At 32.2% G+C, this 57,671-nt stretch carries 53 protein-coding genes and 1 riboswitch (1 of these 54 running past the window's edge); of the genes, 19 read left to right on the plus strand and 34 right to left on the minus strand.

Features of this window, described 5'->3' with window-relative positions; all coding sequences use genetic code 11:
* Positions 1 to 338: 338 nt before the first annotated feature.
* The 3 genes from SLH48_RS17890 to SLH48_RS17900 all read left to right on the plus strand — a co-directional run bounded on the left by SLH48_RS17890 (position 339) and on the right by SLH48_RS17900 (position 2,091).
* Positions 339 to 983 carry a peroxiredoxin-like family protein gene (locus SLH48_RS17890; RefSeq protein ID WP_320259260.1) on the plus strand — a complete coding sequence of 215 codons (645 nt, stop codon included), beginning with the start codon at positions 339 to 341 and terminating at the stop codon, positions 981 to 983.
* A gap of 310 nt (positions 984 to 1,293) precedes the next feature.
* Positions 1,294 to 1,443 (plus strand): hypothetical protein, encoded by a 150-nt coding sequence (locus SLH48_RS17895; protein ID WP_320259261.1) that lies wholly within the window; start codon positions 1,294 to 1,296, stop codon positions 1,441 to 1,443.
* Between the two features lie 99 nt (positions 1,444 to 1,542).
* Entirely contained in the window at positions 1,543 to 2,091 is a 549-nt protein-coding gene (locus tag SLH48_RS17900) for a DUF7010 family protein (protein ID WP_320259262.1), read from the plus strand.
* A gap of 187 nt (positions 2,092 to 2,278) precedes the next feature.
* Here SLH48_RS17900 and SLH48_RS17905 read toward each other — a convergent pair whose 3' ends face one another.
* Positions 2,279 to 3,571, minus strand: coding sequence for a hemolysin family protein (locus tag SLH48_RS17905; protein ID WP_214484373.1), 1,293 nt, complete (start codon positions 3,569 to 3,571; stop codon positions 2,279 to 2,281).
* A 470-nt stretch (positions 3,572 to 4,041) separates the two neighbouring features.
* Positions 4,042 to 4,674, minus strand: a complete 633-nt coding sequence (locus SLH48_RS17910; protein WP_320259263.1) for a methylthioribulose 1-phosphate dehydratase — start codon at positions 4,672 to 4,674, stop codon at positions 4,042 to 4,044.
* Positions 4,675 to 4,971: 297 nt separating this feature from the next.
* A riboswitch (SAM riboswitch) is annotated at positions 4,972 to 5,116 on the plus strand.
* A 92-nt stretch (positions 5,117 to 5,208) separates the two neighbouring features.
* Here SLH48_RS17910 and mtnK point away from each other — a divergent pair.
* Positions 5,209 to 6,411, plus strand: a complete 1,203-nt coding sequence (gene mtnK, locus SLH48_RS17915; protein WP_320259264.1) for an S-methyl-5-thioribose kinase — start codon at positions 5,209 to 5,211, stop codon at positions 6,409 to 6,411.
* Positions 6,408 to 7,415, plus strand: a complete 1,008-nt coding sequence (gene mtnA, locus SLH48_RS17920; protein WP_320259265.1) for an S-methyl-5-thioribose-1-phosphate isomerase — start codon at positions 6,408 to 6,410, stop codon at positions 7,413 to 7,415. Before mtnK ends, mtnA begins: the two co-directional genes overlap by 4 nt.
* Before the next feature lie 50 nt (positions 7,416 to 7,465).
* Here the strand turns inward: mtnA and SLH48_RS17925 are convergent, their stop codons facing one another.
* Positions 7,466 to 10,063 carry a beta-1,3-glucanase family protein gene (locus SLH48_RS17925; RefSeq protein ID WP_320259266.1) on the minus strand — a complete coding sequence of 866 codons (2,598 nt, stop codon included), beginning with the start codon at positions 10,061 to 10,063 and terminating at the stop codon, positions 7,466 to 7,468.
* A gap of 189 nt (positions 10,064 to 10,252) precedes the next feature.
* The gene (locus SLH48_RS17930; protein WP_320259267.1) at positions 10,253 to 10,960 is read right to left on the minus strand and encodes a nitroreductase family protein; all 708 of its coding nucleotides are present in this window, start codon (positions 10,958 to 10,960) and stop codon (positions 10,253 to 10,255) included.
* Positions 10,961 to 11,697: 737 nt separating this feature from the next.
* Between SLH48_RS17930 and SLH48_RS17935 the strand changes: the two genes are divergently transcribed.
* The gene (locus SLH48_RS17935) at positions 11,698 to 12,171 is read left to right on the plus strand and encodes a hypothetical protein (RefSeq protein WP_214484370.1); all 474 of its coding nucleotides are present in this window, start codon (positions 11,698 to 11,700) and stop codon (positions 12,169 to 12,171) included.
* Between the two features lie 320 nt (positions 12,172 to 12,491).
* Here the strand turns inward: SLH48_RS17935 and SLH48_RS17940 are convergent, their stop codons facing one another.
* The 4 genes from SLH48_RS17940 to SLH48_RS17955 form a co-directional block, all read right to left on the minus strand.
* Positions 12,492 to 12,731 (minus strand): hypothetical protein, encoded by a 240-nt coding sequence (locus SLH48_RS17940; RefSeq protein WP_320259268.1) that lies wholly within the window; start codon positions 12,729 to 12,731, stop codon positions 12,492 to 12,494.
* Between the two features lie 213 nt (positions 12,732 to 12,944).
* Complete coding sequence (locus tag SLH48_RS17945) at positions 12,945 to 13,160, minus strand: hypothetical protein (RefSeq protein WP_214483181.1); 216 nt, start codon at positions 13,158 to 13,160, stop codon at positions 12,945 to 12,947.
* An 869-nt stretch (positions 13,161 to 14,029) separates the two neighbouring features.
* Positions 14,030 to 14,272 carry an RNA chaperone Hfq gene (gene hfq / locus SLH48_RS17950; RefSeq protein ID WP_214483180.1) on the minus strand — a complete coding sequence of 81 codons (243 nt, stop codon included), beginning with the start codon at positions 14,270 to 14,272 and terminating at the stop codon, positions 14,030 to 14,032.
* Between the two features lie 116 nt (positions 14,273 to 14,388).
* Positions 14,389 to 15,747: an erythromycin esterase family protein gene (locus SLH48_RS17955; RefSeq protein WP_320259269.1), complete on the minus strand. Its 1,359-nt coding sequence runs from the start codon at positions 15,745 to 15,747 to the stop codon at positions 14,389 to 14,391.
* Positions 15,748 to 16,204: 457 nt separating this feature from the next.
* On the opposite strand from SLH48_RS17955, the gene SLH48_RS17960 reads away from it, so the two are divergent.
* Positions 16,205 to 16,726, plus strand: a complete 522-nt coding sequence (locus SLH48_RS17960; protein WP_214483178.1) for a DinB family protein — start codon at positions 16,205 to 16,207, stop codon at positions 16,724 to 16,726.
* A gap of 337 nt (positions 16,727 to 17,063) precedes the next feature.
* Here SLH48_RS17960 and SLH48_RS17965 read toward each other — a convergent pair whose 3' ends face one another.
* The 4 genes from SLH48_RS17965 to SLH48_RS17980 all read right to left on the minus strand — a co-directional run bounded on the left by SLH48_RS17965 (position 17,064) and on the right by SLH48_RS17980 (position 22,317).
* Positions 17,064 to 17,618 (minus strand): GNAT family N-acetyltransferase, encoded by a 555-nt coding sequence (locus SLH48_RS17965; RefSeq protein WP_320259270.1) that lies wholly within the window; start codon positions 17,616 to 17,618, stop codon positions 17,064 to 17,066.
* A 300-nt stretch (positions 17,619 to 17,918) separates the two neighbouring features.
* Complete coding sequence (locus SLH48_RS17970; RefSeq protein ID WP_320259271.1) at positions 17,919 to 18,530, minus strand: GNAT family N-acetyltransferase; 612 nt, start codon at positions 18,528 to 18,530, stop codon at positions 17,919 to 17,921.
* 457 nt (positions 18,531 to 18,987) lie between these two features.
* On the minus strand, positions 18,988 to 19,941 hold the full coding sequence (gene sph, locus SLH48_RS17975) for a sphingomyelin phosphodiesterase (protein ID WP_320259272.1): 954 nt from the start codon (positions 19,939 to 19,941) through the stop codon (positions 18,988 to 18,990).
* Between the two features lie 1,764 nt (positions 19,942 to 21,705).
* A complete protein-coding gene (locus SLH48_RS17980; RefSeq protein WP_214483170.1) occupies positions 21,706 to 22,317 on the minus strand; it encodes an NAD(P)H-dependent oxidoreductase in 612 nt (203 codons plus the stop codon).
* A 267-nt stretch (positions 22,318 to 22,584) separates the two neighbouring features.
* On the opposite strand from SLH48_RS17980, the gene SLH48_RS17985 reads away from it, so the two are divergent.
* The 4 genes from SLH48_RS17985 (at position 22,585) to SLH48_RS18000 (ending at position 26,101) form a co-directional block, all read left to right on the plus strand.
* Positions 22,585 to 22,896 (plus strand): winged helix-turn-helix transcriptional regulator, encoded by a 312-nt coding sequence (locus SLH48_RS17985; protein WP_214483169.1) that lies wholly within the window; start codon positions 22,585 to 22,587, stop codon positions 22,894 to 22,896.
* Between the two features lie 302 nt (positions 22,897 to 23,198).
* A complete protein-coding gene (locus SLH48_RS17990) occupies positions 23,199 to 23,711 on the plus strand; it encodes a hypothetical protein (RefSeq protein WP_320259273.1) in 513 nt (170 codons plus the stop codon).
* 508 nt (positions 23,712 to 24,219) lie between these two features.
* Positions 24,220 to 25,107, plus strand: a complete 888-nt coding sequence (locus SLH48_RS17995; RefSeq protein WP_320259274.1) for an alpha/beta hydrolase — start codon at positions 24,220 to 24,222, stop codon at positions 25,105 to 25,107.
* A 616-nt stretch (positions 25,108 to 25,723) separates the two neighbouring features.
* Entirely contained in the window at positions 25,724 to 26,101 is a 378-nt protein-coding gene (locus SLH48_RS18000) for a hypothetical protein (protein WP_320259275.1), read from the plus strand.
* 123 nt (positions 26,102 to 26,224) lie between these two features.
* Here the strand turns inward: SLH48_RS18000 and SLH48_RS18005 are convergent, their stop codons facing one another.
* The 8 genes from SLH48_RS18005 to SLH48_RS18040 all read right to left on the minus strand — a co-directional run bounded on the left by SLH48_RS18005 (position 26,225) and on the right by SLH48_RS18040 (position 34,266).
* On the minus strand, positions 26,225 to 27,157 hold the full coding sequence (locus SLH48_RS18005; RefSeq protein WP_320259276.1) for a DUF4179 domain-containing protein: 933 nt from the start codon (positions 27,155 to 27,157) through the stop codon (positions 26,225 to 26,227).
* Positions 27,158 to 27,162: 5 nt separating this feature from the next.
* On the minus strand, positions 27,163 to 27,675 hold the full coding sequence (locus SLH48_RS18010) for a sigma-70 family RNA polymerase sigma factor (RefSeq protein WP_250886685.1): 513 nt from the start codon (positions 27,673 to 27,675) through the stop codon (positions 27,163 to 27,165).
* A gap of 424 nt (positions 27,676 to 28,099) precedes the next feature.
* Positions 28,100 to 28,645 (minus strand): GNAT family protein, encoded by a 546-nt coding sequence (locus SLH48_RS18015; protein WP_320259277.1) that lies wholly within the window; start codon positions 28,643 to 28,645, stop codon positions 28,100 to 28,102.
* A gap of 306 nt (positions 28,646 to 28,951) precedes the next feature.
* Positions 28,952 to 29,644, minus strand: a complete 693-nt coding sequence (locus tag SLH48_RS18020; RefSeq protein ID WP_320259278.1) for an aspartate/glutamate racemase family protein — start codon at positions 29,642 to 29,644, stop codon at positions 28,952 to 28,954.
* 416 nt (positions 29,645 to 30,060) lie between these two features.
* Positions 30,061 to 32,010, minus strand: a complete 1,950-nt coding sequence (locus SLH48_RS18025; protein WP_320259279.1) for a phospholipase D-like domain-containing protein — start codon at positions 32,008 to 32,010, stop codon at positions 30,061 to 30,063.
* Positions 32,011 to 32,472: 462 nt separating this feature from the next.
* Positions 32,473 to 32,889 carry an HXXEE domain-containing protein gene (locus SLH48_RS18030; protein WP_320259280.1) on the minus strand — a complete coding sequence of 139 codons (417 nt, stop codon included), beginning with the start codon at positions 32,887 to 32,889 and terminating at the stop codon, positions 32,473 to 32,475.
* Between the two features lie 331 nt (positions 32,890 to 33,220).
* Positions 33,221 to 33,532, minus strand: a complete 312-nt coding sequence (locus SLH48_RS18035; protein ID WP_320259327.1) for a YciI family protein — start codon at positions 33,530 to 33,532, stop codon at positions 33,221 to 33,223.
* 164 nt (positions 33,533 to 33,696) lie between these two features.
* A complete protein-coding gene (locus SLH48_RS18040; protein WP_320259281.1) occupies positions 33,697 to 34,266 on the minus strand; it encodes a hypothetical protein in 570 nt (189 codons plus the stop codon).
* A gap of 392 nt (positions 34,267 to 34,658) precedes the next feature.
* On the opposite strand from SLH48_RS18040, the gene SLH48_RS18045 reads away from it, so the two are divergent.
* From SLH48_RS18045 to SLH48_RS18055, 3 genes are all read left to right on the plus strand, one after another.
* Positions 34,659 to 34,844, plus strand: coding sequence for an aspartyl-phosphate phosphatase Spo0E family protein (locus SLH48_RS18045; protein WP_214483160.1), 186 nt, complete (start codon positions 34,659 to 34,661; stop codon positions 34,842 to 34,844).
* A gap of 238 nt (positions 34,845 to 35,082) precedes the next feature.
* Complete coding sequence (locus SLH48_RS18050) at positions 35,083 to 35,757, plus strand: SOS response-associated peptidase (protein WP_320259282.1); 675 nt, start codon at positions 35,083 to 35,085, stop codon at positions 35,755 to 35,757.
* 651 nt (positions 35,758 to 36,408) lie between these two features.
* On the plus strand, positions 36,409 to 37,443 hold the full coding sequence (locus tag SLH48_RS18055; RefSeq protein ID WP_320259283.1) for an acyltransferase family protein: 1,035 nt from the start codon (positions 36,409 to 36,411) through the stop codon (positions 37,441 to 37,443).
* A gap of 424 nt (positions 37,444 to 37,867) precedes the next feature.
* On the opposite strand, the gene SLH48_RS18060 is transcribed toward SLH48_RS18055, so the two are convergent.
* A complete protein-coding gene (locus SLH48_RS18060) occupies positions 37,868 to 38,323 on the minus strand; it encodes a DinB family protein (RefSeq protein WP_320259284.1) in 456 nt (151 codons plus the stop codon).
* 490 nt (positions 38,324 to 38,813) lie between these two features.
* Between SLH48_RS18060 and SLH48_RS18065 the strand changes: the two genes are divergently transcribed.
* A complete protein-coding gene (locus SLH48_RS18065) occupies positions 38,814 to 39,152 on the plus strand; it encodes a hypothetical protein (protein ID WP_214483156.1) in 339 nt (112 codons plus the stop codon).
* Between the two features lie 500 nt (positions 39,153 to 39,652).
* On the opposite strand, the gene SLH48_RS18070 is transcribed toward SLH48_RS18065, so the two are convergent.
* The 3 genes from SLH48_RS18070 to SLH48_RS18080 all read right to left on the minus strand — a co-directional run bounded on the left by SLH48_RS18070 (position 39,653) and on the right by SLH48_RS18080 (position 41,417).
* Complete coding sequence (locus SLH48_RS18070) at positions 39,653 to 40,045, minus strand: hypothetical protein (protein ID WP_320259285.1); 393 nt, start codon at positions 40,043 to 40,045, stop codon at positions 39,653 to 39,655.
* 2 nt (positions 40,046 to 40,047) lie between these two features.
* Positions 40,048 to 40,245, minus strand: coding sequence for a helix-turn-helix transcriptional regulator (locus SLH48_RS18075; RefSeq protein WP_214483154.1), 198 nt, complete (start codon positions 40,243 to 40,245; stop codon positions 40,048 to 40,050).
* A 440-nt stretch (positions 40,246 to 40,685) separates the two neighbouring features.
* Complete coding sequence (locus tag SLH48_RS18080; protein WP_320259286.1) at positions 40,686 to 41,417, minus strand: MerR family transcriptional regulator; 732 nt, start codon at positions 41,415 to 41,417, stop codon at positions 40,686 to 40,688.
* Between the two features lie 94 nt (positions 41,418 to 41,511).
* On the opposite strand from SLH48_RS18080, the gene SLH48_RS18085 reads away from it, so the two are divergent.
* The gene (locus SLH48_RS18085) at positions 41,512 to 42,831 is read left to right on the plus strand and encodes an MATE family efflux transporter (RefSeq protein WP_320259287.1); all 1,320 of its coding nucleotides are present in this window, start codon (positions 41,512 to 41,514) and stop codon (positions 42,829 to 42,831) included.
* Between the two features lie 233 nt (positions 42,832 to 43,064).
* Positions 43,065 to 43,517: a GNAT family N-acetyltransferase gene (locus tag SLH48_RS18090; protein ID WP_320259288.1), complete on the plus strand. Its 453-nt coding sequence runs from the start codon at positions 43,065 to 43,067 to the stop codon at positions 43,515 to 43,517.
* A gap of 420 nt (positions 43,518 to 43,937) precedes the next feature.
* Here SLH48_RS18090 and SLH48_RS18095 read toward each other — a convergent pair whose 3' ends face one another.
* The 5 genes from SLH48_RS18095 to SLH48_RS18115 all read right to left on the minus strand — a co-directional run bounded on the left by SLH48_RS18095 (position 43,938) and on the right by SLH48_RS18115 (position 49,661).
* Complete coding sequence (locus tag SLH48_RS18095; RefSeq protein ID WP_320259289.1) at positions 43,938 to 44,474, minus strand: AAA family ATPase; 537 nt, start codon at positions 44,472 to 44,474, stop codon at positions 43,938 to 43,940.
* 149 nt (positions 44,475 to 44,623) lie between these two features.
* Positions 44,624 to 45,310 (minus strand): aminoglycoside phosphotransferase family protein, encoded by a 687-nt coding sequence (locus SLH48_RS18100; protein ID WP_320259290.1) that lies wholly within the window; start codon positions 45,308 to 45,310, stop codon positions 44,624 to 44,626.
* Positions 45,307 to 45,432, minus strand: a complete 126-nt coding sequence (locus SLH48_RS18105; RefSeq protein ID WP_320259291.1) for a hypothetical protein — start codon at positions 45,430 to 45,432, stop codon at positions 45,307 to 45,309. The genes SLH48_RS18100 and SLH48_RS18105 overlap by 4 nt, the downstream gene beginning before the upstream one ends.
* A gap of 886 nt (positions 45,433 to 46,318) precedes the next feature.
* Positions 46,319 to 48,451, minus strand: coding sequence for an S-layer homology domain-containing protein (locus SLH48_RS18110; RefSeq protein WP_320259292.1), 2,133 nt, complete (start codon positions 48,449 to 48,451; stop codon positions 46,319 to 46,321).
* Positions 48,452 to 49,136: 685 nt separating this feature from the next.
* Complete coding sequence (locus tag SLH48_RS18115; protein ID WP_320259293.1) at positions 49,137 to 49,661, minus strand: GNAT family N-acetyltransferase; 525 nt, start codon at positions 49,659 to 49,661, stop codon at positions 49,137 to 49,139.
* Between the two features lie 562 nt (positions 49,662 to 50,223).
* On the opposite strand from SLH48_RS18115, the gene SLH48_RS18120 reads away from it, so the two are divergent.
* Positions 50,224 to 50,697, plus strand: coding sequence for a hypothetical protein (locus SLH48_RS18120; RefSeq protein ID WP_320259294.1), 474 nt, complete (start codon positions 50,224 to 50,226; stop codon positions 50,695 to 50,697).
* A 675-nt stretch (positions 50,698 to 51,372) separates the two neighbouring features.
* On the opposite strand, the gene SLH48_RS18125 is transcribed toward SLH48_RS18120, so the two are convergent.
* From SLH48_RS18125 to SLH48_RS18135, 3 genes are all read right to left on the minus strand, one after another.
* Positions 51,373 to 52,590: a hypothetical protein gene (locus SLH48_RS18125; RefSeq protein ID WP_320259295.1), complete on the minus strand. Its 1,218-nt coding sequence runs from the start codon at positions 52,588 to 52,590 to the stop codon at positions 51,373 to 51,375.
* The gene (locus SLH48_RS18130) at positions 52,587 to 53,459 is read right to left on the minus strand and encodes an ABC transporter ATP-binding protein (protein ID WP_320259296.1); all 873 of its coding nucleotides are present in this window, start codon (positions 53,457 to 53,459) and stop codon (positions 52,587 to 52,589) included. The genes SLH48_RS18125 and SLH48_RS18130 overlap by 4 nt, the downstream gene beginning before the upstream one ends.
* 813 nt (positions 53,460 to 54,272) lie before the next feature.
* Positions 54,273 to 54,416 carry a hypothetical protein gene (locus SLH48_RS18135; RefSeq protein ID WP_320259297.1) on the minus strand — a complete coding sequence of 48 codons (144 nt, stop codon included), beginning with the start codon at positions 54,414 to 54,416 and terminating at the stop codon, positions 54,273 to 54,275.
* Positions 54,417 to 55,227: 811 nt separating this feature from the next.
* Between SLH48_RS18135 and SLH48_RS18140 the strand changes: the two genes are divergently transcribed.
* On the plus strand, positions 55,228 to 55,866 hold the full coding sequence (locus SLH48_RS18140) for a hypothetical protein (RefSeq protein WP_320259298.1): 639 nt from the start codon (positions 55,228 to 55,230) through the stop codon (positions 55,864 to 55,866).
* Between the two features lie 413 nt (positions 55,867 to 56,279).
* Here the strand turns inward: SLH48_RS18140 and SLH48_RS18145 are convergent, their stop codons facing one another.
* Positions 56,280 to 56,702, minus strand: coding sequence for a hypothetical protein (locus SLH48_RS18145; protein WP_320259299.1), 423 nt, complete (start codon positions 56,700 to 56,702; stop codon positions 56,280 to 56,282).
* A gap of 318 nt (positions 56,703 to 57,020) precedes the next feature.
* A protein-coding gene (locus SLH48_RS18150) for a hypothetical protein (RefSeq protein ID WP_320259300.1) crosses the window boundary here: on the minus strand, positions 57,021 to 57,671 show its 3' portion. Its footprint extends 624 nt past the window's final position; the window shows 651 of its 1,275 coding nt (coding positions 625–1,275); its start codon lies beyond the right edge, outside the window; its stop codon occupies positions 57,021 to 57,023.

Genomic DNA, 57,671 nt, shown 5'->3' on the forward strand with positions numbered 1-57,671 from the left:
AACCTTTCTAAGTACATTTTAAGTACTTAACGTTTTTGTGTCCATAAAACTATACTAACTCCATATGTTATATTTTGTATTTATATAAATTCTTAATTATCCCACCACTACTTTCTTATATTCTCATTTTCTAAATACTAAGATGATCGAATTTATGAGTTAGACGAAAAAACTCCACATTTTAAAAACCGAGTTTATCATATTGAACATTCAATAAACATCGTCGTTCTCACAGTAGATGATAAAGAAATCTCAAATTCAAGACTTATTACTTTAGTAATAGGTCTTTTGACGTTATTATAGTATTTAATAACATTATTATGGAATGGGGTATCAAAATGGGAACACTACAAGCAAGTTTAGACACAATTACACAACAAAGCAAAACAACTATGCCAATGAACGCTTTTACTGTATTAGAAAATTCAATAGCTTCACTTCAACAAACTGGTATTGCTAACGGACTAACTGTTGGTGATAAAGCACGTGATTTTACTTTAACTAATGCAAATGGTAACCAAGTCAATTTATATGAGGAATTAACAAAAGGACCTATCATTTTAACATTTTATCGAGGATCTTGGTGTCCATATTGTAATCGTCAGCTACGTGCATACGAAGAAATACTACCAGACATTAAAAAAATTGGAGGGAGTTTAATTGCCATCAGCCCACAAACTCCAGATAATTCATTAACAATAAAAGAAAAAAATGATTTATCTTATGAAGTAGTTAGTGATTTAAAAGGCTTAACAGCTGCAAAGTATAATGTGTTATTCGATGTTCCACCAGAAGTGAAGGAAGTATATGATCAGTTTGGATTAGATATATCAGAATACAACGGAGGTGGCAACTGGCTTATACCAGTACCTTCAACATTTATGATTGATGAAACTAGTAGAATACGATTTTCATATGTTAACCCAAACTATATGCAACGGTTAGAACCTGAAGACCTGCTTACAGCACTCAGAAACCTCTAAAGTGAAACATACATACATCTAAATCTGTTTATTGGCTTCGTTTGCATTGATTGTTATTTATCTTGGTTAAGGAGATTTAGCACGACATGAATTAAAATCCCTATATAACGTTTTTTTCAAAATGCAATTTTATCTTATATTTTTGCGCTAATTATATTATGTAGCACCCTCTTTTCATGCTTCATACATAGAAATCTACAAATCAGGCGTAGGTATTTCTGTTTTAGGCTTTTTAAACTTTGTTAGTAAGAATTAGCTTGAATAATTTTTTATTATTTACAAACGCTACATGTTAGGAGGGAAGCTACGTATGAAAAAACAACAAAAATCTAAAGAAATTGGTCAAAAAACAGAATCTATGAACCCTATGGACCAAGGATTAAATTTAGTTTCTCAAGTCGTCAATAATACGACAGGTCTTGATGAGGGTAATGATGGAAAATTGAGTAAAACAGATTAAACAAATACCATTCAGGTGTTTGTTTTTTTGTGTTCAAATTTCACCTTAATTTAAGGTGAGGATTTCATGCTATATTTATTTCATTTAAGGAGAATTATTATGAACAGTACGCTCAAAGATATGCAATCAGAACTGATCGTTGAAGCAAAAAAAGGACTCCCTTTCTTACTATCTGGGACAATCGTTTTTTTTATCATCTCACTTTTACCCGTAATTTTCGCAAAAGAGATCATCCATTTCATTTGGTTATTTGGGTTATCCTCCATTTTTCCATTAGGTTTTATAATAAGTAAAATACTCCGCATTAATTTACTTGTAACGCATAATCCTATAGGTATATTAGCATGTATTATTGCTGTTCCTCAGGCTTTTTATATACCTCTTTATATCATTGTATATATACTAATTCCTCAATACTTGCCATTTACTATTGGACTACTCATCGGTTCACACTTTCTTCCTTATGTGTGGATTTATAAAAGTAACGCTTATTTATTTATAACATTAAGTGCTTGTCTATCCTCTATTATATTTGGTTGGATTTTTGTAGATTACGCCTTTACGGTAGTACCATTAGCAAACTTCATCGTATACGGTGTTGGCGCATTACTTATCTTAAGAGAACTGCGAGTTGAATTTGTTTATTAAAAAAGGTAAATATATAAAGCTTTTTCTCATATATGAATGAACATAACGTAAATCGATCGATACTGCTCGCTCTTTATAAATAATTTATCTATCCCGCACAATAGCAACCGTGTGCCCATAAAAAAACATACGGTACATTTTACCGTATGTTTTATGAATAGGTATTTCGTAATTAGAGCTACCTATATTATCGTGGACTAATTTCGATCAGTTTAATTTGGTGGTCATCTATCTCTTTGAGAGTAAAGATATAGCCTTCGTATTCAATGACTTGATTTTCTTGTACGTCTATCTCCTTCGTCAAAATCCACCCACCAATCGTATCGATATCCTCATCATCAATACTCAAATTCAATAATTTATTCACTTCACTAATTAGTACTTTGCCATCAAGTATATAATGGTTATCTTTAATATTTTGAACGTCTGGGGTTTCATCCACATCAAACTCATCCCGGATTTCACCAACAATTTCTTCTAAAATGTCTTCAACGGTAACTAACCCTGACGTACCGCCATATTCATCGATTAATATAGCCATATGAATTTGATCTTTTTGCATTTTTTTCAATAAATCATGAATAGGAATCGTTTCAATTACGTAAATAATCGGTGTGACAAACTCTCTAATCGTTGTGGTGTCTATATCTTTGACATCAAAATATGCTTTAATCATCGATTTAAGATTTATTAAGCCTATAATATGATCTTTATCACCATCAATAACAGGGTATCTCGTATACCTCTCATCTTTCACTTCTCTGAGAAAATCTTGGATGGACAAACTCACATCAAAACTTACGATTTCTGTTCTTGGTATCATAATTTCTCTAGCAATACGGTTATCAAATTCAAAAATATTGTCAACATACTTGTATTCTGATTGATTTATTTCTCCACTCTGATAGCTTTCAGATAGTATGATGCGTAATTCTTCCTCCGAGTGGGCCATTTCATGTTCTGATGCTGGATGCAAACCAAATAATTTAATAACAACCCTAGCTGATCCATTTAATAACCAAATAAAAGGATACATGATTCGATAAAACCATATTAACGGTGTAGCTAATAATAATGTAAGCTTTTCTGCTTTTTGAATCGCTAACGTTTTAGGTGCTAATTCACCAATTACGACGTGTAAATAAGTAATTGTACCGAACGCTATAGCAAATGAGACGATACGTGAAACAGAAGTTGGCATATCAAAATGTTCGAATACTGGGTGTAATAATCTTTCTACTGTTGGCTCACCAACCCAACCAAGTGCTAAAGCTGTAATTGTAATACCCAATTGACAGCTCGATAAGTATTCATCTAAGTTACTCACAACTTTTTTTGCTGCAATCGCTTTTTTATTTCCTACTTGAACTAATTGATCTATGCGGCTCACTCTCACTTTCACGATTGCGAATTCCGCCGCTACAAAGAAACCTGTTAGTCCGATTAAGATTACAATTAAGAATAAATACAATAAGTCAATACTGTCCAATAAAATTACCTTACTTACAATGAAGTAAGGTGTCACCTCCTGAATAAAAATATAAATACCTAGAAATTAGTTCCTTTTTCTGTGCTTTTTTGTCCTGTTTTTTGAACAAGCATATATGCTAATGCAATTATTATATATGATAGTCTAAATTACGACAAGAAACACAACATATAAAACACATACTTTAAAGAAAAAAATAGCAATTTGCAAGAAAAAAACTTCCATCAAAGCTTTTACTACGGGTGTTTTCGCAAAGATTGTTCTTCAATAAATGCTAGCTTGGCACAGATTGTTGCTTTTCGTTCTAAGATATAAACAAAAAGAGCCTGTATAAAACGATGACTTTTAAGTAAAACCATCTTTATCTTCTAGTATAGAAACAATAGCAACAAAGTTTATGAAAATAGCCTTTACTATCTATACGAACATATACGTGAAAGGTTTCACCATTTTAAATATACTTATGATAATATTGTTACATCTCTTTTTAATTGCAGTATTTTGAGGTGGTAACTAAACAAAAATTCGTAGGCTTCTAGTATTTTTTTTGCTTCAAATACGCTTCTTCCCCACACTGTAATCCCATGATTTCTTATGAGTACAGCACCTTTGTCAGCAGTAACGTAAGTACTCAATGAATCTGCTAACAGTGGGATATATGCATCATTTCTTATAATCGGTATTGTAATTTCTGCATCTTCCTCCCATTCATCGAGTGCTTTGATCATTTCTTGTCCATGAAAACTCACTTGTCCTTGCTCTCCATATAGTTCTGATATAACATTATTATCTACCGTATGTATGTGTATACAACATACTGCATTTGATTGTTTATACACTGCGAGATGAAGTGGCGTTTCTGCTGAAGGATATAATTTGGTACTACTCGTAGGGTGTCCTTGTTCATCTACTAATAAAAAATCATCCTTTGTGCGTTGCCGTTTGTCCTTTCCACTTACCGAAATGAGAAATGTTAACGGAGAATCACTTGCTTTGATTGAGAGGTTGCCACTAGTTGCATAAAACCAATCTCTTGAACCTAATTCATCCTTTAAGCTAGCTAATTCATCCCATTTTTCTTGAAAAACGGTCATTTTATCACCTCGACATATTTTTCATTAACTTTATGACTTCTTTTTCTCCTTGATATCATTCGTGTTATATATTGTAGAATCCTGCTCATAGCATCGGTTAATACTTTAACAAACTGTGACAATTCAATTTTCGAATTTAAATATATTTAAGTAATTTGCTAAAACTACACTTAAGTTTCATATATATTTTAAACATTTGAAAAAGTTATTGACAAAGAAAATCACATATTGTTATGATACACTTCATACAAACAAATTTATGGATCGTAATCACACACGAAAATTTTATAAGTTAGTCTCTTATCAAGAGTTGGCTGAGGGATTTGGCCCTATGAAGCCCAGCAACCGACCAAAAAACACCTTAAGGTGGGTAGAACTTTAATGTTCTACAAAGGCACGGTGCTAATTCCAACAGGAAGTAAGACTTTCTGAAAGATAAGAGGTAGAAGTTCGTTCTTCAAGCCTCTTTCGTCCAATAAGAAAGAGGCTTTTTCTAGTTAACATATACAAAATAACGCTTTTTGGGAGGTATTTATGAGTTCAATTCAAAATACTAATTATCAACCGCTAACCGAAAAAAATGCAATTTCTTTAGCCCAAAAATTAAATCTTTTTCCTGAGAAATCATTTTTAACATGTAAGGAAATTGGGGATGGAAACTTAAACCTTGTCTTTCGGATAGTCGATGAGCGTAACAACAAAGGAATCATAATAAAGCAGGCATTACCCTATGCAAAAGTTATTGGTGAAAGCTGGCCGCTTACTTTAAAGCGTGCAACAATCGAAAGCCATGCGTTACTTACCTTTGCAAGTTATTGTCCTGAGCATATTCCAAAGGTTTACTATACCGATGACAAATTGGCAGTTACTGTGATGGAAGATTTATCTCATCTAGACATCGTCAGAAAAGGGTTCATAAATAAAAAATCATATCCATCCCTCTCAACGCATATTGGTACTTTTTTAGCAAAAACATTATTTTTTACTTCTGATTATGCTTTTGGAGCGGAAAAGAAAAAGCAACTACAAAAACAGTTTGTCAATCCTGAGCTGTGTAGAATAACAGAGGATCTCGTATTTACTAACCCTTTCTTTAATCATGACACAAACAACTATGAAAAAGAATTACAAGAAAATATTCAAGCTATGTGGAATGACTCTTTCCTAAAGCTTGAAGTCGCAAAATTAAAAAAAATATTTTTAACGCAAGCTGATGGTATTATTCATGGAGATTTGCACACGGGAAGTATAATTGCCAATGAGGAAGAGACGAGGATCATTGATACTGAATTTTCCTTCTGTGGTCCTATAGGGTTTGATATGGGTATATTTTTCGCAAACCTAATTTTACAAATTTTATCTCGAAAAGATAATGAAAGAAACTACTTATCCAATTGTATTGAAGATACTTGGGACACTTTTAACACAACCTTTGTTAAGCTATGGAAACACCATAGCCTTGAGGCCTTTGCTGAGGTTGAAGGTTTCGTGGAGCACATATTAACACAAGCATTTGCAGACGCTGTTGGTTTTGCTGGATGTGAAATGATTCGCCGTACGATTGGCTTAGCACATGTGGAGGATTTAGATCGCATTACTCCTCACGAGAGAAAGATTCAAGTTAAGTCGACTGCTCTAGAAGTTGGTAGAACACTTATTGTAAATCGCCAAAGTCTAACACATGCTTCAGCAATTCAAGATGTTATTCAACATTCCGAAAGGAGATTTGTAAGATGAAGCAAGTCTCAACTCTTCCTTTATCGGTAGAATGGAAAGACCATTTCATCACAATTTTAGACCAACAAAAGCTACCAGTTGATACAGTTTTTATAAATTTAACTACTCTAGAAGACGTTTATCATGCTATTGCTTCGCTAAAAGTGAGAGGTGCACCAGCAATTGGCATCGTGGCAGCTTTTGGATTAGTGCTAGCTGCACAAAGCTATCATGTACATAGTCTAGTAGATTTTAGAACTAGGCTTGGCAAAGGTCGTGACTATTTAGTAAGTTCACGGCCAACAGCTGTGAACCTAAGTTGGGCATTAGACCGACTCATTTATTCTATTCAACAAGCGACAACAGTTGATGAAGCGATCACAGTATTAACCGATGAGGCCATCAAAATACAACTCGAAGATGAAAGCGCCTGTCGTGAAATTGGTGAGCATGCACTTAATTTATTAGGTGCAAAGCGCCGTATTTTAACAATATGTAATGCAGGCTCTATCGCTACAGCTAGATACGGTACAGCACTTGCTCCGTTTCATCTCGGTAAGGAGCGTGGAATTGACTTTTCCGTGTTCGCGATGGAAACTCGCCCTGTTTTACAAGGGGCGAGGTTAACAACTTGGGAATTAACTCAAGTAGGAATTGATGTTACACTTATCACCGATAATATGGCTGCACATACTATATTGTCAAAAAACGTAGAAGCAATAATCGTTGGAGCAGACAGGATTGCTCGAAACGGTGATACAGCTAATAAAATAGGAACGCTAGGCTTGGCGATTCTTGCACAACACTTCAGCATCCCGTTTTACGTAGCTGCACCACAATCAACATTTGATGATTCAATAATGAACGGAATTGGCATAAAAATAGAAGAACGTCATCATGAAGAAGTTACACATATTGATGGAAAAAAAGTCGCACCGAACGGCATAAATATTTACAACCCTGCTTTTGATATTACGCCTAACGAACTGATCACTGCATTCATCACCGAAAAAGGCATCAAATAAGGGGTCAGATCTCCACTGCTTTACACAGTGGAAATCTGACCCCTTTCAATTTACCAGCCTACACCAATAATTAGTGCTTCTGGATTAGGATGTTCTAGTAGCGTACTGTAATTTCTTACATCATCATAAGCAAAGCCGTATGCTAAACCGTCAATGCTATAATCATGCCAGAATTTAGCATAGAAGTTCGCTGTATCGTTTTGATAGAAGAAATCTGAATTTCCCCAATTAACAGGGTCATACATAATACCTCTATTTAATGCGGCACAAACTTGAGCTTCCACTACTTTCTCATCTGCACTTCCTGTGTCCATCGGTCCTGAACACTCAAAAACTTCAAGTGTCGATGGTTTCCTTGCAATGTTTAAATTGTAAGGTCCACCGTTTTTCGAAAAGACGAAGTTATCTCCCTGAACACGACCACTAAATGTTCCTGCTTCTGCAGTAAAGGTTAATTCATTCGTTCTATAATAATCCCAAACTTCATTCACATAGTTATCAAAATAGTTTTCATATGTTCCTCCTGGCTTAAATTGACCTTTACCTGGAGCAACGATTCTATATGGTTCTTCCACTAATGATTGGAATTCCGATGGCATTTCATTTTTAAATGCACTAAATAACTGGTCACGCGTATATGTTTCACCTACGATTTTATCATACCCATCTGAACCTAGTAATCTATTCGTAATTGGGAAACTAAATTGGTCTACTCGAGTAGAGTTTCCGTGATAACCCCATTGGTCAATTGTAAACTCAATCCATTCGAAATAAATATCTTGGTTAGGATCTGTTGGATTATTTAAATCTGGACCTGCAAATCCTACTCTACCATCTGCTGCTTGATTTAACTTAATATACATTGGACTTCCTAAACTAATAAACATTCTTCCAGAGTCAATCTCTGGCATTGAAGTCCAGTCTACTTCACTCATTTTATAAAAGTAGTTTGGATAGTTTTGACCGTTTTTCGTCAAGTGACCTGGTGCATCATTGTCACTAATTTTACTTTCTATCAAATTTCCATCTTTATCTACATGACTAAGCTGTCCAGTAGCTTTATTGTAACCAAGAATAGCCCAGTAAATTTCATCATCAGAATACTCTCCACCAGTATTATTTTGTAATTGGAATGTCATCACACCATTTCCAGTAGGAATAGTTCCAGGTTCTGGTGTTGGTGTTGGCTCTGGTGTCGGAGTTGGTTCTGTTGGTTCTGTTGGTTCTGTTGGTTCTGTTGGTTCTGTTGGCGTAGCTGAGTTTTTAGTAAATTCAACCCAATTTAAGTTACCGATACCTTCAGCTGCACCTTTAAATACAAAATATACATCATGTGTACCTGTTACATTATTGATAGTGGCAGTGTTTGTAACCCAGTTTTGCCATCCGCCAGTATTTTGAATAGCTACTGTTCCAACTAAAGTTCCAGTAAGGCTATCTAACCTTACTTCAATTGATCCACCTGTTGATTGACTAGCTACTCTAGCTTCAATCCCTTTTGCACCATCGGAACCAAAATTAACATTGTTAAATGCTATATAGTCGCCGTTGTCTGTCCAACCTACATTTTTCCCACTACCTAAATCAGTAGTATCTTCTGTTTGAATACCTTGCATTGAATCGTAGTCTTCTGCTTGTATTTTCTCATAAGCATTGATGGAACTAGGATTCGTTGGTTCTGTTGGTTCTGTTGGTTCTGGCTCTGGAGTTGGTTCAGAAGGTTCTGTTACCACTCCAGTTGAAGTAAGTACCATGTCATCGATACGAACAATTTTCGCAGTCCCTACCCCTTCAAAGCGTAAAAATTTCGCATTTGTCAAATTTGCTTGAAAATCAGCTAAAGGTATAGAAATTGTTTTATAAATGCTTGTTACGCTACCGTAATCAGATAATTTTAGTGAGCGATTTGTTCCATCATTTAATACGATGTTAATATAATCCTCTTCGCCACCATTTGCGCCTTTTAAAGTAAGCTCCAGTGTATCATAAGCAGAAATGTCTTTATTTAAGTGCTGTTCAAATGATTCTGCACTTGTCCTACCATTAAAGAAGAAATACAAATTAGAATTACCTTCTAGATTGTAAGCTCCTCCGTTACGTACAATTGATTCTCCCAAATCATTTGTATTCGTGTTCCACTGTGTTGAAGAGTTAAAATCGTCAATTATTAGTGGCTCAACATCTGGATTTGGTTCAGGTGTTGGTTGTGGCTCCGGCTCTGGTGTCGGCTCCGGAGTTGGTTCAGGTGTCGGCTCTGGAGTTGGCTCTGGTGTCGGCTCCGGAGTTGGTTCTGGTTCTGGCGTTGATCCATGCGTACTATTATATTCTGGTGTGTTATACGCAGGAGTCCCATTATTATATGTGAATGAATAACTAATAACGTCTCCAGATTTCAAACCATCCACTTCATGTGTGAAAGTAGCTCCTGATTTATTCATTCTTACGTTTTGTTGAATACCAGAGTTAATTTTGTAATGAACATCTACCCAGCTTGTATTCACAAAAGACGTAAATGTAATTTGAGATTTTGTTGAGGTTATAGTGTTAACATCATGTTCATAATCAGCTGCTGCTGCAATATTATTATTAAAAAATGGTGATATTATTAATGATAGTGCCATTATCACCGTAAGCACTTTTTTAAACATATCGTTACCTCCGTACAATTATTAATAATAGTTAGTTTACTAGATTTGTTGATATGAAGTTTTGCACAGTAACCTCCTTCCACTCATATATTACGTACCCTTTGTCATTTTAGTGGGGGTCAAAAATAAAAAAACCTAGCGTTTTATTTTTTACGCTAGGTAGCATAGTTTTAATACTATGAAACTCGATTAGAATTTATTCCAAGTTGTAACTTCATCAAGTGGTAAACGAGATTTTGCAAAGCCTACTTGTTTGGCCTTACCAACAGAAATTAACATAACAGGAGAGAAATTTTCTGGAACATTGAATTCTTTGATAAATTGATCAGGGTTAAAACCTCCCATTGGTACTGTATCAAGGCCTTTTGCCTTTGCTGCAAGCATTAATTGCATAGATACGATACCACCATCAATCATCGCTACTCTTGTTGCATCTTCATACGATAGATTTCCATAATGACCATTAATTTGATCTACATAGAATTTTTTAATTTCTTCTGTCATCGCACCTTTGGTTACTAACTCACCATATATTCTTTCTGCGTTTTTATATGCTTCTAGGTCTCCAAGCACTGCTATAACAACTGATGCATCAACGATTTGTTGTTGATTATTTGCAATTGGTAGTAATTGCTCTTTTGATTCTTGATCTTGAATAACAAGAAATCTCCAAGGTTGTAAGTTACTTGAAGAAGGAGCCAAAATTGCAGTCTCTAAAATTTCATTAATATCACTTTCACTCATTTTATATTCTGGATCATAATGACGAATTGAACTTCTTTCTTGTGCAACTGTGAAGAAATTTTGGTCAGTTAGTTCCTTCGGTTTTTCACCACTCATTTTTATTTCTTTAATTTTATTTAAATATTCTTCACTTGCATTTCTACTTTGTGCCATTATTAAATCTCCTTTTATTTAAACTGTATTTATTTCTATTACAGTATAATGTTCTAACTGTAATTTTGTCAAGTACAGTTTGATGAAAGATCTAGAATACTATTTCAAATGTTTGACTCCCCTTTTATAGCAACGAATTCACCTATATTAGGTGTAAAGATAACATTTTATTTTTATTTCTCAAAAAAATCTATTTAAGAAACAATATAGTAACATAACTAGCCCACTATAAAAGATGTCAACCGAGCCCTCCAAATATATGGTACAAACAACGGTAATATGTAATACTGGAGTGACCAGAGGCATTAACAGAGCAGGTATACTTCCTAATGTACATCTTCGAAATCATGTATAAAGGAGAACTGCGTGTTTGGTAGGAATCAACACCCCCTCTCTATCACACTCTTTAAACCCTTCCATGTGAGTACATTTTTTATTTTCTTCCCCTACTTTAGTTATATGAGCTTGTATAATTTTTTCTGTAGTTAATGTTCCTTTGTAATATCAATATACATTATAATAGGATGAAAGTGAGCAAGTGTGGTTCGTTAACGCTCCAACAGAATGGGCAACTGGTGAATCAGGATGGTCTAAACGAGATCTTACTCTAGAAGCGAGGCCTAAATTTTATCAAAGTATTTTTGTATATAGACCAATACTCAAGAAGGAAATACCTTAGGGCTTATAATAAACTTCTATGTTAGTTACACATTAACTAAATAACAAGGGGTAATTTAATGAAACGATTATTTATTACATTCATACAAATCGCAGTACTAATTGGGTGTAGTACTAACCCCCATGACAATATTGATACATTCAGAATTGCAGAATCATATTATGCAGGTGGAGGCTCTGAGGATTTAAGTACTGCTCACTTTCAATATTTTATAACTGTTTATTACAAAGAAGGCATGAACGTTGATATTAATAGCATTGAACCGGTATTAGATGAATGGATAGAGAGTAAAGTGATAAATAAGAGTATTAATAATATTACTGACAATAAAGATGGAAATTTCATAAAAGTAGTTGGTAAAGTGACATTAGATACATGGGGATTTAACAAAGAAACCGCTCCTAAAATAGAAAGAGATGAGAAACCAATTCAAGGGATATCTTTCCAACTGGACAATGGGGAAAAATATAAAGTGACTGGATTTGGAGAATCTACAAGTGTAGATCAATTACCTGAAGAAATTCAGGAGTAGATTTAACTTTACTCTCTCTTATTTGCTTACACAGAAACCTATAATACATTCAAGTCTTAAAGTTCTCTGAGTATGTCTTAAAAAGCAATACGTTACAGTATCATTCTTTACATTCATTATTCTAATGAGTTTTTTCTACTCGTAGATTGATAGTAAAGTTATTAATTTTAAAAGCTTAAACACTAAACCCCGTCTTGGTTTAGACGGTGCAAGCGTTTTTGATTCTTGTTAGGAGAAACTCCTTATTGTTCAATAACGGGAGAACATTTCTTGTAAATTACTAACCTATACATCATACTATTCATTTTAAATAGTTTTAGTTATTCTTCAATAAGCTTTGGTTCCGAAGCATATACAGAATCTGTTGGTCCATTATAGACACTTGGCCAAATTACAACAGTTACACCATCATTAGTTGAAAACGGTTGATCAGTTGTTACTGAGAGATACTGCCAACCAGTTGTAACGTCAACCTTTACACCGGCTGATTCTGTATTATTACGATTTAGAAATTGTATTAGAAGTAATTTAGTTAGAATGGACCACCTACTACTCGCCATAATTAGACTTAGATATTCATAGGATTAAATATGACGACGTTGTGAATATCCGAAATAAATAAAAATAGGTAAAACCCTGTTTTCATCTTTTGTTCTCAGGGTTTCACCTATTTTAATGTTCCGGTAATCAAAACTACTAAAGTTAAAGCTATGATCCAAAAAAGCCAACCTTTTAACACTGGCTTTTTTATATTGTAACTCAACATTGTCACCTCATTTAGCAATTCTACCTCGGTTAGATTTCATCTTTCTATTATTAAGTGCTAATTGCATTTTTGATAAATCCTGTTGGATTCTATCTAAAAGATATTCTGCTTTTCTAATTTCGTCGATAGATTTGTGTGCTCTATTATTAAGTATTTCATCTGAATAAGCAAGCGCTTTCAAAAGTTCTCCGGATAATTTTTCATATTGTTTTACATCTTTCAATATAAATCCTCTCCTATCTCTTCCGTTACCCTTCTATGCCTTGAAAGAGTAGTAAAACGTTACCTTCTTGTAACGTTTTACTATTGAAAAGATATTTTATATAAGCACATGAGGGGAAATTTGGATATTTATTTAATTTTACCAAAATAATAAAAAGTACGCTTTTAGCATGAGAGGCGATTTAGGGAGATAATATACTAGTTTTCTTTAATATACTATGTATTTCTTTATTTTATATAAATATATTTATAATGAATTAAATTTTGTTTTATAATTTTAGAATTTGGTGGGGCAATAGTTTATATCTTGACTATCTTTTTTACCTTTGGCTGCGTTAATGTTTAATGTTGTTTTTCGGATGAATGATTGCGAAACCTTAACTATCAAGGTTTCCAATCATTTTCATCATAATGCAACCCACAAATCTCGCTAAAAACAGTTTGTGTCTCAACATTTACGTTTCACAGCACCTTATCTTTAATATCGGTGACAATATCCTTTTCTCAACATTGAGGTTCCAATATGTCTTCATTCATAACAATGTGTGTTTTATCTATAATATTTGGTTAGTTCTTTTTTTTCATCTCCATAATTGACAACTGTGCGTAGTGCTATTTACATTGAGGTTTGAACAGAAACATGGATATTATATAGTAGTCTTTCTTTCTTGATTGTTCCAGAGCTATTAAACCCTTTCATTAAACTAATAAAGTTAGCCTGATAAACTTCTAACCCGCATCGGTCCGAAACAAAACAGGTAGTAAATAACACTTTCCAATAATAAAACGCTCAGGTTAACCTGAACGTTTTATTGTTAATTAGCATGTTATTTTGGTTTAAAATATCAACCTATATTTAGCTGCAATAGGCTATTTCCTTGTCGCTTGTTTCTTTACTATAGAAGAGCCTTCCATGACTGTGGATATAGCATGTTTATAAACTAATTGTTGTTTTCCTTCTACTTCAGCAAGTACAGTGAAAATGTCAAAATCGATTACCTTACATCGAAACTGAAAACCACTAACCAAGATTATTGTGACAAGTGATTGATTTTCTTTTGCTGTTAAAAGCTGAGTATCTTGTTGATTAATTTGATTTTTATTACTTTTCATACTTCTACCATCTTCCTTTATATTCCATTTTTAGTTTGTATCCAAATAAAATGAACATTTTATTGTGTTTATATGAAAGTTCTTAGCTCTGCTATAACGAATAGACTCCTACAAATTTAATCTTGATGAAATTTAGCAGGATTAACGTTTTTAATTAAAATGAGTCCATCATATTGTTCACTAGGGATAAAGGTTTCTTCATATAACCCCCAAAGCTTACTCGTTCCTTCAGTATTCCACCAATACTTATTAGACATATCATCTTTAATATCAATATTTAAAAAAGTAACTGGATGTCCAGACTGATAAAGATGTTGCTCAATTGAATTTTTTTTATGATCGGTTATTACATCAACAACCTCGCCCTGACCAAGAGTATTTTTCCCATTATACATATAAAGTCCTACTACATATGATTCCTCTATAATCTTTTTAGGTAAATGTTCAACAAAGGTAACAAAAGGTGGGATACCATCACTACTTTCAACTTTAATCTTGGATCTATTTTTCATAATATGAGCATTATGAGCCCATACAACAAACTTTTCATCCGGATACACTTCTTCAAGAAGATACACTAAATTTTGTGACATTAGTTTATCTCTCGGTTCATTATCTCTCTCATTATTACTAAAATATTCATCATTATAGACATCAATAAGGGCGTTCATTCTTTGCTTAAGTATCATTAGAATTAAACTTTTCATGTCATCTTCTAGAAATGTTTGATACTCTCCTTGTTTCACATAGTTAGATAATACATTATACTTCTCAATCAATTCTTCTATATTTTTAACCCACTCACGATTTTCAACATTATTAAAATCTGATCTAATTAATTTTAAAAATTCAACTTCTACATCTCTAAGTTCTTCTGCAAAATCTCTATTTTTATCTTCAAAAAAATTGTATAGTACTTGACTTGTTAATTGTTGTGGTTGTATGTCAACCCCTGCAATTTCAATAGGGGTATTTGAAGTTTTCTGTTCTTTTATGTATTGTAATAACTTTATATTATTATCAGTATACCATATACCCAACAACGCATTTTTTAACGCCTCAGTTGCACTCTTATCTACAAGCATCTCATTTGTAAAATTAACATCGGCTAAACCGCTTTCAAATGCGATAACATTATAATCTAATTCTTCATGTAAGTACTTAATAAGCCTGCCTTTAATTAAATTGTATTCAGCTACCGTGTGTGAGCTTTCTCCGAGCATGACTATTCTTTTATCTTTAAGTACATCCTTTAAAAAAGTCAGATCACCATAATCATCACTTTCTAGTTCAATCCGTTTAAATTCGTTGGCTGCTTCATAGAAATCTGATTTAATCTGCGTCTCATTAAAGACCTCTTGACTACTTTCTCGTTGATTATTTAGTAATTCCTTATTAGCACAGCTAGAATTTAATACTAGATTAATACATACAAAAATAATAATCAAACCTGAGTTTTTTTTAATAAACTTCAAAAGATTCATCCCCTCCTGATTTAATTGATATCACATTTTGTATTAGTTTAGTTTAATAGATAAAAATGGACTTCCATTAAAGAATACAAATTGCTACTAGAATTACTCCAAATCACAACATCATTTTAATTCTATCATAATAATACATTTACTGACATAAATGTAAAGTAAAACCTCTACTCAAAAGAGTAGGGGTAATCTTATAAGCTATTAATTCCTTATACAATTACATTAATTTCAACATCTAAATTTACGTCTGATTCTACTTCACTTACTTCTTCGATTGATACAATTTTCGTTTTATAGTAGCCTCATCTTAAGCGAAAGCCAATTCTGTAGTTGTTAGCTGCTAAATTTGTCACTTTATCATTTAAAATCTCCACACATCCAAAGAGGAATAATCTCATTACACATAGAATAGGTTAATGTTGGTAAATTTTTTTAAGGAGTGAGGTAAATGTTAGAATTTGAATTAAAGAGTATTGAAATGATCAGAAATAAGGTTCTAGCAACAATCGATGGTCTTTCTGATGAACAATTGAATAAAAAAGTATCTGAAGACCGTTGGAGCGTTGCTCAACTACTTAATCATTTATACACGAGTGAACTAGGGTTTACATCTTTAATAAAAGCTGGCTTAGAAAATCCTGAAAGTAAAGAAGCAAAAAAAAGACCTCTATTATTAATGCTAGACAGATCTCAAAAAGTAAAAGTTCCTGATGAACTTGGCCCTACAGATGACTTTATGACCAAAGATAAATTATTACAATGTTTATCAGAATCGAGAGAAGGATTGTTAAAAGTACTCAATGAGATGAATGATAACGAAGACAACTATACGAAAGGAATTCCAAATCCGGTATTTAAATATTTAAATTTGGCTCAATCTGTGGAGTTTATCGGCTTACATGAATTAAGGCATTGGGAACAGCTGAATGAAATAATCATTGATAGCTTTTATGTACCAGTAGCTAATTAAACTCCCACAAAATCACATATTATACACACAGAAATTACACAACTTTATTATTTAATAGGGTTATAGCAATTTTTCATATTGTTTTCCCCTCTCTTATTTAAACACACGTTGTTACGTGTGTTTTTTTCGTTACAAATTATTGTCAACGTACCTTACCTAATGCCCAAGGGCGATTAAACCCTAAATCATATATAGAGCTCAACTACAACTGATAAACAATCCCATCAGTCGGAAAGTATACATTTTTTAGTATCTTGTGACTCAGCTGGCTAGATAACAACTTATGTTTTAAGTTGTTATCTTACCTGCCAAAATTAAGTTGTTATGTTATTATTATTTATTTGTTATAAAGAATATAGTGATAGTATTTTTTGTTCTCAATTACTACAGTATCAATAAAAGTAAAATTACTTTTTACTATTACTCTATTTGAGCTTACATTATTTGTTAAAGCAATAGCATTGAGGGATTTCAGGTTCGTATTGTCAAATAAAAATTTAGTAAATGCCTTCACAGCTTTAGTTGTATAGCCTTTATTTCTATGGTGCATTGATAGAACAAAACCAACCTCCCTATTTGGAGCCGGCAATTCTTCCTTTATAGAAGTCGTTATACAGCCAATAAATGCTTTAGTTTCTTTTAAAATTATCCCTAATTTTAAACTTTTTGTCCCAATATGAGGGACGGACTGTAAGAACTCTCTCCCACCAGGGATTTCCCAGTTTGCTAACCAATCCAATCTTTGTTCTTTCGGTGAGATCCAATCTGGTAAAAACTCAGCAACACCAGGGTGTGTAGTTATTTCGAAATATTCATCTAAATCTTCAATTCTCAATTCTCGTAAATAAATATCCCCACAGTCTATCATAAATTCCATATTTCGCTGTTCCATAGTTCTTCCTCCTTGATGTGAAGGAACACACATAGTAATTTTTATGTCTAATACACAAGTGAACATCACACTTTGGATTGCTACTTTATGTATCTTTACTACATGCACTCTCCTAGTTTGTATATGTAAAATTATAGTGTATAAATTTCAAAAGAAGATTAATAAATTGTAGGCATAAAGACCCCCATATCAGTCTATAATGAATTTTTATCTAATCTAGCTGAAAATTTGTACTTGTAACAACTCCTTCATACTTATATATTCAATGGATTGCCACTTCTTTAGTTTCTTAAACTTTTATCATTCATCAGTAGACTTTAGGATATATATATCCATTTCAACAGATTCTCCGTTTGATGTTTCTTCACTAAATGACGAAATCTTATAAAATTTATTTTTTTCTAATAATGCTATTGATTTACTGTTTAATGAACTCGTAAACGCCTCTATGGATTTAAGTTTCATATCATTAAAGCCATATTCAATAACTTTATTTAGTGCCTCCGACATAATTCCTTTTCCTACGTATTCAGGAAATAATACATATCCTACTTCTGCTTTTGATTGATTCATTGAAATGTTCCAGATAGTAATGGTACCTAATATTTTATTTGTAGATACATCTGCAATAGCCCAAATAATCCACTTATTGTTCTCAACGCCTTTATTCATACGATGAATATAATTTGGGGCTTCTTTAAGGCTTTTGTATACGGGCATATCAACATACTTAAAATTTTCTTTTTTTGACTGAAATTTAAAAATCAAATCTGAATCACTTAATTCAAGTTTTCTTAGTAATAATCTGTTCGTTCTTAGAGTAGGATCTCGATCTACATTCTTTACTGAAGTTGCGAAGGATAAAAGTTCTTTCATACTAGGTTGAATGAAATTTGAATTAATTTCCTTCATAAGAAGCCACCCTTTCTTGCTTAACTTCACCTTTTTCTACATAACCTCATTACCCTATATTAACGTAAAATTTCACAGCCATCTTATTATTATATTAAAACTACAATATTTTAGAAAACAAAATAACATCATAATAGTTATTTTCAAGCTCCCCTAATTTGTACAATTAGTTATTTAACAATCTGCCTTATTGAGGTATAACTATGGATTTTCACATGTTGCCATGATTTTTATATAATTTATAATTTCTATATTTGCCGTTTTCATCATTAACCAACTAAAATGCACATACCCCCATCTGTTTAAGATGGAGGTAAAATAAAGTATTAAACGTTTTGTTAAAGAATGCTTTAACTAGCTATGTTGACCCCTCGATTGCACAAGATCGTCACAGTGTAATTACAATATTTAAGATTAAAAAAGCTTTAATTCCTTCATTGTGTTATTCACATAAATGTTATCTAGAATAGCCTGCAACAGGATAATGATCAGAGTACTCATTATATTCGTTTAAAATCGCAGTCCATACTGGGGATTTTACATTCAACACTTCATTTACCCATAAGGATGGTTGTGCATGATCTTTTTCTACAAAAATATAGTCTAAGTGTTGAGGGCCGAAATCAGGGTACTCATATCCAAGAATACCATTTGTCTCAGGGTCCCATGTAGATGAATGACCTGTATATTCACCTGGTGGATCAACATTTAACGTTTCTAGCATCTCAGTGTACTCTTCCTCATTGTCCATTATAACGTTGAAATCTCCACCCAAAAATACAACTTCTTCAATTGGAATATTTTTTTCTTTTACAAAATTACTAATTTCTTGAAATTGCGTTTGACGGATTGATGCATCCTCACCATCGCCACACCCTGTATCATCTGCTTGTGCATGCGTTCCGATGATATGATAGAAGTAATCATTTTTTTGAATTTTTGCATATACAAAGCCTTTGTTAGCAAAGTAATCCGCACCGCATCCCTTTTCATATACATATTGAATTTGCTCTACTATCGGCCATTTACTAACAATTGAAACTCCACCATCTTCAGGTACAAAATTAGAATAAAAACCTAACGTTTCATCCCAGCCATCCTTACTTCGACCAGAAACAGGAGTTTGGAAAGGGTACTCTTCTTCAAGCTTTGAAAGTAAAGTCTCAGATGCTGAATTATCAAATAATTCATTAAGTATAATTGCATCTTGATTTTTCATATAGTCAGCTTCACCGATCATTTTTGCACGGTCTGCTTGTCCCCAACTAGTTATATACGTTGGTAATAGAAAGACGTTATGTTGCAACAGTTTAAAATCATTTGGATAATTGTCGTTTGCATTTGGCACACTGATTGGAAAAATACTAACAATTGCAAGTATCGAACTTAAAGCCACTATCCACTTCTTCATTTATTTCACTCCTTATTCAGAATTGTCACTTTTCAAATTCTTCTACTCTCCAGTTTCATTGATTCAAATGCTTAGGATCGAATAAAAGAATTATTCAAGGTTAGATTTTCATCCTACAATTTTTTATATTATTAGACAATAAAAAATATTCAAAATAGTTAAATATACATATATTGAAATTAAATAGTTATAGAAAAATTTATGTAAATAATACCAATATGACTCTTTCTACTAACTACTGCTAATTTATTAGACTGAGATCGAAAAATATATATTCGACAATAACCGCAAAGCTATAGTTAATCATGGGCATAACCTGTAGCGTCACTTTTACCGTTTTTATCCCATTCTTCATTTATGGACATTTTTTGATCATCCATTTGATCACAATTTCTAAGTAAATAGCAAAATTCAGGAATGTCAGTTACACTTCATTTAATCTAGGAACACACTGCGGGATATTCTTTATTTCTTCATTCTTCAACGTAAGATTTAGAAATGATTCTCTATTATGTTAAGGAGTAATAGCATTTTGAGAGAAATTTGAAGGTTATAGTAAAAAGTGGAGAGTTAAAACGAAAATTGACCAACACATACGTTAATGTAACGCTAAAATAAAAATAGGTAAAACCCTGTGTCAATGTACTAATCAAGGCTTTACCAATTTAATGAACCTAAAAGCATGAAGACAATAGCTATATCCTTTACTACCAATAAGGAGCTTTTAAGTTTTAATTTTTCTATATTTTGTGACAACCATCTCACCTCATTTAGCAATCCTACTTCGATTAGTGATCTTCTTTCTTCTATTAATAAATAATTGCATAAGCGATAAATCTTGATGAATTCTGTCCAAAAGATACTCTGCTTTCCTTATTTCATCGATAGATTTGCTCGCCCTATTATCAAGAACTCCATCTACATAGCCAATGGTTTTTAATAGTTCTCCAGACATTTTTTCATACTTTTTTACATCTCTAATCTTTAATCCTCTCCCTTCTCATGCCCTAGCCACCTAAACTCCGTAAAATAGGAAGAGCACTTTATAGTGATTTTCTTCCTATAGTGCAAGGTGGGGTTATTATCATTCTACCAAAGTTATTCAAGAGATGATTTTGGCTTGAGAGTCGATTTAGAGAGAGATTGTAGCATTTTTCTTCAAATTTCTATATATTTTTATAGCACTTATTAATATATTTATTTTTTTACCGTGTATTTTGTACAATAAAAGCACGAAATAAGCTAACCAATACGTATCAATTATCTTTTTGTGAGGCTCTTTTCGAATACTTTGTTGCATATGTTATCCAATTAGTAATAAAAAACGTTGTTTAACATGCTTAGTCATTGTTGTACAGAAGAAAAGATTCCATGAACTCCAGTTGTGTACGTGTTTAGTTCTTAAGTACAAAAGCAACAATTAATGCGAAAACAGTCTTTTGTAATGATATCACTACAATGTATCCTTAAAGAATGAAAATGAATAATCGGTTTTCTTTGTTGACTGCCATTCCACGTAAGTATACAGCATATTTGAATTATTGAGGAAATTTAGAATTGTTTAGCTCAATACATATCACCTTGAACGATACTAAGAGTTAGGTTGATTCTATAAGTAGTTAAAAGCTCATTAGTTACTAATTTGTGCATTTGAAAAGAGGATACGAGAAAGCCAGCTTTCACTGACTTTCCAAATACCTCTTCGTTAACAATTTAAGTGAAAAGCATCACGCTAAATTGTGTATACCCATCAACCATTTAGTATTAAACAAATGTAACTTTATCTTCCAGAGCCGCTCTTACCTTGGCAGGTGTACTAGGTTCTCTTCGGTATCCTAAAGGGATGACTAAAGCTGTTTCATATTCTTCTGAAGAGTAGTTTAGTAATTTTAAGACATCATCATTTACAAACCCTTCCATTGGACATGAATCGATTTTTAGTGTAGCAGCAGCCATCATTAAGAAAGCTGCAGTAATATAGCATTGGGATTTAGACCAAGCTGTAAATGCATCACTATTAGGAAACGACTGCAAGAAATTTATTGCAATTGGAATTCCATTTTCAGGAATCCTCTCACGTATTAATTGATTTACTTCCGGAGAGTTAGGGTCTAGTAATTTTTCTTTTTTAGCTAAAATCACAACAACTGCACTAGCATCTTCAACTTGCTGTTGACTATAACACACATCTTTAAGTTTTGATTTTGTATCTTTATCTTGTACAACTACGTACTCCCAATGCTCAAGGTTTAAAGAAGATGGAGCTTTTATTGCACTATTTAAGACAAACTTTAAATCTTTCTCAGGAATCATTTTATTTAATTGGAAGTGGCGCGTCGCATGGCGAAAATTTAACGCTTCTGAAAAGTTTTGCATATATTATAATCCCCTCTCATTAATAATGTAATAAAGTATAAGATTTCATCAATGTTGATTAAAATAAGTTCCTACAGTGATCATCCTGTAATATTTAGATAATGTTCATGCATGCAATTGAACAAGAATACATCAAAAGAGAAATGGTACCAATTCTCTATTACTTGAAAGATTTGTTTTTTTAATCCTTCTACGGTAAATTGTAAATATAAAAGTTTGCTTAGTAAATAAGTCAAATTTTTTTGACCATACAAGGGGGCTATAACTTTGGCATTATCGAGGAAAAAACCATGTGCGCAGCTCAGCAAGTTAGAAAAAATACTTATTTCAATAGACGGTAGATATTCCCCACTGTTAATATTAGCGCTTGAAAAAAATCATAGGTTTAGCGATTTATTGAGGCGGTTACCTGATGCTAATAAACAAAGCTTGTCAACTACGTTAAAACAACTGATGAAATACGAAATTGTCTTCAAAGACGTTATTAAAGAATCTGCCCCACAACATATCGAATATGGATTGACTGAAAAAGGTAAAAAAATCCGAGGAATCCTATTGCAAATGTCAGAGATCATATAGGATTGTCGTATGGTGACTACAACAAAGCTCCTAACACATAAACAATTGTTGAGTAGGAGGCTAACACAAACCGTGTAAGGGCGAAGGGAAAAGCTATACTCACAGCCCATATACTATATATATATAGCTACGGCAAAGGTTTATCTAGACACACGCTAGTTATTTGAATATAAATGAGACTCTCATTTTCGTATATATTTATTAGTAAGAAAACAATCATTCATGTGATAATAGCATTTGCTAAAAAAAAGATGATATAGTATTATTTAGAAATAATATTTTAATTGAAGGGGTTTAACATCATGCCTAATATTTCACTTGCAGAGGCTGTTAAGTTAAAAAGTGTTCTTTCTAATAGAGTTCGAGAGTTAGAAAATGAGATGGAGCGTGTAGCGTTTGTAGAAATTGAAAAAGGTAGTGAAGTTCCTGCTCAAACTCGTACACTCTCTACAGTTGAAAAAGAACTAGACGAGGTTAGAAAAGATTTACGATTACTAGATAAACTCATGTATCAAGCAAATATTCAAAATGAAATTGTTTTTAACGATGAAGCTTTAACTATTGTCGAAGCTATAGAGCTGGCTACCCAGTTACGTGCAAAAGCACGTACATATAAAAAGTATGGGGCTTCAAAAGAAGAATACCCTTATTCCTACGGGGAGAATGTAATGATAGTTAAATTAGCTATGTTTAACCCAGAGGAATATCGATTAAAATCAATCGAAATTGAACGTCAAGCTAATAGGCTATCTAATCTGATAAACGCCAAAAACTATGAAATAGAATTAGCATTTGATAGTGAAAAATATTTTTAATCCTTGAAGAGGTGAGACTCCACTTCAGGGCATAAAAGGGGAAATCTTGTTTTTCGTTAATTATAAATCAAACTTGAAATGGCTATAGTAAACCAATTACCTATGACCAATTACAAATTTACCGTTTACCAATGACCAACTACTAAGGTCGATGACCTGACCAATATCATTCTGTGTAAGTATGTTTTTTTCCCCTTTTATGGATCCCCTAACAAATTTGTTAGGGGATTATTTTATATTTATTTACCTGTTTTTTTACGAAAATACCTTAACCTTCTTGTTTAGGAGCTATAACATCACAATTTACGAAAAAAAAACTTTTTTATAGATCATTTGACGTTAGACATCTGTTTGCCAAAAGATAGATTATTTATTTTTATTATCCTTTATTTTCATTAAATTGTAATATTATTATTTATTCTAATTTTCAAATGATAGTATAATTTAGATATACACTTTGATAATAGTGTTTTCTCCTGAAATTCCATCAAGAAAAGAGGTTATTATTATGAAAAGTAGGTTTAGAAGCTTAGAAGGCAAACAATTACTTTATGAATCTTATGACCGCTTGTTGAATTTATGGGGTGTTGATCTTGAGGAGCAAGATATTGACACCCGGTTTGGGAAAACACATGTAATAATCACAGGAAATAAGAAAAACCCTCCTCTAATACTTTTTCATGGCACAGGCGACAACTCTGCAATTATGTGGATCTACAATATTAAAGAATTAGCACAACAGTTCTATGTGATTGCAATAGACACTCTTGGTGGGGCAGGTAAGAGTGAACCTAACGATGAATATTACAACAATTTTCAACCCCATTTATGGATAGATGATATATTAGAAACTTATAACATTAGTAAAGCACACATGGCTGGAGTATCATATGGAGTATATTTAGCACTTTCTTATGAAATTAGGAATCCTCATCGGGTAGATAAAATTATATGCATGGCAAGCTTTATCCCTATTAAAGGCTTAGGTCTAAAATACACACTATTAGGAATAAAAAGCGTCATGGTATTCTTTCCAGAAGTATTAAAGCCATCAGAAAAAAATGCTTTAAAGCTTCTTCGCAAACTAGGTAGTCCCATATCAGACACTCATACTATGAATAATGAACTATTAAAACATTTCCTTTATATTCTTAAATACAGTAAACCAGAGAGAAGAAAATTTATATCGTATGAAATGGAAGCCTTGTCTTCCTTCAAACAAAAAGCATTATTTCTTATTGGAGATTCAGACAGCATTGCTTATCATCCTGCCTATATTGACTTTTTTAAAGCCAATCATTTTAACTACAAAATAATTAAGGATGCTGGACATTCAATCAACCAAGATCAATCGGACATCGTAAATACAGAAATGACTGGTTACTTAATCGGATAAGATAAAAAACATCATTTATTGTAACAAGTAAGGTAAACTTTATTTTCTTGCTGATAATATCAATTTCCAAACTCACGATGGAAAAATGTGCTCATATCATGGAGAAAAATAGATACTTCAATGCATGAACCTTGACTGTCATCATATTTTTTAAAAATTAATGTAAATGACATGGTACATTAGTACATCCCTGAAACAAATATATTGCATACTATAAAATACAACCATTTTCACCCAACCCTCCATATTTATTCCTCCTTTCATGAATAATTTGGAGGGATTTCTTTTATTTTTGATCTTATTTCCGATAAAATGTCATGCTTGACTAAAACCTTCCTGCATTTTAGCTTTCCCTGTTTGCTATTAAAAGTTAAACTCTTTTAGTTTTCCCTCCAATTTTGGGTAAGCACCCAATCTCTTATCACCATACCCAAATCACTCATTCTAAATTTAGCATTCTTGTCTTGTCATCATTGGATAGTAAAGTTGTTTATTCTCCTGAAAAATCCTCTTTTGTATCACATGATTAGTCCAAGCTTAATTATAGTTTATAGAATAAAATATAATGCTCTTCTAATATGAAAAGCAATCTAATCAAATAGGGGGTGTAGTTGAATTGACAGTCTGTATTTTTAACACTTTGGCTGATACTGTTATAGAAAATGTACAAGAGATTTTTTCCGTCTGTTTTGTTAATACTGATCCATCTCTAGATGGTGCGGATATTGATGTTTTTGTTTCAGTTGGAGATATGGATCAAGCAGATAATTTCGAATCTTTTATTTTCGTACCAAATGATCCAGGAATGTTCGTTCCAATAACATTCACTGACGGTGTAGCAATTCTTGAAACTACTTTGTCTGTTGTTTCTTGTAGCGAATTTAAAATTAAATTTACTGAAAAAGGGCAATATAGATTTCAAATCCTCGTAACTTTAAAAGAAACCGGTCAACCTGTTGCTCAAGAATTTGTTTATGTAAATGTTTGTGATTAAATAATTGGACTTGTAGTTAAGCTATTAATACAAAGTTATCCTTATTATATAAGTAACTATTTAAGAGCTAGCCTAAAACTTAGGCTAGCTTCTTCTTATACTGCTATTTTTACATTGATTCTATTAGTTTTTATTCATTATTTCTGCTGGATAGCTTTGTGAATCCTTTCCTCCTATTTTTTCTTCAATAAGTATCGCTTTATCTGTTATTTTAGTTAATGCCTCTAATTTTTTTTCTGCTTCTTCTTTAGTATTAAAGGACTGGATTTCTACAAAAAACAGACCATCCTCATCCTTAAGAATACGTGTTTCATCTTTAACGAAAAACTCCTCTTCTAATGAACCAATAGTTGGTCCATTAGGGTGAGACTCTGTTCTTAAAGAATAAGTCTTCTTTTCCTCAAACTTTTTATCTTCTTTAAACATTATTACTATGCTTGCAGGGGCTTCTCTTTCTTCTACTATATATTCAACAGGCTTTTCAAATTCAATAACAAATCTAATGGTAGAATCATCTAAAGTAATAATTGTATAAATATCTTTCACATACTTATTTTCCAATATTTTTTCAAAGTTTTCAGCAGCTGAAAATCTTCTGGCACCACCAATCTCAAAGGTCATTGTATATGGATTTTCATCATACCTAACTTTAAAAGCTCCCACATTTTCCTGTAATTCTTCACTTTGTGAAAAGTTTATAAAAATATTTTCATACCCATCTGTTTCAAATGAATCTATTTGACTTATATCTGTTCCATCAGTTATAAAACCTCCGCCGGAATTACCATTATTAAATTGAAGGATCTTAACTAACTTTCCTGCATAAGGAATATCTTTCAATATATTTGCAAAAGTTGGTGATGCATTAACAGCAGCGATAAATAATATTAAAGCTACAGAAAAACTAGCACAAATTTTGAAGATCATATTTGTATTAGTTTTTGTCTTTTTTGCTCTGCCCCTTTCTAAACCTATTTGCACCATATGATTAAGCTCTGTTGGAATTTGGATTTCTTGATATTCTTTTTGTAAATCAGACAACATTTTTTTATCCATATCCTCTACTCCTTTAAATTAATATTCATTTCTTTTAAAGCTCTATAAAGAGTGGATTTTATCGTACTAGTTGGTAAGTTCAAAATTTGGGCAATTTCCTCCAGCTTCATATCTTCAAAAAACCTTAATATTATTACGGTTTTTTGTTTTTCATTTAATTTTTCTAGCGCTTCTTTTACAAATATTTGTTCATGTACAAGGTCTTTCCTTGAATCACTTATATTTTCAATCAAGTTCGTATCTATTGATACGACTCTTTTATTCTTCTTTATAAAATCAATAGATACATTTATTAAGATTCTTGTTAACCATGTGTTTTCATATTGTGCTTTTTTGACTTTATCATATGAAATATAAGCTTTATATACTGTCTCCTGAACGATATCTAAAGCATCATCTTTATTTTTGACATAGCTATATGCAATTTTATACATTTTTTCTTGGTTATTGTTTATCAAATAAAGGAATCTATCCTCCATCTCCTTACTTGATTTTTTATTTCTAAAACCAATGGCCATACTCTCACTTCCTTAATGAAATTTCAATAGCACTAATTAGACTGCTGACTTAAGCAAAAAGTCTCATTTTTTTATCAACTAATATTTGTCATTTAACTTTTTGGATATTTTATATGATGGGGAGATATTGATCATTTTTATTACTATAAAAAATACTGACTCTGTAAAAAGCCAAGTACCTTAGAAAAGTAAAATAGGAAAAAGCGTCATTTGACCAAAAGAAATGTATAATAAGACAACCAGTTATTTGATTGTTCCTCAAACTAAAATAGGCACTCCATGGCCAGAGAGTGCCTGCAGGAGTATCATAGGTGGAACTCCTGTTACTTTGTATTTTGCTTCAAGATTTTATAAATATACACAATTTCTCTCATTGAAACCTTTGTTGATTAATTACGTCAGACAGCATTTGGTCTATAATAGTTTAATTATTCCAGCTTTTTTCCGTTATACTATAAACTATATGATCTATAGAATGATCATATATCCAATCTGCATCACTAACTCTACACTCCTCTATAAACCCTAATCTTTCTGGAATTGCTCTACTTTTTTCGTTATTTTCAGCTGGTCTAATTGCAACCTTTTTTAGTTCAGCTTCTGTAAAAGCGTAATTTGTTAATGCTTTAACTACCTTTGTCATTATGCCGAATCCCTGGCATTCTTCGGCTAACCAATAACCAATATATGCTGTTTTATTTAGCCAATTGATTTGATTATAACCAGCTACTCCAACGACATCGTCTTTATACAGTATAACCATCATTATCATATGTTTATCTTCATCATATTTACTTATGCATGCCCGAATAAATGCTTTTGTGTCCTCAATTCCCGTAGTTGTGTCAACCCAAGGTAGCCACTTTCGTAAATAATTTCTTGAGTTATGAGTTAACTTAAAAATCTTTTCAGCATCCTTCATTTCTATTAACTTCAAATATACTCTTTCATCTACCGTTTTCAAAATCATATATTACCTCTAATATTTATGTTTATTTTAATTTGGCTGTTTTCGTCCTAATTGTTGCTTTTTGTACTAAGACATAAGCACGTTTACCCTTTTTATAATTTTTTGGTTTCGGGCAAAAACCCATCTTACTGTCCATTTCAAAAAAATAACGGCAAGCCTTTGCAAGTCATGAATAAATTACATAGTAAATACTATACTCTGCCCTTTTAATTAGGTCTAGAAGGATAGCTTGTTGCAATTGTCATGACAAAAACAGATTTTTTTAATGCTTGCGTCCCTTTTTCCTCTATTATAAATAGGTATTTTTTACGTATGCTTTGAAAATGATAAGTATTTGTTTACAACAGCACGAGCTAGACAATCTGATGAATCCACAATAGTAATATTGGTATTGTCTGGTATATGGTGTGACACTATGTTTAAGTCTGTACATCCTAGGATTGCTGTTTCTACAGCCTCATTCAATTCGCAACATAATTTACTCCACAATTGAGCTCCATCAATCATTTCACCTGACTTCACAGCTGAAATGATTTGATTTACACATGTTTGCCAACTGTTTTTATGAACATACTCAACATCATTTTGAGAAAAAGTCTGCTGATATAAACCAGATTGAATTGTGGGATCTGTAGCTAACAGCGCTACTTTCCTTGTGTTATTGGGTATTTCATTAATAGTCTCATCAACCATGTTAAGTATGGGTACTGAAATTGATTCTTTCAACTTGTTAAAATAAAGATGTGCTGTATTACAAGGCATTGCAATAAAATCTACACCAGTAGTTTCTAGTTTTTTTGCACCATTAATAATAGCATTTGCCATTTCCTCATGATTAATAGGTCTATCAATATAGAATGGCGTTGGACACGAATAGATCATCATGTGAGGAAAATCAACATCGTTTGTCGCCCCATATATCTTTTGACACTGGTCAACCACATTATCAATGAAGGGGGCAGTAGATTTTGGTCCCATCCCTCCTAAAATACCTATCATAGCGATGTCCTCCTAATTAAATAAATGTTAAGTCATATGCAAATATTTGAATTTCATTACCTAGAAAATTGAGTAATTCATAGAAGATGCATATATGTTAACCGAATTTTTATGTTTAGCTCCAAAGATCGTACTTTTTATTTAGGTAGCCTACCTCAACAAGTAAAATCATATGTAGATTACATGTAACGAAAAATAAAATAATGACATTGATATGATAACTATTTGTAAATAGTTTCCCTTTGATCATATAAAATCGAATACCCTTATAGTAGATAATAATTTGTTATCTTCTACAAGGGCAATTAAACTTTATCTATTAACTGTTTTAGCTACTAAGAAACTCAACTTTTCTTCTAAGACGATGAAAATCATAAATAATCTAGCAACATTGTTTACGAAACGAGGCTTATAAGCTAAAATCCACTCGCATTTTCGTAGCGCGCATTGAATTCTTGAAGAAATTGATTTACAATGGCTTCGTCGTGAATAATAAGCATATTCTCATCATTCACGTTATTACCGTTCTCACTCCAGTTAGTTGAACCAATTATCACAGTAGGGTCACTTGTAGAATTCGCATCAATCAACATTGTTTTACTGTGTAGTTTTCTAGATTCATTGTCTTGATACACTGGTGCAGGGTTTGCCCAACGTGTATTTGGATTTCCGACACTTGACTGTGTTGCAGTTCTACCTGTCATATCGACACTTGCTGACCACCACTGATTCCAATAACTCGAATCAAAGACGCCTTTCACATCGAACCCGGTTAATGAACCAACTAAATCAGTATAAGAACCTTCCCATTTATATTTCAGTTCATCCAGAATAGATTGGTCACTCCAAGCAAAAATTGTAAAGTAGGCACTGTGATCTGCCTCGTTCTTAATAATATTTTGAACGCGACCTAATGCATTATCACCAGATGAAAAATAAACTTCTATCGTTTTTCCATTTATATTCACACTATGGGAAGTATTATCCGCTTTCCGAGTATTAAAATTAGCATTTACCGGATCTGGGTAAAGTGAAGTACTCCCCCACATTTCATTAAATTCAACTTCATAGATACTTGCCAGTTCTGGACTATTCACTTCAACTACATGCTGTTGATTTCCATCTAAGATTCCATTTTGCATATTTTCCTCCGTACCATACAAACCGGTAACAGTATAATTCCAACTGCCTGTAAACACCCAACTATCATCCACTACTGCAAATTTATTGTGCATTTGAGTATTAGGAGAGTAGTATGAGTTAATATCTTTTTGTTCAGCTTCTACGAATAAATAGCCAGTTTCATTTGTATTTCCAACTTGAACTGTTACTTCCGGAAAGTCGGTAAAATCAGAAGGTAAACCAAATTCAGCTCGCTTGACTAGATCCTCAACAACAAACATTGGTGAATCTGAGAATACACGTATATCATCTGGTGTACCAATTACTCCATCTAGTCCTCTAACCATTTTCTCGACATACAACCTCATTGTTTGAAAACGTTCTAAGTTGTTCGGGTCATCACTATCTTTAGCGTCTGCAATAAACCTTATCTCTACTCCTTCAGCAGCTTTCCCAATTAAAGCATCTACAATTCTAGGTAAATTAATTTCATAGGCTGCCATATCTATGCTCGATGTAGCCTCATTTAAGCGTTGAATCAACCTGTTTTCTAAATTAACATTGTAGTTTGCTAGATTTCCAGTAATTGCATCTTCAACATTTGCACATTTATTGAAATATACATTAATAGCACCTATCTCATTAGAAACATTGTTTAATTGCTCATCAGTAGTATTACAACCTGATGGTTCAGTTGTTACAATAGAGTTCTTTTGCTTTGGTGTTCCTAAACCTTCATTATAAGCCGTAGTAGAGCTCTTCCAATTTGAAGCAATTGAGCTAACTGTTGAATCAACTCTTTCCATCGTAGCCTTTGTACTACTATCTCCAGCATACCAATTATCTACTATGTCTATTAAGTTATTTTGGTCATCTCTTAATTCTAAAATTTCACTTGTATTGCTTAGAGCTCCTGTATAAACAATATCAGCCACAACACTTGAAACTGTACTATCATCTGTTCTCTCTAAAAGGAAATATCCATTAGGTGAAATATCCCCATTTAAATGTATTGTAGGTGTACCATCAGTCGAACTCAATGTCCAACCGTCAATTGATATCGTTGTGTTTGTGTTATTGTATAATTCAACCCATTCGTCATTACTGCTTACATTGGTGCCCATCCAAGCTATTTCGTTTATTACTACTTCCCCTTGTGTAGCTGCAAATCCTGTTTGAAAAGAAGGTGAAACTATAGCGAAGATTAATGTAACAATTAATAATTTCTTTATTAGTCTATCCATTCCCCTCATCGTCCTTTCTGGATGTTAAAATACATTACACTCACACATTAATATTACCACGTTTTTTATAGTGTTAACCACGAAATAAATATTGTAAATCTCCTGTATAAAGGAAATTTCAATTCCTTCTTAAGTATTTTCTTTAAAGTTCAATGTGTTTTTTATAGTGAAACAAATCATACTACTTTTGGGGTTGTTTAATACTGTATTAACTAATATTAATGATGGTCAGAAGTTAACTTTTTAATATGATGATAAAAATAAAAAACCTAATTTCTTAATATAGAAAATAAGAAATTTAGGTTTTAAGTTTTTCACATTTTTCTATTAATATTTTCTCATCACTAGGAAATAATCACTTTAATGTTGGTATTACAAAAATGTAGTTCTCGTTTTAAAAAAGAATATAACAAAGCGTGAGCTCGAATAAAGTATGCTTGTTCAAGGAGTATAAAAAACGTTCTATAACAAACGACTTAGTAGGTAAATAATATATGGGGTTACTAGGAAGATAGCTGTATATAAACCTGGGGTATATGCTCTTAGTACCAACGTTTGCAAAACATGGACAATGTTGTGTATTAAGACAAAAACTATAAATGACAAATACAAAATTGAACTCCATGAGCTATGAAAAAAATGAATTTTGATAAATGTAATACTACACATAATGATGAAAATAATGACATCTCTCTTTGCAAAACTATTAGAGTTTAAGTTCCAAAATTGCCATATCTTTTTTTTGATCCAAATATTATTCCCAGTTACTTTATGTTGATATTTATTCGCCCATTGTTCAACTGTAATAATCTCCTCAAAATCATGGAGCATAAATATTACAACGAATAACCATATAGCATTAGATAACTCTAGATCCATATTTCCCCCTTTTTTCGCATTGATTGTTGCATAGCGTTATAAGATATAAGCACGTATACATCTAGCGTTTGTGGTATCTTATTTTACAATTAATGAGCTCTTCTTATAACGCATCATACAGTCCCTTTTCATTAAAATTAGTAACAAAGTTTACGACAAAAGCCTTTATTAATGATGATTCAGTGTATTCACCCATATGTTGTAAAATGATTTACAAATTACTACTTATAAAGATTTCTATGAATATCCTATTACTTTTTTATAGTGCTTGTTTTGAAAAGTAGATTGTTTGAACAATAGGAATGATTTGTTTTCATCGTTATAAAGCTTTTTATTTATTTCTATATAAGGCGACTCGATATGGAAACAGCTCTGCTGTCATTATTTTTTCCTTAACAGCAGGGTCGTCTTGCATAATTTTTTTCGCTTCATCCTCCGATGCTACCTCTAAGATGACAATGCCAAAACCCGATGAATCCATATTAAGAGTTCTCCCTGCTAATAACACTTTTCCTTCTTCAAGTAACCGCTGTAACATGTCGAAATGTTCTTGTATAATATGATGTTCTCTATCAGTCCAATTCTCTTCGTCTAATAGAGTAGGTTTTAAGCTGAGCTTATATAAATATTGTTTTATAGAAATATGCGTAACCTCCCTTTAAAAGTTTTCACTAGTGGTTTTATTTTAAACATTAGCTTTAAACAATTATACAATGATAAATAAAAAAGGTTCCAACAAAAATGCACCCGTCACATAATTAAGACGGGGTGCATTTAGGCAGTGTGCTAATATGTACTAAGCAAACTTTAATTTTTGGCTGGAGGTTTACCATACCTTACATCTATTAATCTATGATTTCTATTGTATAGCTCTTTTTTAAGCTCCTTAAAGGACTTATTTCTTATGTCATAGTCGGTTCCTCTAGAGAAAAGTTCGAAATATTTGTTTATTTCTTTAATTTCTAACAAATCTTCTTCAGTGAAGGGTGTACCTGATTGAGTTTTTGAATATAACTTTTTTACTAGACCGTAAGCATTATCTATTAGTAGTTTTGTTTCAAACGCTGCATTTATTTCATGACTATGTGCCAATTTAGAAATGTACTGCAACATTTGAGAATAAGAACGTTCAGCATCTTTCAATTCTTCTATATTTAAATTTTCAAGATAAGAAAAACTTCTATTTATAGAAAAAATATCAGAGATATATTCCATGTAAAAATCACGTAATAAATCATCTTGATCCTGATTCTTATTGTATTGGACGTAGTTAATTATTACAGAGATCACTAATAAACTTATAAGTAGTTTTTGTCTATAATTTTTCATATTGTTATTTATTAAAGCCTTAAATGATTCATACCTTGTCTGATTCACTTTTAGCATGCCACCTCATATTTAATCTGATAATTCGACTATAATGAAGGTACTATTGTTGTTCAATAGATAAAATAATGGAAAAAATAACTTCATCATTTTTTCCCGTTTTTAAAACAAATCACCTTTCTCAATTTATAGCTAATTCACCTCTAAATGTTACATTTACCCGGCTGCCATTAAGGCATCTAACTCACAGCCCTCTTCTCAAAAGCTGACTATTTTTCATTGCTTAACAGCAGTTCCCCAGCTTATGGCCTCTCTTCCTTTTAAATGTAAACATTTACCACGTTACAATTTTGTTACATCTATTTAAATGTTATCTATTAATCTATATAATTATTGTCTACTTATCTTTATCCATATTTTAGTTATTGAGGTGTTTTTATACAATGATGAACAATCAGCGCGAATCACAGCTATTACAACAAATCGAAGAACTAAGATCAGAAATGATTACATCTGGTATTCAAAAAGGGTTGAATCACTGTGAAACAAAATACCTCAGTCAACGTCTAGATGATTTGCTGTATAAATATCAGCTAATGATAACGAATAAATATAAGAATTGTAGATAATTTAGTAAACTATGATTTAATTTGCTATTTTTCAAATAATCTATTCCACCTTTATAGAGCTCCTACAGTGTATTTCTTACAAAACAATCTAAGTTATCAACTCATTAGTATATTGGACTTCAATGAATTAAAAACCTCCTATTCAAGTAATTTTGACATTCGTTTTATTAGATGATTTATTTGCCTATTTTTACAATATTTGCTACAATCGTCGTAATAATTTTATGTAGGTGATATGATGTGTGGTAGGTTTACTCTTTTCACTCAATTTGATCAGATTATTGACCGCTTTGACATCAAAGCAGCTTTTACAGAAGATGAATACCGCTTTAATTATAATGTTGCTCCTTCACATTCTGTCGTAACTGTAATCAACGACGGTGAAAAGAATCGACTTGGATATCTTAGATGGGGCTTCATCCCTCGTTGGGCAAAGGATATGAAAATCGGTTATAAAATGATTAATGCTAGAGCTGAGACACTTGCTGATAAAAATAGTTTTCGAAATGCTTATAAAAAGAAGCGCTGCTTAGTTATTGCTGATTCTTTCTATGAATGGAAGAAGACTCAAGAGCGCAAAATTCCTATGCGTATTAAGCTTAAATCAGATGAACCGTTTGGAATGGCTGGATTATGGGAATCTTGGCAATCCCCAGATGGGCATACTATTTATTCGTGCACAGTCATCACAACCGAACCTAACGAGCTAATGTCCTCGATTCATAATCGGATGCCGGTAATTCTAAAACCAGATGATGAAAAAATTTGGTTAGATCCATCTATAAATGATACAGCCTATCTTCAGAAGTTGTTAATACCTTTTGACCAGGAACTTATGGAAGCTTTTGAAGTGTCATCAGATGTAAATTCGCCAAATAACAACTCTCCTAACTTAATAGAGCAAGTATGCTAGGAAGGCTTTGTTAAATAGTCATCATAATGATAATTGTAAATAGATTCTGGGGAAACTCCTATTTTAGGGGCTTCCCCTATTTCTTGTGTATTGTTGAATTGAATGGATTTTTCACATTTTTTACTAACTGTATAAAATAAATTTTCCGATTAAATTACAATGTTACCATGCAATAGTAATACTATTGAACCGTCAACCCAATTCTTATTTTAATAATCATTAACATAATTCTTTCACCCACTACTGTCCCCTCTAACAGTCAATATTTCTCTAAGCTCTTTTTTGTATAACAAAACAACTAATGACTTATCACAACCTAAATTCCTCTAAATGTCGAGATGTCGCTTAACTTCACAAATTATCACTGTTATGCAGTTCCCTTATCCTCGTACCATACTACTCAACAACCTTTAGTCACAAAAAGTTATAAAAACTGTCTGTCTTATGTAAATAACACGATAAACCCGTAAAGGTCTCGCTATTGCTTAAATTTCATTGTTTAGAATAAAGAAAAACACGTTTCTGATTAAGTTTTATAAACAATCAGATTCAACATAAGTGACTAATTTGTCATATTCGAGTCACTGGAAAGTCATTTTAGACAGGTATATTTAAAGACATAAAGTCCACGGCAATTAGGAGGAGGTTGAATTGTTTGATAAGGATATAAAGTTAAGTAATACGAAAGGTATACTAATTTTCCTTGTGGTATTTGGACATTTCTTAGAATTAAATAAAGAGCATTATCTTCAAACTTTTATTTTTATTTATGCGTTTCACATGCCACTTTTTGTGTTCATAAGTGGATTTTTAGCAAAAAGAATACAAATGAAGAAAGTTGTCAATCTCTTAATGTTATATATCATTTTTCAGACATTATATACCTTGTTTTTCTACTTCATTGGAGAGTACGAGACGATACGGTTTAACTACGAGAAGCCAAGATTTCATCTTTGGTATATCGTTAGTATTTCTTTTTGGTATGTCTTAGCGGGAATAATTGCAAAGTTGAACCCAAACAATATTAGTAAACTAATTCTATTTACCCTAATACTTTTAATAAGCTTTTTTTCACGTCTATACACAGATCCCCTCGTGAATTTTGCGAGAGAGTTTTATCCTAATTTTTCTTCTTATACACTTAGTTATCAGCGTACGATTACATTTGCACCTTTTTTCTTTGCTGGATTTTTTATGTCTAACAATGCGCTAAAGAAACTTTATACTAGCCTATCTCCAAATATAGCAAAAGGTTTATTGCTACTTACAGCGATGGGTGTGTTTCTTTTTATTGAATTTACGCCTAACTTGGAATGGCTTTATAAAGGAAGTTATAGCACATCACGTTTTTTGTCAGACAATGATACCTATGTAACAAAAATACTATCACACTTTCTATTATCTACATGGCTTTCTATACTAATACTCATTGTGATTAAGGGCAAAAAATGTTTCCTTACAAAATGGGGCGACCATTCACTAGGAATCTACCTATTTCATCCAGCCTTCGTATTTATGTGGAAAAAAAATAACTTTATGAACGACTGGAATCTGGATACACAGTTTATCGTTAACCTTACGCTTGCTTTAATAGTCACAGCTTTCCTAGGATCAAACTTTTTTGCATCATACACCAAATTCTTAACTTCACCATTGGAAACAATAAAAACCAAGATTAAAGGGTAGGTATGCCAAGGGCTGGATAGCACTCTTTCTCAAGATTAAAGAAGGATGATTTTATATGAATGGTAATGAAAATAATACTAAGTACAGTCCATTATTAAGATATAAAAATGAAGAATAACTTTCTGGGGTTTGACTTTATAAGAGATCATGACACCTTTTCTAATGTGGCATCAACTAACAATAACAATGATTATTAAAAACCTTTTATGTTGAGGAAAGTATGTGTTGTCATTTACTATTTATTCCAATACTTATATAAGTGATTCAAACTATGTCATATTCATCATTTTGTTAGAACGAATTATACCATTTGATCAAATACAAAAAAGCTTTCCTAATGTCTCAAAACAAAAAGGACTGGTTTTTTCAGCCCTTAGCAATCTCAAAAATCATTGTTTTTAAAAACTTGCTAACTATGTCATCTTTACTCAAGTAAATTCTTCATACTTTTAATCATTCCTATGTGTAGATTTTCATGGTTCATATGAAAAACAACCATGTCTCCTAATGTTTTCATGCCTAAAAAAGATTCATGAAGAGGGTCATCAAGATGTCCCTTACATGCTCTTACAATAAGATCTGGTTGTTCCTCCAGTTTGTTAATGATTTCTTCCATCGATGGGGGTTGTTCTGTCCAATTTTGTGGTTTACTACCTCTTGGGAACATTTCGTGATATGTAAGAGGCAATTGTCTCTTCTCATTGACAGCAGGAAACATCATATGATCCCAACCTACTAAAATATGACCAGCATTCCAGCGGATGCTGTTATTATGACCATGCGGAATTATGTCAGCAACTTCATCGGAAATTGTGCAAAGTAGTTGAACAGACCATTTACGCCATATTTTCATTTGTTCAAATAATTGATCTTCTCTCAAAACTTCCTCTCCTTCATTCTCCTGTTACTTGCCAAATTATTATACAATCTAATAATAACATAATATTCCAGTACTGTATCAGCTTGGTTTTATCATTCGAGAGCTCGGAATTTACTGCTGAAAAAAACATTACTAAGAAAGACATTTTGTCACGTATTTTGTTTCTCTAGTAAATCCATTAAGTGTAAATATTTGTTCCTCAGCTTATATGGAATTCTATTCGAATCACTTCTGCTCAAAGATGCATTTCTTATGTTTAAAAAGCACCTACCACCTTATATTTTATTTCCTATTTGATTCTAACGTGTAAGATGTAAACAAATAGCTTGTGCATCCTTCATATTTTTCCAACTTTAAATTCAGCCTTTGCTTCTACATAGACTCTTAGCCTCTCACTTATATTGGATAAAACAATTGAATTAATCAAGTCATTTGTACAAGCATCTTGAATTTTCATTCATATTCTATTAATGATAAGGAGGTGATATATTTGACAATTTTCAGAAATCCTGTAAATATAGCATATAATTTTAAATTGTTAAGTCTAGATAAAAACACAAACCCAACATCTACGTTGTTCAAAACAATGGATTTCGCTCAGCCAGTTTCTATATATGTAGAAGCCCTTTCAGAAGGTTGTGAAGTAGAAATTACGATGACAGGTCTTATCGACTCAACTTCGGTAACACTAAATGGCATTGATGCTACTGTTTTAGCTGGTAATCATGTGCGTGAAATTTCAGCCACTTGCATAAACACTCCTGATAATGAACCTTGTAGGTTAGAATATGGATTATCCATCGGTGATCCAAATACAAGAGTTGAATAATAATCTATTTCCATGGTTAATAAAGGATACCTCTCAGTAATAAATTGAGAGGTTTTCTTATTTATAATGTACTTTTTACTCCATTGTGTAAATTAAATGAAAGAAATATGATTGTTTGTATCCTTTAATACCCTCAAATAATCATTAAGTTTCCTAATAACCATTGGAAGAAGTAGAAACTTGTCACAATTTAGCCTTATCAATGAAGCGCAAATCTGCCCAAAGGTGAGTATGTTTATTCTAACCAGAACAACTTATTGCTCAGTTCTTCTTATGTAGTGATCCATTTCTCAGCACAAAATTGATAAATTTCACAATCTTTCCTAACATTTTCACTCATTAATTACTCCCCCCAATAATAGCAAACCAAACTATATCATTAACGACTAAATTAATATTATACGCTCTGCAAAAGACTAACATAGCGGATTAGAAGGATTGGATAAAAACTAGAACGATTTCCTAATAAAAGAACCGTTCTGTGTTTACAAATAAATGAACTAGATGATTTTCGAATAGATCACCATTGTTCCTGGAATAGTAATTATCATGATGCAAAAAAGTAAAATTAGCACCTCTGTTGCATCTAAGGTTAAAAATCCAAAAGAACCTGTAGCTAGAAATAAAACTAATATTGATGCGAATAGAACAAAGTAGTTTATGGTCATTGATTTCCCTATTATTTCTTTTGCCCGTTCATCTTTAGGAAAAATATGAGGTGATAAATATCCTAGAAGCAACTGATTTATTCCCAATGCAAGTAACATTATTGCATCAGGAAATTCACCTTTTACTATGTCTTCATAGTTTAAATAAATACCTAATATAATCAATAAAAAACCTGAACATATATAGATAATTCGATATTCTTTTGACTTTTTATTACTTGTCATCGTTATTCCTCCTCATAAATAAAAATATCTTCAATTTTGCTGTTGAAAACTCTTGATAGCTTGAAGGCTAAAGTAATTGAAGGATTGTATCGCCCTTTTTCTAGTGAAATAATCGTTTGTCTTGATACATCTAGTCGTTCTGCCAATTCATCTTGAGTAAAATTATGTTTTGAACGCATTTCCCTAATATTATTTTTCACACAACCACCCTCAATGTAAAGTTAACTTTACGTCAAGTTCACTTTACATTGAATTTGAATATAAGTCAATCTAGCTTTACATAAATAAAACTGTTATGGGCTTTTAATCATGTAAATACTGACAAGATGAGGCTCATAAGCCACACCCATTTAAAAAGTTATTAACTGCCACATTGAATGCTCTATTTAAAGATTCTTGAAAAAAAAATAAAAATCCTGAATTCCAAAACCCCTATTACAAACATTAGTTTAAATTGCGTAGAGAAAATCGTTCCAAAAAGAAATACTATAAAACAAAGTAATGCTCCTAAAAGATTTACAAAAGCTTTTTCTCTCTCAGACTAAATCATTCCACCTAATTTTGCACTCTAAGTATTATTACTGGAACCGAGCCATTTTGTTGAACGGTTTAGTTTACATCATTACAATAAATAGTAGTATCAATCACCACTATCTCTTACTGCAATATAGAATTCTATATAATCAAAATCATTGATTAAAAGCTGTTTTAGATCATGTATTTCTATAATTTCCCCCATTAACTGAAGATTTTTTGTCAATGCAAACTCCATAATTCGTTCAGTGAATTTGTTACCCTCCTCAAGCTTTTCTCTAGGATAGAAAAAATGTATAAAAGTGGCATCCGTATAGACAACGTCTGCATTCTTAGTTACTTCAATATACATATCATGATTCTCTAAAGACTTTGTTCCTAAATTGGTTATGAAAATTTGTTTATCCTTCATAAATTCCCCATCTGAGAATTTCGGAGGAATATTTGTATGCACCTTCTTCAACTTAAATGTCTTCTTAATAATTTCAAAATGATATTTTCTAGTAGTTGGCAAGTCTATTGCACGCTTTAACACATTTCTTTGATAACTCAATTTTTCTATTTCATTGTCTATTTCTTTAATGTAATTACCAATGATGTCTATTTTTTCATCAATATCTTCTTTATCTAACAGTTCCTTAATATCTGAAATTCTCATCCCCAATTCTCGATATAAATTAATTTTAAAGGTTTTGAAAAAGTCTTCATCTGTAAAAACATTGTAATTATTATCATCCTTGTTAATATCAAGAATCCCTTTTTTCTGCCAATGCCTGATCGTATCTTTACTAATTCCTATATATCTGCTTATTTGGCCCATTCTATATCTTTTATGCATACGAAAGCCGACCTCCATTGGAATATTTTAACATATAATTATCATTGACTGTTGACTTGGTCAACACCTTAAGGTTTTACTTGAGGTGAAAAAAATGAATAAAATAGAATTTACTAAAATTTACAAAGAGTATTCCCATAGGGTAATAACGACAAAATTGGTCATGGCACTTGCATCAAGCGCTGATCACATTATAGCAGCAACTTTTATCAGTTCAGCAGTTCTCGCTTCGATAACATTAATAAATCCAATGTTATTCTTCATATTTGCCTTCGCATTTATGTTTACTTCTGGATTAGGTTCCTATATTGGATTACTTATCGGAAAACAAGAATTTGGTAAGGCTAACCAAACTGCAAGCTTTATCATCATCATTTTCTCGGCTATAGCAGCATCATTATCAATTTTCACATCTATTAATGCAAGTAAAGTTGCAAGTTTTTTAGGTGCGTCTGGTGAGTATCATATTATAGCTACAGAATATTTGAAATATCTATCCATTGCCTTTTTTCCACAAATGTTGTCAGTAGTTTTAGATAGCCTAGTGATGAACGATGGAAGTCCCAAATTTAATTTTAAAGTTAATATTATAACATTAGTAATAAATGTTGCTTTAAATATCATCTTTGTTGTAGTTTTCAATCAGGGTGTAATTGGACTAGCTATCTCTACTCTTATTAGTCACAGCTACCATTTAATTGCAAATATCTTTTATCTATTATTTAAATCAAAAACAATAAATATTAGTTTTCCAAAGAAGAACATCAAAGCACTTAAGAGAGTGTTATACAACGGAAGTAGTGACTTTTTGAGTGTCTTTATCGAGTCAATCATGATTTATGTTGTTAATATATCGATTTTAAGATTCCTACCAGATGAATATCTTGAAGCATACGCAGCCTCAGCCATATTTACATTATTTATAACAAAGATATATTTAGGATCGCAAACAGGATTACAGCCCATAACCTCAAGGTTGATGGGCGAGAAAAAACACATGGATTTGAAAAGACTTTTCATTTTCTCCTTGAAAAGAAGTACACTATATGCATTTATTTTCTATGTGGGTCTTATTCCAATTACATGGTTTGGATTACCTTTTTTCTTAGATAATGCTGAGTTAATTAAGGTGGCTTTCATGTTATATTTAGGAGTTGGTTTTGCAGCTGTATTATCCAATGTAGGAATACAATCATCTATTTATTTCACATCAATAAATCGACCTTTAGAATCATTAACAATTGCTGTTATAAGAACGTTCATTTTAATTCCAATATTTAGTTATACTATGATTTGGTTATTTAAGGTGACAGGAATTACACTGGGGTTATTAATTCCAGAAATATTATTAACAATAGGTTTTATCTATTACTTTCAAAAGTTAGACCTATCACAGTTACATGTGGAACAGTAACCATAAATGTTTACAACTTTCTTGAAATTATCAACCATTAAAAACCATTTCAAATATTCTTATATATGGTCAAAAACTGGAGAATTGGAATATTAGGGAAATAAATAAAAGATAGAGGGAACACTATCAAAGTGTCAGGCTTTTGTATATAAATAGAAACCAATTATGCATCTTCAAAGCATTTTATTAGTCTATGATAAAACACAAACAATTTACAGTAAGGAGATAATAATATGAATAGAAGTAAGTGGATCATAAGAAAAGCTAAGGCTGTCGATGCAAAAGGTCTAAAAAGCTGTATGGATGCAGCTTATTCAGTGTATTTGAATAGATTCACAGAAAAACTTCCACCCATGGTTGTTGATTATGAAGAGGAGATAGCAGCATTTCCGGTATGGGTAGCTGAATCCAATAATGAGGTAATTGGTGGCTTGGTTTTAATGTTTGAAGATGAATATGCTACTATAGCGAATGTGGCGGTACGCCCTAACTTTCAGGGAAAAGGTTTAGGACGAAGCCTCTTGGAATTCGCTGAATCAGAAGCAAAAAGCAGAGGCTATATGGAAATACGGTTAGCAACACATGTATTATTGACCGAGAATGTTTCTTACTACCTTTATTTAGGATGGGCTGAGTATAATCGTGATGATAACCGTGTTTACATGAAAAAATATATCAAAAGTTAATGCTCTTTTCGTAAAACTTTGTTGCTATTTTTATGAAAATGGACATAAGATTTTTATGCAACCTTAATAATTGTAAAAGTAGCAAAGATACCACGAACGCTATGTTTATACTTGTTGATATTGAAAAGCAATAATCGTAATCAATGCGAAAACAGCCCAAGTTAAGGAGCATCACCATTTAAGTAACGTACCTTAACCTAATAAGTGAATACATTTTTCGTCTACAATATAGTATTTAAATCCTATATAACCCCGCTCTAAGGTTTTGTCGGGGTTATATGTATTTGTATAAAGTAGGAAGAACTGTTTTATGACTCTAAAAAATGCACAAAAAAATTATTTACAATTAGATTTAATAGATAATTGCGGAATATTGTTGAGGAATACTCATATTTCTACTGAAGAAAAGCATCTTTTAATTTAGTTAGATTTTAGATAATCATATACAAGATTAACTCGTTCATTGACTGAACAATCTCCCTCAATTTTTAATATTGGACAAGATAATTCTGCCATCCAATGTTCATGTAAAGTTTTACTTCTAACTTCTAGTCCTGCGCTATCATATAAAGAAGCCCATTCTAAGAATGTTTTGGATTGTTCATATTTACTCCCACCAGCTGATATCTCATTTCCATATCTCTGAAACTCTCTTTTCTTAAGTCTTTCAAGCCTTATATCTTGCGGGATCCATATAAATATTACGAGATCAAAATAGTTTATAAACATATCTCCCCAACCACACACAGCACCTGATAGAATCCAGCTTTCATTTTGCGATAGATCTTTCTGAAGCATCCTTCTTCTTTCAGGAACTTGCCTTTGTTTTGTGAACTTGGTTTTCCAAAAGTAATCATCTGTATCAAGGTGTATATGTGGTAAAACTTTTGATAATGAAGAACCAAGTGTCGAAGTTCCTGACCCAGAAGCTCCCAAAATATGAATTTTTCTTTTCATGATTTATCCTCTATTCCTTTATGTAAATTTACCTACTTTTCTTTATTTAAGGTGAAATAAGCGACTATATTTGATCCAGAAAAGCGCTAGTTTGTGGGATAACATTTTCAGTTTCTCGTTTAGTAGCTAAATTTATAGTCAAACCAAATTTACAATATTTTAAGTTGGTTTTTTATATATTTTAATAGTGCACTTTTCTCCTCCATAGGAAGCCTTTCTACTAATCGCGCTGCTGCCACTGGAAGAAACCACTGTTCAATTTGCTCGATTGTCATATTTGACTTGTGAAGATAACGATTTGTGTATTCGTCTAATAATGTGCAACGAACTCTGTTAAAACTTTCTCTGATCCTTTCGGGTATACTGTCTGGTATAATGCCAAATGTAAGGATTAATATAGTACGAGCTACATCGGCTGCCTGATTTCCTCTCATGGCAGTCATCCAATCAATAATTACTAGTCCATTTGATGAAGTGATGACATTGCCAGGATGAAAGTCACCATGGCAAAGGAAATTTCCATCAGGAAGTTTGTGTAAATAATCTATTATTTGCTCTTTCATTATATTTGACAATATGTTTGATTGTTGAATATTTCGCTCATATATCAACTTTTGCGAGGGAGCTTCTTCAGAAATTGTTGTATTATGTATATCAACATGTAGATCGCTAATAGTTTGAGCAGTTTCTTTATCCATTGAAGGATTGGATAAGACTTGTTCAAGTAATGAAGGACCCTCTATATATTCATACACAATGCCATAGAGATTATCGATTTGAATAATTTTAAATACTTTTGGAATAGATAACTTCGTCGGTTGTATAATACGATTCATTGAAAATCTCGTTCAATCATTTCAAGCGGAATATCATTCTTAAACAGCTTTATAACTTGGTTGCCTCCTAGAGAATATATATCAGCAATGTTTCCATGCCCAATTAGTTTGCCTTTTATCATCCATTCTACCCCATTATCATTTCTAAAATTTGTTTATTACTGACTTTTATATGCGTTGATCTATTATTGTTACAATCCAATATTTTGGTGTTATCGGTTGACTAGTATTATGTAAAATATTGCAACATATTATCACTTTTGTTGATAAAATAACAAATTAGAGTAAGAAAACAAATATAGAGTTAAAAAGCTAAGGTACTCTTGTTAAAACACCGATTTTTGTGCTACAGACCTAGTAAAGAACCACAAATTAAACGATAAAATTCACATTAGTTTATTAATTACAGCTATTCTTCCACAACATTGAACTTCATCTAAAATTAATTCTCTATGAAATATAAAGTTTCCTTCTTATATAAGTTTGTAGAAATAAAAATGTATCTATGGGATATGGGAATACTGTTAATGAGACACTCTGATGTCTATACAAAAAATCTACCGTTTAATTCCCAGTTTTTAAATACTTATAACCCAGTACAAATTATTAAGACTGAGTCAAAAATAGTTGTTTCATTTTAGAACAAAGCTTCTTCACGATGAGTTAAAACTATAGCCTTCCTCAATTAAAACCACATAAGTTGATATTGATCTAATCATTTTCAATTTAACAATAAAAAAATACGCATATCTTAATTTCATATTTGCTCCATAATGTTAAGAACTATCTAACTCGATATAGGGGGGATTTGTGAGGCTTCAACCCATACGAGATTAAAAGATCTTCCATAAATAATCCTTGACTGGTAGAAGCATCTGCTTGCTTTCCTGGCAAGGTTATCTGACGATTCAAGGAGCTTACTGCCTGTTTCTATTAGGTGTGACATAAATAAAGAATAGTTGAGCAAAAAAAGATTTGCTCAATCTATCCCTAATTTAAAATCTCTAATTAAAAAGGCAAAATAAACATTTGCACCCAATATGTAGAGTATTCATTATCTTCATTTCCTTCTATATACCCAATTCCAATTTCGGTAAATGCAGGACGTAAAATGTTCTCTCTATGGCCCTCGCTATTCATCCAGCCTTCAACTACATCTTCTGGAGTAGTGTGACCTGCAGCAATATTTTCTCCTGACATACGATAATTAACACCGAAATCTATTAACATATCACCTGGTTCACCGTAAGTTGGTGAGACATGATCGAAATAATTATTATCGCGCATATCTTTAGCCTTAATCTGCGCCACATCAGTCACCTCATCAGATAATGTGAGAGGATCTAGTCCTTCAGCTTCTCGCTCTATATTAACTAGATTCACAACTTCATTGACAAATTCAGCTCTTACCTCATCGCTATCGTCATCTCCTGGATCCTGGGTACCATCGTCTCCCGAATTCTGGGTATCATCATCTCCTGGATTCTGAGTGTCGTCATCTCCTGGGTCCTGGGTATCATCATCTCCTGGATCCTGGGTATCACCATTTCCTGGATCTTCTGTATCGTCGTCTCCTGGATTCTGGGTATCGTTATCTCCTGGATTCTGACTATCGTCATCTCTTGGATTCTGACTATCGTCATCTCTTGGATTCTGACTATCGTCATCTCTTGGATTCTGACTATCGTCATCTCTTGGATTCTGACTATCGTCATCTCTTGGATTCTGACTATCGTCATCTCTTGGATTCTGACTATCGTCATCTCCTGAATTCTGACTATCGTCATCTCCTGAATTCTGACTATCGCCATCTCCTGAATTCTGACTATCGTCATCTCCTGAATTCTGGGTTTCATTTTCTTCAGTTATTAATATATCATTGTCAACTTCGACTTTAACATCTTGAGGAGACATTTGATAATCGTTAAAGTCTTCAATGTTTGATATTTTTAGTTCAAAATCTTTGGTATTTAACCTTTCTGATAATTCTAAAATTACTGTGTTTGTTGCATGGTTAGGTGTTGCTTTTGCGGTTATTTTTTTGCCATCAATCGTAATTTCCGATAATGCAGAGTAGTTAGATTGTGAGAATGAAACAGGCTCATTGAAAGAAAGTTCAATTTGCTTAGCATTTAATACTTTTACATCTAACAACTCTGGAATGGTAACATCTCTGACTGTTAATTCTTGTTCATATTCAACATTGTTGTTATCAACCGTTTTTATACCGTCAAGTACAACAGTAACATCGTCACTAAATTCTAATTCTCCAGTTTCAAGTATGACCGCTACCTTGTTACCATCTACAACTGTGAGTTCCACAATCTTTAATTCTTTGTTAGCCTCATTTAATACTTTTACAGTTGAATTTGTTAAGGATCCTATGTTTATATCCTCATTGAACGAAATTTCAATCTTTTTTAGGTTATCCGCACTTACACTTGCTACATATGAATGAGATTGACCTTCTTCTTTTGTTGGGTCGACTTCTTCATCAACTTGACCAACTTCTTGATTAAATGCACGATATAAGAATCCTGCGAAGTTCGAACGGGTAACACTACCGTTTCCATCGTAAGTGCCGTCACTCTTTCCAATTGTTACTCCATTTTGGAATAAGATTGCTACATTACCTCTATGAGATTCATTAATTTGTTGAAGATCTGATAGTGTGACTTCTACTTCAACATTTGCTGATAAACCAAATGCTCGAACAAGGATCGTAGCCATTTGTGCTCTAGTTAATGTATCTCCAGCATTAAATTTACCATTGCTTCCAATGAATATTCCAGCTGATCTAACTGCAGCAACAGCTTCTTTCAATTCTTTGTCATTTGAACTGGACACATCTTCGAAAGAATCAAGTTCTTCTGGCACCTCTAAGTTAAGTATGTTTTTGAATAATTTTGCTGCTTGACCACGAGTTAATTCAACATGTGGTTTAAAAGTTCCGTCTTCGTAACCTTTGATGACACCTTTTTCTACAAGATTTGTAATCTCATTATAAAATTGGTCATTGGGGCTTAAATCAGGAAAAATACTTTCAGCATTAGCATCTGCAGGGACGACTGCAGTTGCTACCAATGCAGCAGATATAGATCCCGCTAGGAACTTATAATAAGATCTTGAATTGATAGACATTTAATTTTCTCCTTTTCTATATTTTTTAATGATGACTATTGAGTTAAGAGAATATATGATAGGTTAGTAGCTAAGAGTAAATAATCTCAACAACTCAGTCACAAAATAATACAATACTTCTATCGGTTTTTATCGAGCTCTTTTAACGGGTAGAAAGTTTCGGTTTACACTTAGGAAATTTGCATCATATTAAATGCCAAGAGATAGTGAAGAATGACAAAAACACTCTGCAGGAAGAATAGCGGAAAGAAAATCATTCATGGGGGAATCCTAATTAAGATCTTTTAACAGTTTATTTTTTTGTACAACAATATCCATTATAGTTACTAAAATTTCAATAATATAGTTCAAGCATATAGAAAGACGCTTTTCTAATTTGTTGCCGAGAAGCGCCATTTCATATAACCTACTTTGTATTTTACAAACATTCGTCAAGAATATCTTTATTTGCAAATTCGAAAGACTGATTGCCTAGTACTTTCTTTATTCAGAAGCATGCTGATGATTTAGTTAGGTTGTTTTCGCATTGATTGTTGCTTTTCATAATAAGAGCTAGCACGAACCACTAGAGTTCGTGGCAACTTTTCTACTGTACAACGATGATTAACAATATAAAAAACCACTTTTTTGGTATTAAATTGATAACAATAGCAACAATATTTACGAAAAGAGCCATACATTAAAATTAATTTATCCATTTCTCCATGCGGATATCATTCCACATTTTTTCTTGCCAATATGTGAAATCTTTAATACGACCTATTTCATTGTAGCCCAGTTTCTGATACAGTTTCAATGCCTGTTTATTAAATTCAAATACTCCTAATTCAATACGCCTAAGACCTTCCTCCCTAATTTTATCCTCTAAAAATTTTATCGCTTCATATCCAATCCCTTTACCCCGTCCTTCGGACTCACCAATTGTAATCCCTACCCAAGCAGTACCCGACTCTTTTTTGTAAAGGTGGGCAGGGTCGACCATATAGTTCATTTCGCCGATTAACAGATCATCCTGATATATCAGATAGATTTGTTCGTGTTCTAACCGTTGAATTATGTTTTCTATAGTTATACTACTCTGACTTTCCAATTCGAACTTGTTTTGATTAGGGCGAGTCAATGGAACCAAAGTAGGATCGTTTCCCCACCGATTAAACACTTCTACTAAGCTATTATTAGGTTCAGTTAACTTGATGAAATAAGTTTTCACTAGCACACCTCTATTCTTCAACACTATTGTAGAATTAAGTATATCAAATCCAGAACAACGCGTTCAAAAATTTCGTTTTTAAAATTTAGATATTTTGTTAGTAAAATAGGTATATCGTATTATACCTCGTTGTTCCATAATCTGAACAGAAGGTAAAAAGGTTGCTAAACTTTAAATAACTCTCCCTCCCAAACACCTAAATCTTTTCCTTAAGCTGTTTTCGCATTAATTGTTATTATCGAATTAATAAATACACCGTACAACTAAAGTTCGTGGCATCTTTTCTTCTAAACAACGCTGACCAACAACATAAAGCCATTTTTTGGTACTAAAATGTAACATTAGCAACAATGTTTACGAACAGAGCCTTTCCTTAAAAAGAACAAGTGCGAATAGTGAAATGGTATTAAATCCTTATGTTATTGTTACACAATAATTGAGAAAGAAAATTGTCAAGAGATATACTTCCTTTCAATAATTAAATAGGATATTTCAATAGCATCAAACTAAGTTCTTAAATGGACTTTTTTGTATATAATAAAGATGAAAATGGAGGTAACCTATGAAAAAAGTTTTATTAATGTTAGTTTTCCCTCTATTAACAGTAGGATGTAATAATACGCTAAGTTCTACAAAAGAGGTCATTACTATTGCTATAATAGGTGAAATTCCCACTAATGGTGGAGAAGGATATCACTCAACAACCTTTATTACTTACGAAGAAGATATTAAATCAGAATTTGATGCTGTTTGGATTACTGATGAAACTAAGTTAACAAACAAGCAATTTGATTCTCTTATATCACTAATTATGAAGGAAAAGGAAGTTTATTTTATTAACAGTCTACCTTCTGAATCAACGATAAAAAACTTAGGACATAACGATAACATAGAAGAGGGGCATAACCAACATGAAATAATGTATTTCTGGTTTGATCAAGAAATACATTTAGGGTATGTAATCTTAGATGAAGACATTTCCGAAACAAGAAAATTTGAAATACTACTAGATATTGCTAGGGACAAGAAAGATTAATAGTGACTTGGAAGATTGGTAGAGGTTATGTAACATCTACTTTTAAAGGAAAAAATAATAAAAAACAGTAAAAATTTCTTTCAAGATTACTACTGAGATTCTTTAATCTTAGCTCGGATGAATAAGAATTATAGTGTAGTGAAAGTCTATCTGGTTCCTGTTGGTTTATGCGTCCTATTCTGTTTATCATTGTTTTCAGTTTCAATGAAATATGCTTCCATGCAGTTTTGTGAGTGTACCTGCTTAATTTCTGTTAAATCTGGATCTTCAAAATCTAATTGCACAGCAACTCATACTTTGCGTCCTTGCAGTGTTAGACAATTAACCATAAAGTATCCATCATTGTACCAAGAAATAGCATTATTTGATGCATTTTTTCTATATGACAACTACTTAAGCAACACCAGCATTGAATCCCTCCACTCTACTTTAAGGGCTTATACTCTCATCTTTGAGCGTATCTAATAATCCAATAGGAGGGAAAAAATTTCATCTAATAGATCATATCATTCGACTTCAGGAAAATTAAACTACCTGCCCCTTTTTGAATATTGGGAACAGGTAGCGTAAAATTTTCAATTATTTCTAATTAATAGGTATATCAAGCCTATCTTTATACTTTATTCATTGTTAATAGAGATATAGATAAAATCAGTGTATTTTTTTCTTGCATTATTATAAGATCTGTTTCTTTTTAATCGTTTTGTATATAGCTAGGATAAACATAACACCTAGTAGCACAATGATTGGATAATGTACATACGGATCTAGAACTGGTACACCAAATAAATTGTACGCATGAAATTCACTTGTGAATTCTGGAACCGAAAGGAAGTTTATAAAGCTAAACTGTTGCACAAACTTCCATAATCCTATATTTAATGGAACGATTGGTAACGAAAAGATTGTCGCGCTAATGATGAATGAAACCAATATATTTTTAGACAAAGCTGACACGATTAGTACGAAAGCCATAAAAATTAATGCTACTAGAAACATCACAACCAAGTGTATAAGAATATAGCTGAATCCAGTTAGATGATAAGGTGATAAAGCATATCCTTCGGAATGGAAAATCCCTAGTAACTGTATAGGTAAATCCCAACCATTAATACCATACATATATATATTTAATAGTATACTAAGTGTAGACAAGCCTACCGTTACGATCGATACATAAATTATAGAAGCTACTATTTTTGCCTTAACACCAGTTCCGCGCCCATATCTTGAACTATAAATGAGCTGATCCATTCTTGTAGAGCCTTCATTCACAAAAATAGACGATAAGCCTATTAAAATGGTAATACCTAACATTATAGGAACGAAAGCTTTAAAAGTCGTAATAGTGCTCCTAGCTCCTTCACCATACGTAAAAGTTTCAACATCCAGCTTGTCTATCATTTTCTTTTCAAGTAAGGCATTTTTATAAGACGCATCATTCTCGTCTGAAGATTTCAAGGGTCTATTAAGCCCATTGATATTGTCCTCAATATCATTAACAAACCTTTTAGTACCTGCTATTTGATCTACTATAAAGTATTCAGCAGCTTCTTCGGGAGATATACCTAGTTCCTTCATTGGATCTATTTTTTCATCATCCCATATTTCTGGATTATTTTCCCATATTTTTGTATATTTTTCATATATAGATTTACTTACATTTTGAGCCTTCTCCACTTTTTCTTGGGTTAACTCTCCCTCCCATTTTTCTAAAACCGGTTCCATGTCATCTTGGAGGTCAGCTACTTGATATCCTTGCGCTGGAAAAGGGATAATAACTTCGCTTATTACGATTCTAGCAGTTAGAAGAGCCGTCACAAGTAACAGTGCGACCCATAAGCTCTTTTGCCTAAATATTTTAAATAACTCTAATTTCACTAATTGTTTCATTGTGCGACCTCCTGATCAAAATAGTATAAGTATAAATCTTCTAAATTAGGTGTTGCTTCAATGGCTCTTTCATCAGGTTTGTTTTCAGAAATAATTCTAAGAGCTACTTCATTTTGATTATTAATAATATTACTCACCTTATACTTATTTTGAAAATCTATTACCTCTTGCTCTGACACATTAACTGTCCAAATAAACCCTCTTATTTTCTCTAGCAATTCTTTAGGCTTATCCTTTTGAATGAGCTGACCAGCTTTAAACACTATAATTTCTTTTGCAATAAACTCAATATCTGAAACGATGTGTGTTGATAACAGAACGATTCGATCCTTTGAAATAGAAGACAGTAGATTTCGAAATCTAATACGTTCTTTCGGATCGAGCCCTGCAGTTGGTTCATCAACGATTAACACCTTTGGATTATTTAATAATGCTTGGGCAATTCCTAGTCTTTGCTTCATCCCACCAGAAAACTTCCCTATTTTTCTCTTCCTATGTTCTGTTAAGTTAACAATTTCTAATAAATCATCGATTTTCTTCTTAGCAGTTTTTTGTTCTATTCCTTTTAATGCTGAGATATACAATAAATACTTTTCAGCAGAAAAGGTTTTGTATAAGCCAATGTCTTGAGGTAAATAACCGAGAATATCACGATACTCGTCACCCAACACCTCGACATCCTTGCCATCAAATAAAATACGCCCAGAAGTTGGGTTTATCAATGTTACGAGCATGCGCATTAATGTTGTTTTACCTGCACCATTTGCACCTAAAAATCCGTAAACACCCGCAGTTAATTCAAATGAAACATCATTAACTGCCAGTTTATCTCCAAACTGTTTCGTCACATTTTCAATTGTTAAATTCAAGAAAACCACCTCTTTTTTTTTTTGATAAACAAAGAATTTAATAGAATAATAGCAAGTATATAAAAAATAATTGGAGTAAATCGAATACATAATTTATACCTATCATCATGCAAGAATCAATATCGTATTAAACCAAAAGGTTGATGATTTTTAGACTCCATTTTCCTCACCCCTTTTTGAGTCTTCCCAGCCACTATTTCACTTTTCGTTATCCAATTTGCTATCTACAGTCCATTTGCAAAATCACTCTTAATTTGTGGTACAACTTAAATATACTTTTCTAAAATGACTCTTCAGTGACTCTAAAATGACAATTTAGTCATTTAAGATAATAAAACTTAATTAGTAGTATTCTCCTTGCACACTTTGGAAAAAGGATTTCCCTGTGACTAGTTTTAAAGATTTGGTTGTATAGGATAATTGAAGCAATTAGAGAAAATTGACTTATTTTGATGGAGAGATGGGGCGTATACCTCTGTGAAGAAAAGCGAAAATAGGAGCTATTATTAATAAAGTACACCATCACAAAAAGGCTTGACTGAGCATGATTGAATTGATCAGTTAAGCCTTAAATATATATTGAACTAACATACATAATGAATAAATTACGTTGTAGTTTACAAGGTGTTATATATTTGATCTTTTATACACTGTTTGTTTTTATGTACATGGTTTTACCTATTAAAATGGTTCAATACAAATAATACTAATGTTATTATGTAGCAACCCGCAAGTTTTGGATTTTTAATTTAGTTACTAAACATTGCCATGTCATTTATTTATGCTCTACCTCTGTTAGTAATATTTATTTTATTATGAGTTAACAGTGTCATTGATAAATATTGTTATATTCTTTCCAAAAGAGATTCTGTTGATTTCGTAAATTGAATTTCCTGCCCTGTTATAAGGTAGAGCTAAATCTCCAAGTTTTAGCGCACTGTTAATCCTTTCTTTCATTTTCCTCCCTTTTCATACGTTGTCCACCTCAGTCTTGAAGAAAAAGTAACAGGTTATAAAAAAAAGACATCCTGCTTACGAAAGCTTTAATATCTCACAGAATAATTAAGCAATTTAGATGCTAAAATGTATGAAACTAAAATAAGATGAAGCATGATGTTGGCTTGTGGTGATTTAGGGAGCAGCAGCCTCATTCTTCTGTATCAAAAAAAAGGAAAACGCCGTTCGTCAAGAGCGTTTTCCAAAAAGAGATGTATATGAGATCCAACTCTAGGAATTGAATTCCTGATATCATTGTACCAAAATAATGATTATTGTGATTTCAGCATAAGAAGCGATTTCAAGAGATTATTATACTAAATTCTATTGAATACTCTCTATTTTAACACTACATATAAATATATTTATTTAAATAATAAATATTCCTTCGAATGACAAATTGAATGGACATTTATCATTGAAGACAAAGTGCTTATATATCTAGACCACTATGACTCTTTTTCTATACTACTAAAGTTCGTTAACTTAAATAACCTCGCCTTATACTTTAATTTAAATATAGCAATGGAGTTATTTAGAAATATAGATCTAGTTTTTAGCATGCTATATTTGAACCTTATCATGCTTTCTATAGTTACAATTAAATGTATTTCTAAGATAATGATAGGACAACTGAGAAAATGAGTAATGTAAACGTTTCATCAAAAAAATATAACACTTTATGTAATTTTACATTTATTCCAAAATAATCTAAGTTAAAATATGTAAACTACAATACCGGTAGTAGTTAAAAACTTTAGGAGGGCTTATGTTGAAATCTAGTATTAAGAAAACCAGTATTCTAGCAGCAGTAATTCTTTTATTTTCTAATCTTGTAATACACCACTCCTTCGCAGAATCAACAATACGTGAAAATCATATTGAGTTATCGACCTCTATAAAAGAAGAACCATCAGAAATCGCACTAACCTGGGAAAGTAATACGTTAGATATAGATCACTACAATATTTATTCAAGTACTCACTCGGATTTCAAACCTGGTGATGCTGGTACACTCCTAGCAGAAGTTTCATCAACAACTGATTTCACTGACTCAAATGGCATTTATGCTAATGAAACTAAATACTATTATGTGACAGCAGTAGATGAAGAAGGCAATGAATTGGCATTATCTAATATGGAATCAATTATTGCTGATGATTATACTAATTACGGATATGAGGATATTCGTTGGAGTAGAGCTAACCCTAATGCTGGAGCAATTTGGTTAAATCAAGGTTTTATATCTGATTATGTAATCATTCACTATACAATAAATGGTCAACAATATGAGGAACACATGAAGCATACAAGTAACGGCTCATGGATGATGGAATTTGATGACCTTCGAGCTGTAGAAAACTTCAGCTTCACGTATCAAATACTAGGGTTTCAATATGACTCCGAATAATTAAATGTACACTTAGAGATCGAGTTATTATTTTCTCGATCTCTTTTTAAGCGGTTTATTATTAAATATTGTTATTAACGTCATTCAACTAACAAACACAGCAGTATACAGTTATAGTTATATCTTATTTTAATAAATCATTCTTTTTTCTCGACTTCCCAGTACAATTACTAAATACAAGGGTTAAATTGCATTGCAGATTCTTTTTTAAAAAATATATCTATCAACTGTAATCGGATAATTTTATTGAAAGGCTTATCGCTCCTATAACTTTGCTTGTTAACATTTTTAACCGTTCTAGACAGATACGTTGTGCAAGTTTTTATGACTGTATAGATCTCGGTATGTATTAAACTAAATTGGAATTGAAATTAAGGGGGAGGTATTTGAAGATTAAAAAAATATCTTACTAGTTAGTATTTTGGATTACGTAATTTACGAATAAACAAAGAGATGTGATAAAAAACAATTGATGAAAAAAGACAGAAGAAAATCAATGGCAAATAGTTAATCATGTCGTTAACTGAAATAAATAAAAAGAGCATATTCCCAACTATACCACCAGCCAACGTATAAAGCCCAATATTATAAAAGTAATTATCAACTGTAGACCTAATTAATTTTATTTCATTAATTTTCTCAATAATGATAGATACTGGAACTCCAATAATAATAAGCAAAGGAGTTATGTAAATCAAGTAAAGGCTCACTAAACCTGAAAAAGAAGCATAACTTGAATTTGATAACCTTTCTAATTGTGGAGTATAACTATAGATTGCTAGAATTAGACTTATTACAATAGCTGAAAAAACTGATACTAAGAATTTTTGTAACATACTCATCCCTCCATTACAATTTAATGAGTGAGGTTGTTTCAAATATTTCTTGTTAAGCTCTACCTTATTTTACATCAAAACTGTGCGGGATACATACCAAGGCTCTTATCGTAAGCTTCATTGTAATTTTTACTACAAAAGGAGTTTTTGCAAACCCTCTTACTTTTAACATAGAAAAGGTCCGCTAATTTTACAGTGGTTATATTTTAGAACGAAACAACAATCACTACGACAAAAACTTGTATCAATAATTAAGAAGTCTGCATTTTACTTTTTATTTTTACTTTACCAAACATAGAGATACTATGTTAAAGGTTATTAAAAGTTTGATTTACTCCATTTTTTATTAACAAATAGTGGAGCAAGCCGTTCAATGCCTTTACTCGCGGCTTTGTACACTGTTTCCCAAGAAGAGCTGTTGCTTCTTTTTAAATATACCTCATGATGAGGAGCTTGGTCATGTTCTCCAGAAAGTTTGTAGTTCCCATTACTATAAAATTCACCCACTAATTCATAATTTACATCTAGAGAAGCTACTAATGGATTACCAACAGCGTGATCTACATCAAATTTTATTTTAGCTGAATCTATATCAACATTAATTAATACTATTCCAGCTTCAGATGCTGTATCACTATCAAGGAGTTTTTTATTTACATCGTATCCATGAGTTGTACCAACGTACCTTTCTAACGTAACTGATTCAGCTGCTGAACAAAAGCAAATATTTACATGTGTTCTTGTTCTGTAACTTAAACTAGTAGCACTATACCCTCTGTTATCACCAGAAAACCATTTGTATTTTGAAAGCCCGTTTGGATTCTTAACCCATTTATCTTTAAGAAAGGTCGTATACCTTAATTCCCATCGCTTAGTCATGTCTTGGTCTTTGACAGCTTTACTTTCTCCAACAAGGTGATTTCTTATAGCACCAACGTGTTTACTTATTTCAAATTCTTCTATATACAA

This window comes from Cytobacillus sp. IB215316 (assembly GCF_033963865.1).
In the GTDB taxonomy this organism is placed as follows: Bacteria; Bacillota; Bacilli; order Bacillales; family SM2101; genus Nanhaiella; species Nanhaiella sioensis.

What these genes read in the sequence shown, in the direction of transcription:
- SLH48_RS17890 (WP_320259260.1), top strand. Translation starts at nt 339, where the DNA reads ATGGGAACACTACAAGCAAGTTTAGACACAATTACACAACAAAGCAAA.
- SLH48_RS17895 (WP_320259261.1), top strand. Translation starts at nt 1,294, where the DNA reads ATGAAAAAACAACAAAAATCTAAAGAAATTGGTCAAAAAACAGAATCT.
- SLH48_RS17900 (WP_320259262.1), top strand. Translation starts at nt 1,543, where the DNA reads ATGAACAGTACGCTCAAAGATATGCAATCAGAACTGATCGTTGAAGCA.
- SLH48_RS17910 (WP_320259263.1), bottom strand. Translation starts at nt 4,674, where the DNA reads ATGACCGTTTTTCAAGAAAAATGGGATGAATTAGCTAGCTTAAAGGAT.
- mtnK (WP_320259264.1), top strand. Translation starts at nt 5,209, where the DNA reads ATGAGTTCAATTCAAAATACTAATTATCAACCGCTAACCGAAAAAAAT.
- mtnA (WP_320259265.1), top strand. Translation starts at nt 6,408, where the DNA reads ATGAAGCAAGTCTCAACTCTTCCTTTATCGGTAGAATGGAAAGACCAT.
- SLH48_RS17925 (WP_320259266.1), bottom strand. Translation starts at nt 10,063, where the DNA reads ATGTTTAAAAAAGTGCTTACGGTGATAATGGCACTATCATTAATAATA.
- SLH48_RS17930 (WP_320259267.1), bottom strand. Translation starts at nt 10,960, where the DNA reads ATGGCACAAAGTAGAAATGCAAGTGAAGAATATTTAAATAAAATTAAA.
- SLH48_RS17935 (WP_214484370.1), top strand. Translation starts at nt 11,698, where the DNA reads ATGAAACGATTATTTATTACATTCATACAAATCGCAGTACTAATTGGG.
- SLH48_RS17940 (WP_320259268.1), bottom strand. Translation starts at nt 12,731, where the DNA reads ATGGCGAGTAGTAGGTGGTCCATTCTAACTAAATTACTTCTAATACAA.
- hfq (WP_214483180.1), bottom strand. Translation starts at nt 14,272, where the DNA reads ATGAAAAGTAATAAAAATCAAATTAATCAACAAGATACTCAGCTTTTA.
- SLH48_RS17960 (WP_214483178.1), top strand. Translation starts at nt 16,205, where the DNA reads ATGTTAGAATTTGAATTAAAGAGTATTGAAATGATCAGAAATAAGGTT.
- SLH48_RS17965 (WP_320259270.1), bottom strand. Translation starts at nt 17,618, where the DNA reads ATGGAACAGCGAAATATGGAATTTATGATAGACTGTGGGGATATTTAT.
- SLH48_RS17970 (WP_320259271.1), bottom strand. Translation starts at nt 18,530, where the DNA reads ATGAAGGAAATTAATTCAAATTTCATTCAACCTAGTATGAAAGAACTT.
- sph (WP_320259272.1), bottom strand. Translation starts at nt 19,941, where the DNA reads ATGAAGAAGTGGATAGTGGCTTTAAGTTCGATACTTGCAATTGTTAGT.
- SLH48_RS17980 (WP_214483170.1), bottom strand. Translation starts at nt 22,317, where the DNA reads ATGCAAAACTTTTCAGAAGCGTTAAATTTTCGCCATGCGACGCGCCAC.
- SLH48_RS17990 (WP_320259273.1), top strand. Translation starts at nt 23,199, where the DNA reads ATGCCTAATATTTCACTTGCAGAGGCTGTTAAGTTAAAAAGTGTTCTT.
- SLH48_RS17995 (WP_320259274.1), top strand. Translation starts at nt 24,220, where the DNA reads ATGAAAAGTAGGTTTAGAAGCTTAGAAGGCAAACAATTACTTTATGAA.
- SLH48_RS18005 (WP_320259276.1), bottom strand. Translation starts at nt 27,157, where the DNA reads ATGGATAAAAAAATGTTGTCTGATTTACAAAAAGAATATCAAGAAATC.
- SLH48_RS18010 (WP_250886685.1), bottom strand. Translation starts at nt 27,675, where the DNA reads ATGGCCATTGGTTTTAGAAATAAAAAATCAAGTAAGGAGATGGAGGAT.
- SLH48_RS18015 (WP_320259277.1), bottom strand. Translation starts at nt 28,645, where the DNA reads ATGATTTTGAAAACGGTAGATGAAAGAGTATATTTGAAGTTAATAGAA.
- SLH48_RS18020 (WP_320259278.1), bottom strand. Translation starts at nt 29,644, where the DNA reads ATGATAGGTATTTTAGGAGGGATGGGACCAAAATCTACTGCCCCCTTC.
- SLH48_RS18025 (WP_320259279.1), bottom strand. Translation starts at nt 32,010, where the DNA reads ATGGATAGACTAATAAAGAAATTATTAATTGTTACATTAATCTTCGCT.
- SLH48_RS18030 (WP_320259280.1), bottom strand. Translation starts at nt 32,889, where the DNA reads ATGGATCTAGAGTTATCTAATGCTATATGGTTATTCGTTGTAATATTT.
- SLH48_RS18045 (WP_214483160.1), top strand. Translation starts at nt 34,659, where the DNA reads ATGATGAACAATCAGCGCGAATCACAGCTATTACAACAAATCGAAGAA.
- SLH48_RS18050 (WP_320259282.1), top strand. Translation starts at nt 35,083, where the DNA reads ATGTGTGGTAGGTTTACTCTTTTCACTCAATTTGATCAGATTATTGAC.
- SLH48_RS18070 (WP_320259285.1), bottom strand. Translation starts at nt 40,045, where the DNA reads ATGACAAGTAATAAAAAGTCAAAAGAATATCGAATTATCTATATATGT.
- SLH48_RS18080 (WP_320259286.1), bottom strand. Translation starts at nt 41,417, where the DNA reads ATGCATAAAAGATATAGAATGGGCCAAATAAGCAGATATATAGGAATT.
- SLH48_RS18085 (WP_320259287.1), top strand. Translation starts at nt 41,512, where the DNA reads ATGAATAAAATAGAATTTACTAAAATTTACAAAGAGTATTCCCATAGG.
- SLH48_RS18090 (WP_320259288.1), top strand. Translation starts at nt 43,065, where the DNA reads ATGAATAGAAGTAAGTGGATCATAAGAAAAGCTAAGGCTGTCGATGCA.
- SLH48_RS18095 (WP_320259289.1), bottom strand. Translation starts at nt 44,474, where the DNA reads ATGAAAAGAAAAATTCATATTTTGGGAGCTTCTGGGTCAGGAACTTCG.
- SLH48_RS18100 (WP_320259290.1), bottom strand. Translation starts at nt 45,310, where the DNA reads ATGAATCGTATTATACAACCGACGAAGTTATCTATTCCAAAAGTATTT.
- SLH48_RS18105 (WP_320259291.1), bottom strand. Translation starts at nt 45,432, where the DNA reads ATGATAAAAGGCAAACTAATTGGGCATGGAAACATTGCTGATATATAT.
- SLH48_RS18110 (WP_320259292.1), bottom strand. Translation starts at nt 48,451, where the DNA reads ATGTCTATCAATTCAAGATCTTATTATAAGTTCCTAGCGGGATCTATA.
- SLH48_RS18120 (WP_320259294.1), top strand. Translation starts at nt 50,224, where the DNA reads ATGAAAAAAGTTTTATTAATGTTAGTTTTCCCTCTATTAACAGTAGGA.
- SLH48_RS18125 (WP_320259295.1), bottom strand. Translation starts at nt 52,590, where the DNA reads ATGAAACAATTAGTGAAATTAGAGTTATTTAAAATATTTAGGCAAAAG.
- SLH48_RS18135 (WP_320259297.1), bottom strand. Translation starts at nt 54,416, where the DNA reads ATGAAAGAAAGGATTAACAGTGCGCTAAAACTTGGAGATTTAGCTCTA.
- SLH48_RS18145 (WP_320259299.1), bottom strand. Translation starts at nt 56,702, where the DNA reads ATGTTACAAAAATTCTTAGTATCAGTTTTTTCAGCTATTGTAATAAGT.